57 protein-coding genes and 1 tRNA gene (2 of these 58 cut by a window edge) are annotated in these 57671 nt (G+C 54.1%); 21 read left to right on the plus strand and 37 right to left on the minus strand.

Translation table 11 applies throughout. The features are described from left to right. From pepP to QZ766_RS11375, 7 genes are all read left to right on the plus strand, one after another. A protein-coding gene (pepP, locus tag QZ766_RS11345; RefSeq protein WP_297201849.1) for a Xaa-Pro aminopeptidase crosses the window boundary here: on the plus strand, positions 1-128 show its 3' end. Its footprint begins 1186 nt before the window's first position; 128 of the gene's 1314 nt are visible here — the last part of the coding sequence; its start codon lies off the left edge, out of view; it ends in the stop codon at positions 126-128. Further along, positions 125-1291, plus strand: coding sequence for a 2-octaprenyl-6-methoxyphenyl hydroxylase (ubiH, locus tag QZ766_RS11350; RefSeq protein WP_297201851.1), 1167 nt, complete (start codon positions 125-127; stop codon positions 1289-1291). The genes pepP and ubiH overlap by 4 nt, the downstream gene beginning before the upstream one ends. A gap of 11 nt (positions 1292-1302) precedes the next feature. Further along, complete coding sequence (gene ubiI / locus QZ766_RS11355) at positions 1303-2505, plus strand: FAD-dependent 2-octaprenylphenol hydroxylase (RefSeq protein WP_297201854.1); 1203 nt, start codon at positions 1303-1305, stop codon at positions 2503-2505. A 392-nt stretch (positions 2506-2897) separates the two neighbouring features. Then, a complete protein-coding gene (gcvT, locus tag QZ766_RS11360; RefSeq protein WP_297202314.1) occupies positions 2898-3992 on the plus strand; it encodes a glycine cleavage system aminomethyltransferase GcvT in 1095 nt (364 codons plus the stop codon). A 25-nt stretch (positions 3993-4017) separates the two neighbouring features. Continuing rightward, entirely contained in the window at positions 4018-4407 is a 390-nt protein-coding gene (gene gcvH, locus QZ766_RS11365) for a glycine cleavage system protein GcvH (protein WP_297201857.1), read from the plus strand. Positions 4408-4508: 101 nt separating this feature from the next. Continuing rightward, positions 4509-7382, plus strand: coding sequence for an aminomethyl-transferring glycine dehydrogenase (gene gcvP / locus QZ766_RS11370; protein ID WP_297201860.1), 2874 nt, complete (start codon positions 4509-4511; stop codon positions 7380-7382). A gap of 68 nt (positions 7383-7450) precedes the next feature. Further along, entirely contained in the window at positions 7451-8194 is a 744-nt protein-coding gene (locus QZ766_RS11375; RefSeq protein ID WP_297201863.1) for an SDR family oxidoreductase, read from the plus strand. A 29-nt stretch (positions 8195-8223) separates the two neighbouring features. Here the strand turns inward: QZ766_RS11375 and QZ766_RS11380 are convergent, their stop codons facing one another. The 6 genes from QZ766_RS11380 to QZ766_RS11405 form a co-directional block, all read right to left on the minus strand. Beyond that, positions 8224-8721 (minus strand): protein disulfide oxidoreductase, encoded by a 498-nt coding sequence (locus tag QZ766_RS11380; protein ID WP_297201866.1) that lies wholly within the window; start codon positions 8719-8721, stop codon positions 8224-8226. Beyond that, a complete protein-coding gene (locus QZ766_RS11385) occupies positions 8711-9319 on the minus strand; it encodes a DsbA family protein (RefSeq protein ID WP_297201869.1) in 609 nt (202 codons plus the stop codon). Before QZ766_RS11385 ends, QZ766_RS11380 begins: the two co-directional genes overlap by 11 nt. Before the next feature lie 2 nt (positions 9320-9321). Continuing rightward, positions 9322-11331, minus strand: a complete 2010-nt coding sequence (locus QZ766_RS11390; RefSeq protein WP_297201871.1) for a protein-disulfide reductase DsbD domain-containing protein — start codon at positions 11329-11331, stop codon at positions 9322-9324. 47 nt (positions 11332-11378) lie between these two features. Next, positions 11379-11738, minus strand: coding sequence for a copper resistance protein (locus QZ766_RS11395; protein WP_297201874.1), 360 nt, complete (start codon positions 11736-11738; stop codon positions 11379-11381). 115 nt (positions 11739-11853) lie between these two features. Beyond that, positions 11854-13287 carry a 6-phospho-beta-glucosidase gene (locus tag QZ766_RS11400; protein WP_297201877.1) on the minus strand — a complete coding sequence of 478 codons (1434 nt, stop codon included), beginning with the start codon at positions 13285-13287 and terminating at the stop codon, positions 11854-11856. A gap of 118 nt (positions 13288-13405) precedes the next feature. Next, positions 13406-14137, minus strand: a complete 732-nt coding sequence (locus QZ766_RS11405; RefSeq protein ID WP_297202316.1) for a MurR/RpiR family transcriptional regulator — start codon at positions 14135-14137, stop codon at positions 13406-13408. A gap of 47 nt (positions 14138-14184) precedes the next feature. Here QZ766_RS11405 and yqfB point away from each other — a divergent pair, with 47 nt between their 5' ends. Next, on the plus strand, positions 14185-14499 hold the full coding sequence (yqfB, locus tag QZ766_RS11410) for a N(4)-acetylcytidine aminohydrolase (RefSeq protein WP_297201878.1): 315 nt from the start codon (positions 14185-14187) through the stop codon (positions 14497-14499). Positions 14500-14626: 127 nt separating this feature from the next. Beyond that, positions 14627-15286 carry a hemolysin III family protein gene (locus tag QZ766_RS11415; RefSeq protein WP_297201881.1) on the plus strand — a complete coding sequence of 220 codons (660 nt, stop codon included), beginning with the start codon at positions 14627-14629 and terminating at the stop codon, positions 15284-15286. 393 nt (positions 15287-15679) lie between these two features. On the opposite strand, the gene QZ766_RS11420 is transcribed toward QZ766_RS11415, so the two are convergent. From QZ766_RS11420 to ygfZ, 5 genes are all read right to left on the minus strand, one after another. Next, positions 15680-15991 carry a type IV toxin-antitoxin system YeeU family antitoxin gene (locus tag QZ766_RS11420; protein WP_297201884.1) on the minus strand — a complete coding sequence of 104 codons (312 nt, stop codon included), beginning with the start codon at positions 15989-15991 and terminating at the stop codon, positions 15680-15682. A gap of 19 nt (positions 15992-16010) precedes the next feature. Beyond that, complete coding sequence (locus tag QZ766_RS11425) at positions 16011-16322, minus strand: AzlD domain-containing protein (RefSeq protein WP_297201886.1); 312 nt, start codon at positions 16320-16322, stop codon at positions 16011-16013. A gap of 1 nt (position 16323) precedes the next feature. Continuing rightward, positions 16324-16971, minus strand: coding sequence for an AzlC family ABC transporter permease (locus tag QZ766_RS11430; RefSeq protein ID WP_297202318.1), 648 nt, complete (start codon positions 16969-16971; stop codon positions 16324-16326). 163 nt (positions 16972-17134) lie between these two features. Next, the gene (locus tag QZ766_RS11435; RefSeq protein ID WP_297201889.1) at positions 17135-17959 is read right to left on the minus strand and encodes an AraC family transcriptional regulator; all 825 of its coding nucleotides are present in this window, start codon (positions 17957-17959) and stop codon (positions 17135-17137) included. A gap of 66 nt (positions 17960-18025) precedes the next feature. Beyond that, a complete protein-coding gene (gene ygfZ / locus QZ766_RS11440) occupies positions 18026-19009 on the minus strand; it encodes a tRNA-modifying protein YgfZ (RefSeq protein WP_297201892.1) in 984 nt (327 codons plus the stop codon). Between the two features lie 247 nt (positions 19010-19256). Between ygfZ and sdhE the strand changes: the two genes are divergently transcribed. Both sdhE and QZ766_RS11450 read left to right on the plus strand, forming a co-directional pair. Continuing rightward, positions 19257-19523 carry an FAD assembly factor SdhE gene (gene sdhE / locus QZ766_RS11445; protein WP_297201894.1) on the plus strand — a complete coding sequence of 89 codons (267 nt, stop codon included), beginning with the start codon at positions 19257-19259 and terminating at the stop codon, positions 19521-19523. After that, entirely contained in the window at positions 19504-19911 is a 408-nt protein-coding gene (locus QZ766_RS11450; protein ID WP_297201896.1) for a protein YgfX, read from the plus strand. The genes sdhE and QZ766_RS11450 overlap by 20 nt, the downstream gene beginning before the upstream one ends. A 22-nt stretch (positions 19912-19933) precedes the next feature. On the opposite strand, the gene fldB is transcribed toward QZ766_RS11450, so the two are convergent. Then, entirely contained in the window at positions 19934-20455 is a 522-nt protein-coding gene (gene fldB, locus QZ766_RS11455; protein WP_297201899.1) for a flavodoxin FldB, read from the minus strand. A gap of 98 nt (positions 20456-20553) precedes the next feature. On the opposite strand from fldB, the gene xerD reads away from it, so the two are divergent. The 5 genes from xerD (at position 20554) to lysS (ending at position 26637) form a co-directional block, all read left to right on the plus strand. Further along, positions 20554-21450, plus strand: a complete 897-nt coding sequence (gene xerD / locus QZ766_RS11460) for a site-specific tyrosine recombinase XerD (RefSeq protein ID WP_297201902.1) — start codon at positions 20554-20556, stop codon at positions 21448-21450. Positions 21451-21472: 22 nt separating this feature from the next. Continuing rightward, positions 21473-22186 (plus strand): bifunctional protein-disulfide isomerase/oxidoreductase DsbC, encoded by a 714-nt coding sequence (gene dsbC / locus QZ766_RS11465; protein WP_297201905.1) that lies wholly within the window; start codon positions 21473-21475, stop codon positions 22184-22186. Positions 22187-22191: 5 nt separating this feature from the next. Continuing rightward, positions 22192-23925 (plus strand): single-stranded-DNA-specific exonuclease RecJ, encoded by a 1734-nt coding sequence (recJ, locus tag QZ766_RS11470; protein ID WP_297201907.1) that lies wholly within the window; start codon positions 22192-22194, stop codon positions 23923-23925. Positions 23926-24011: 86 nt separating this feature from the next. Beyond that, positions 24012-25110 (plus strand): peptide chain release factor 2 gene (gene prfB / locus QZ766_RS11475; protein WP_297201910.1). Its coding sequence is split into 2 segments (ribosomal slippage): positions 24012-24086 and positions 24088-25110, totalling 1098 coding nucleotides; the frame shifts between segments, so codons are not numbered across the junction. A gap of 9 nt (positions 25111-25119) precedes the next feature. Beyond that, positions 25120-26637, plus strand: coding sequence for a lysine--tRNA ligase (gene lysS / locus QZ766_RS11480; protein ID WP_297201913.1), 1518 nt, complete (start codon positions 25120-25122; stop codon positions 26635-26637). Positions 26638-26687: 50 nt separating this feature from the next. On the opposite strand, the gene idi is transcribed toward lysS, so the two are convergent. Then, the gene (gene idi / locus QZ766_RS11485; protein ID WP_297201916.1) at positions 26688-27227 is read right to left on the minus strand and encodes an isopentenyl-diphosphate Delta-isomerase; all 540 of its coding nucleotides are present in this window, start codon (positions 27225-27227) and stop codon (positions 26688-26690) included. Positions 27228-27469: 242 nt separating this feature from the next. Between idi and actS the strand changes: the two genes are divergently transcribed. Together actS and QZ766_RS11495 are read left to right on the plus strand one after the other, a co-directional pair. Then, positions 27470-28168: an amidase activator ActS gene (actS, locus tag QZ766_RS11490; RefSeq protein WP_297201919.1), complete on the plus strand. Its 699-nt coding sequence runs from the start codon at positions 27470-27472 to the stop codon at positions 28166-28168. 83 nt (positions 28169-28251) lie between these two features. Continuing rightward, positions 28252-28325, plus strand: a tRNA-Gly gene (locus tag QZ766_RS11495). Positions 28326-28953: 628 nt separating this feature from the next. On the opposite strand, the gene QZ766_RS11500 is transcribed toward QZ766_RS11495, so the two are convergent. The 24 genes from QZ766_RS11500 to QZ766_RS11615 form a co-directional block, all read right to left on the minus strand. Continuing rightward, positions 28954-29775, minus strand: a complete 822-nt coding sequence (locus tag QZ766_RS11500; protein ID WP_297201922.1) for a LuxR C-terminal-related transcriptional regulator — start codon at positions 29773-29775, stop codon at positions 28954-28956. 119 nt (positions 29776-29894) lie between these two features. Further along, positions 29895-31688, minus strand: coding sequence for an O-antigen ligase family protein (locus QZ766_RS11505; RefSeq protein ID WP_297201925.1), 1794 nt, complete (start codon positions 31686-31688; stop codon positions 29895-29897). A 116-nt stretch (positions 31689-31804) separates the two neighbouring features. Then, on the minus strand, positions 31805-32767 hold the full coding sequence (locus QZ766_RS11510) for a fimbrial protein (RefSeq protein ID WP_297201927.1): 963 nt from the start codon (positions 32765-32767) through the stop codon (positions 31805-31807). 55 nt (positions 32768-32822) lie between these two features. Beyond that, positions 32823-33344, minus strand: a complete 522-nt coding sequence (locus QZ766_RS11515; RefSeq protein ID WP_297201930.1) for a fimbrial protein — start codon at positions 33342-33344, stop codon at positions 32823-32825. Between the two features lie 9 nt (positions 33345-33353). Beyond that, entirely contained in the window at positions 33354-33875 is a 522-nt protein-coding gene (locus QZ766_RS11520; protein ID WP_297201933.1) for a fimbrial protein, read from the minus strand. A gap of 8 nt (positions 33876-33883) precedes the next feature. Next, positions 33884-34318 (minus strand): fimbrial protein, encoded by a 435-nt coding sequence (locus tag QZ766_RS11525; protein WP_297201937.1) that lies wholly within the window; start codon positions 34316-34318, stop codon positions 33884-33886. Between the two features lie 96 nt (positions 34319-34414). Beyond that, on the minus strand, positions 34415-34951 hold the full coding sequence (locus QZ766_RS11530; protein ID WP_297201940.1) for a fimbrial protein: 537 nt from the start codon (positions 34949-34951) through the stop codon (positions 34415-34417). After that, positions 34944-35546 carry a fimbrial protein gene (locus tag QZ766_RS11535; protein ID WP_297201943.1) on the minus strand — a complete coding sequence of 201 codons (603 nt, stop codon included), beginning with the start codon at positions 35544-35546 and terminating at the stop codon, positions 34944-34946. The genes QZ766_RS11530 and QZ766_RS11535 overlap by 8 nt, the downstream gene beginning before the upstream one ends. A gap of 60 nt (positions 35547-35606) precedes the next feature. Then, complete coding sequence (locus QZ766_RS11540; RefSeq protein WP_297201946.1) at positions 35607-36362, minus strand: fimbria/pilus periplasmic chaperone; 756 nt, start codon at positions 36360-36362, stop codon at positions 35607-35609. 125 nt (positions 36363-36487) lie between these two features. After that, entirely contained in the window at positions 36488-38920 is a 2433-nt protein-coding gene (locus tag QZ766_RS11545) for an outer membrane usher protein (protein WP_297202320.1), read from the minus strand. A gap of 110 nt (positions 38921-39030) precedes the next feature. Beyond that, entirely contained in the window at positions 39031-39588 is a 558-nt protein-coding gene (locus tag QZ766_RS11550; RefSeq protein ID WP_297201949.1) for a fimbrial protein, read from the minus strand. Between the two features lie 62 nt (positions 39589-39650). Beyond that, on the minus strand, positions 39651-40211 hold the full coding sequence (locus QZ766_RS11555) for a fimbrial protein (protein ID WP_297201952.1): 561 nt from the start codon (positions 40209-40211) through the stop codon (positions 39651-39653). A gap of 1053 nt (positions 40212-41264) precedes the next feature. Beyond that, complete coding sequence (locus tag QZ766_RS11560; RefSeq protein ID WP_297201954.1) at positions 41265-42215, minus strand: spore coat protein U domain-containing protein; 951 nt, start codon at positions 42213-42215, stop codon at positions 41265-41267. Continuing rightward, positions 42212-44641, minus strand: coding sequence for a fimbria/pilus outer membrane usher protein (locus QZ766_RS11565; RefSeq protein ID WP_297201957.1), 2430 nt, complete (start codon positions 44639-44641; stop codon positions 42212-42214). The genes QZ766_RS11560 and QZ766_RS11565 overlap by 4 nt, the downstream gene beginning before the upstream one ends. Positions 44642-44658: 17 nt before the next feature. Then, a complete protein-coding gene (locus QZ766_RS11570; RefSeq protein ID WP_297201960.1) occupies positions 44659-45438 on the minus strand; it encodes a molecular chaperone in 780 nt (259 codons plus the stop codon). A 9-nt stretch (positions 45439-45447) separates the two neighbouring features. After that, on the minus strand, positions 45448-45984 hold the full coding sequence (locus QZ766_RS11575; protein WP_297201963.1) for a spore coat U domain-containing protein: 537 nt from the start codon (positions 45982-45984) through the stop codon (positions 45448-45450). Positions 45985-46022: 38 nt separating this feature from the next. Then, complete coding sequence (locus tag QZ766_RS11580) at positions 46023-46571, minus strand: spore coat U domain-containing protein (protein ID WP_297201966.1); 549 nt, start codon at positions 46569-46571, stop codon at positions 46023-46025. A 68-nt stretch (positions 46572-46639) separates the two neighbouring features. Beyond that, a complete protein-coding gene (locus QZ766_RS11585) occupies positions 46640-47260 on the minus strand; it encodes a LuxR C-terminal-related transcriptional regulator (RefSeq protein ID WP_297201969.1) in 621 nt (206 codons plus the stop codon). A 543-nt stretch (positions 47261-47803) separates the two neighbouring features. After that, on the minus strand, positions 47804-49222 hold the full coding sequence (locus QZ766_RS11590; protein WP_297201972.1) for a cytochrome c: 1419 nt from the start codon (positions 49220-49222) through the stop codon (positions 47804-47806). After that, positions 49219-50871 carry a GMC family oxidoreductase gene (locus QZ766_RS11595; RefSeq protein WP_297201975.1) on the minus strand — a complete coding sequence of 551 codons (1653 nt, stop codon included), beginning with the start codon at positions 50869-50871 and terminating at the stop codon, positions 49219-49221. The genes QZ766_RS11590 and QZ766_RS11595 overlap by 4 nt, the downstream gene beginning before the upstream one ends. Next, complete coding sequence (locus QZ766_RS11600; RefSeq protein ID WP_297201978.1) at positions 50868-51452, minus strand: sugar dehydrogenase complex small subunit; 585 nt, start codon at positions 51450-51452, stop codon at positions 50868-50870. Before QZ766_RS11600 ends, QZ766_RS11595 begins: the two co-directional genes overlap by 4 nt. A 593-nt stretch (positions 51453-52045) precedes the next feature. Beyond that, the gene (locus QZ766_RS11605; protein WP_297201981.1) at positions 52046-53356 is read right to left on the minus strand and encodes an MFS transporter; all 1311 of its coding nucleotides are present in this window, start codon (positions 53354-53356) and stop codon (positions 52046-52048) included. Positions 53357-53445: 89 nt separating this feature from the next. Beyond that, positions 53446-54396: a 2-hydroxyacid dehydrogenase gene (locus tag QZ766_RS11610; protein WP_297201984.1), complete on the minus strand. Its 951-nt coding sequence runs from the start codon at positions 54394-54396 to the stop codon at positions 53446-53448. A 192-nt stretch (positions 54397-54588) separates the two neighbouring features. After that, entirely contained in the window at positions 54589-55581 is a 993-nt protein-coding gene (locus tag QZ766_RS11615) for a LacI family DNA-binding transcriptional regulator (protein WP_297202322.1), read from the minus strand. Positions 55582-55953: 372 nt separating this feature from the next. On the opposite strand from QZ766_RS11615, the gene QZ766_RS11620 reads away from it, so the two are divergent. From QZ766_RS11620 to QZ766_RS11630, 3 genes are all read left to right on the plus strand, one after another. Beyond that, positions 55954-56478 carry a gluconokinase gene (locus QZ766_RS11620; RefSeq protein WP_297201987.1) on the plus strand — a complete coding sequence of 175 codons (525 nt, stop codon included), beginning with the start codon at positions 55954-55956 and terminating at the stop codon, positions 56476-56478. 9 nt (positions 56479-56487) lie between these two features. Then, entirely contained in the window at positions 56488-56958 is a 471-nt protein-coding gene (locus QZ766_RS11625) for a YhcH/YjgK/YiaL family protein (protein WP_297201990.1), read from the plus strand. A 200-nt stretch (positions 56959-57158) separates the two neighbouring features. Then, positions 57159-57671: the 5' portion of a helix-turn-helix transcriptional regulator gene (locus tag QZ766_RS11630; protein WP_297201993.1), read on the plus strand. Its footprint extends 273 nt past the window's final position; the window shows 513 of its 786 coding nt (coding positions 1-513); the start codon lies at positions 57159-57161; its stop codon lies off the right edge, out of view.

Genomic DNA, 57671 nt, shown 5'->3' on the forward strand with positions numbered 1-57671 from the left:
ATCGCGGGATCGGCATCCGTATCGAAGATGACATCGTCATCACCGAAGACGGCAACGAAAACCTGACCGCCGGCGTCGTCAAGCGCGCGGACGATATTGAGGCGCTGATGGCGGCGCACCGCGTATGAGCGTGATTATCGTTGGCGGCGGCATGACCGGCTCCACGCTCGCGCTGGCGATTTCCCATCTCAGCGGCGGCAAAATGCCGGTTCACCTGATTGAGGCCAGCGCGCCCGAATCTCGCCAGCATCCCGGATTTGATTCCCGGGCGATTGCGCTGGCGGCGGGCACCTGCCAGCAGCTGGCCCGGGTCGGCGTCTGGCAGGCGATACGCGACTGCGCTACCGCTATCCGCACCGTACACGTCAGCGATCGCGGCCACGCCGGATTCGTCACTCTTGATGCGAAAGATTACTCCCTGCCGGCCCTCGGGCAGGTGGTGGAGCTGCACGATGTCGGCCAGCGCCTGTTTGCGCTCCTGCGCACCGCGCCGGGCGTAACGTTGCACTGTCCGGCGCGGGTGGCCCGCGTCAGCCGCAGCGCGACGGAAGCAATCGTGGAACTGGAGAGCGGGGAAACCCTCACGGGTTCGCTGCTGGTGGCTGCCGACGGCAGCCGCTCGGCGCTCGGCGAACAGTGCGGAATCGAATGGCAGCAGGAACCTTACGATCAGCTCGCGATTATCGCTAACGTCACCACGGCCGTTGCGCACCAGGGCCGCGCCTTTGAGCGTTTCACGAAGCAGGGGCCGCTGGCGATGCTGCCGATGTCTGACAACCGCTGTTCGCTGGTGTGGTGCCACGCGCTGTCGCACCGCGACGAGGTGCTCGGTTGGTCAGATCAACGCTTCTGCAACGAACTGCAGCAGGCGTTCGGCTGGCGGCTGGGGCGCATCACCCACAGCGGCGCCCGCGCCGCCTATCCGCTGTCGCTGACCCGGGCGAAGCGCGCTATTTCTCACCGGCTGGCGCTGGTGGGCAACGCGGCGCAAACCCTGCATCCGATTGCCGGTCAGGGCTTTAACCTCGGGCTGCGCGACGTAATGTCGCTGGCGGAAACCGTTGCTAATGCCGCCGATCCTGGCGATTACGCATTGCTGTCCCGCTATCAGCAGCGCCGCGCGCCGGATAAAGACGCCACCGTCGGTGTGACCGACGGGCTGGTACACCTGTTTGCGAACCGCTGGGCCCCGCTGGTGGCCGGGCGCAACGTTGGCCTGATGGCCATGGAATTACTGACTCCGGCGCGCGACGCGCTGGCGCAGCGTACCCTCGGCATGGTCGCCAGATAAGGAGTTACACAGTGCAAAGTGTTGATATTGCTATCGTTGGCGGTGGCATGGTCGGTCTGGCGGTCGCCTGCGGTCTGCAGGGCAGCGGGCTGCGCGTGGCGGTCATCGAGCAGGGCGAGCCGCAGCCGGTGGACCCGGCGTCAGCGCCGCAGCTGCGGGTGTCGGCAATCAACGCCGCCAGCGAAAAGCTGCTGGCAAAACTCGGCGTCTGGGACGATATCGTCGCCCTGCGCGCCAGCCGCTATCACGGCATGGAAGTATGGGATCGCGACAGCTTCGGGCGCATTGCTTTTGATGATCAAAGCCTCGGCTTTAGCCACCTCGGCCACATCATCGAGAATGGCGTTATCCACCGCGCCCTGTGGCAAAAGGCGCAGCAGCTGAAGGATGTTACGCTGCTCGCGCCCGCAGAACTCCAGCAGGTGGCGTGGGGCGAGAACGAAGTATTTCTGACCCTGAAAGACGGCAATATGCTGACCGCGAAGCTGGTGGTGGGGGCCGACGGCGCTAACTCCTGGCTGCGCAACAAGGCCGATATTCCGATGACCTCCTGGGACTACCGCCACCACGCGCTGGTAGCGACAATCCGCACCGCGGAGCCGCATGGCGGCGTGGCGCGCCAGGCGTTTCACGGCGAAGGCATTCTGGCCTTTTTGCCGCTGAGCGACCCGCACCAGTGCTCCATCGTCTGGTCGCTGTCGCCGCAGCAGGCGGAGCTGATGCAGCAGGCCGACGCCGCGGACTTCAACCAGGCGCTGAACGTGGCGTTTGATAACCGCCTCGGGCTGTGCGAGCTGGAAAGCGAACGTCGGGTTTTCCCGCTCACCGGACGCTACGCGCGCCAGTTTGCCGCCCATCGCCTGGCGTTGGTTGGCGATGCCGCGCACACTATTCACCCGCTGGCGGGGCAGGGGGTCAACCTCGGCTTTATGGATGCCGCCGAGCTGATCCACGAGGTGCGCCGCCTGCACGCGCAGGGCAAAGATTTTGGCCAGCACCTCTATCTGCGGCGCTACGAGCGCAGCCGCAAGCACAGCGCGGCGCTGATGCTGGCGGGCATGCAGGGCTTTCGCGAGCTGTTTGCCGGCAGCAATCCGGCGAAAAAGCTGCTGCGCGATATCGGCCTCAAGCTGGCAGATACCCTGCCGGGTGTGAAGCCGCAGCTGATTCGCCAGGCGATGGGGCTCAGCCGCCTGCCGGACTGGCTACGCTAATTTCACGTTGCACTTCCGGCGCCGGCGTCGGAAGTGCTCCCTCATTTGAAATATTCTAATCCCACCTTCTTTTTCGCATTAGATTTTATAATGCGCTCAAAAATAACCTCTGAAAAATTCGCCCTTTTTTCCGCAGATAATCTCACGGCGTACTGTCTGCTGGCCGCGGATGTTAATTTTATGTGGCATTTATCGCAGTAAGCCAGCCGATCGTGCTGTAGAGTTCCTGTGGTTTTTGGGTCATAAGCTAATGTGATGGTTAACTTTACCTTATGGTCTATCGCCTGCTTCAGTGATAACGTCAGGCAAAGGATAACGTTTGCGCGCCCGCGTAACGCGGATGCAGCAGCGTCAGCAAAATGCCTGTAGCCCCCTTAGCAAATGAGGAAATGATGGCTCAACACACGCCCCTGTATGAACAACACACCCTGTGCGGCGCGCGCATGGTGGATTTTCACGGCTGGATGATGCCGCTGCACTACGGTTCACAGCTTGATGAGCACCACGCGGTGCGCACCGACGCCGGAATGTTTGACGTTTCGCACATGACCATTGTCGATCTGCACGGCAGCCGCACCCGCGAGTTTCTGCGCTACCTGCTGGCGAACGACGTCGCCAAACTGACCGCGCCCGGCAAAGCGCTCTATTCCGGGATGCTCAATGCCTCTGCGGGGGTTATCGACGACCTGATTGTCTACTTCCTCAGCGAAGACTATTTCCGCCTGGTGGTGAACTCCGCCACTCGCGACAAAGATCTGGCCTGGATTAGCGAGCACGCCACCGCCTACGGCGTTGAAATCAACGTGCGCGACGATCTGGCGCTGATTGCCGTTCAGGGCCCGCATGCGAAGGCTAAAGCGGCGACCCTGTTTGACGATGCGCAGCGCAGTGCCGTTGAAGGGATGAAGCCCTTTTTCGGCGTGCAGGCCGGCGACCTGTTTATCGCCACCACCGGCTATACCGGTGAAGCCGGCTACGAGATTGCGCTGCCGAAAGAAAAAGCTGCCGACGCCTGGCGCGCGCTGCTGGATGCTGGGGTGAAGCCCTGCGGGCTCGGCGCGCGCGACACGCTGCGCCTTGAGGCGGGCATGAACCTCTACGGCCAGGAGATGGACGAGGGCGTCTCGCCGCTGGCGGCCAACATGGGCTGGACCATCGCCTGGGAGCCTGCGGATCGCGACTTTATCGGCCGTGAAGCGCTGGAGAGCCAGCGCGAGAAAGGCACCGAACAGCTGGTCGGTCTGGTGATGACCGAAAAAGGCGTGCTGCGCGGCGAGCTGCCGGTCCGCTTTACCGATGCCCAGGGCAATCAGCAAGAAGGCATTATCACCAGCGGCACCTTCTCGCCGACGCTCGGCTACAGCATTGCCCTGGCCCGCGTGCCGGTCGGCATCGGCGACGCTGCTATCGTGCAGATCCGCAACCGCGAAATGCCGGTCACCGTCACCAAACCTGTTTTTGTACGCAATGGCAAAGCCGTCGCGTAACTGATTATTTTAAGGAGAAAAAGCAATGAGCAATGTACCCGCAGAACTGAAATACAGTAAAGAACACGAGTGGCTGCGCAAAGAAGCGGACGGCACCTACACCGTTGGCATCACCGAGCACGCGCAGGAGCTGCTGGGCGACATGGTATTCGTCGACCTGCCGGACGTGGGCAAAACCGTGGAGGCGGGCGACGACTGCGCCGTGGCAGAGTCGGTTAAAGCGGCGTCCGATATCTATGCGCCAATCAGCGGCGAAATTGTTGCCGTCAATGACGAGCTGGGGGATTCCCCTGAGCTGGTCAACAGCGAGCCGTATGCCGCAGGCTGGATTTTCCGCATTAAGGCCAGCGACGAATCCCAGGTTGCCGCTCTGCTGGACGCCGCCGCGTACGAAGCGCTGTTAGAAGACGAGTAGTTAGCTTTCCTCTCTCCTTCACTCAGCAAGGGGAGAGCAGGACGGGGCGGCAACGCCTCGTCCGCACCACTTTTCACTGCATGTTTCAGGAATCATCGCTCATGACACAGACCTTAAGTCAGCTTGAAAATCGCGGCGCGTTTATCGATCGCCACATTGGCCCGGACGCGACGCAGCAGCAGGAGATGCTGAATGCCGTCGGCGCGGAGTCGCTCAACGCCCTGATTGGCCAGATAGTCCCGCAGGATATCCAGCTGGCGACGCCGCCGCAGGTGGGCGACGCGGCGACCGAATATCAGGCGCTGGCGGAGCTGAAAGCCATCGCCAGCCGCAACAGGCGCTTTAAGTCTTACATTGGCATGGGCTACGCCGCGGTGCAGCTGCCGCCGGTGATCCTGCGCAACATGCTGGAAAACCCGGGCTGGTACACCGCCTACACGCCGTACCAGCCGGAAGTTTCTCAAGGGCGGCTGGAGTCGCTGCTGAATTTCCAGCAGGTCACCCTGGATTTAACCGGGCTGGATATCGCCTCCGCCTCGCTGCTGGACGAAGCCACCGCCGCCGCCGAAGCGATGGCGATGGCGAAGCGCGTCAGCAAGCTCAAGGGCGCGAACCGCTTCTTCGTGGCGGCCGACGTTCACCCGCAGACGCTCGACGTGGTGCGCACCCGGGCGGAAACCTTCGGCTTCGACGTTATCGTGGATGACGCCGACAAGGCGCTCGACCATCAGGATATCTTCGGCGTGCTGCTCCAGCAGGTGGGCACCACCGGTGAAGTCCATGATTACAGCGACCTTATCGCGTCGCTGAAAGCGCGCAAGGTGGTGGTGAGCGTAGCCGCCGACTTTATGGCGCTGGTGCTGCTGACCGCGCCGGGCAAGCAGGGCGCGGATATCGTCTTTGGTTCCGCCCAGCGCTTCGGCGTGCCGATGGGCTACGGCGGCCCGCACGCGGCCTTCTTCGCCGCCCGGGATGAGTTTAAGCGCTCGATGCCGGGCCGCATTATTGGCGTTTCTAAGGACGCCGCGGGCAACACCGCGCTGCGCATGGCAATGCAGACCCGCGAGCAGCACATCCGCCGCGAGAAAGCCAACTCCAACATCTGTACTTCTCAGGTGCTGCTGGCCAACATCGCCAGCCTGTACGCGGTGTATCACGGTCCGGCGGGCCTGAAGCGGATTGCCGGGCGCATTCACCGCCTGGCCGATATTCTGGCCGCGGGCCTTCGCCAGAAAGGGCTGAGCCTGCGCCATGCCAGCTTCTTCGACACCCTGTGCGTTGACGTCGCTGATAAAGCCGCGGTGCTGGCCCGCGCTGAAGCGGCAGAAATCAATCTGCGCAGCGATATTCACCACGCAGTGGCGATTACGCTGGATGAAACCACCACCCGCGACGACGTGCTGGCGCTGTTTGACGTGCTGATCGGCAGCGGGCACGGGCTGGACATTGAAGCGCTGGACAAAGACGTGGCGCTGGACAGCCGCTCTATCCCCGCCGCGATGCTGCGCAGCGACGACATTCTTACCCATCCGGTGTTTAACCGCTACCACAGCGAAACCGAGATGATGCGCTACATGCACTCGCTGGAGCGCAAGGATCTGGCCCTTAACCAGGCGATGATCCCGCTGGGCTCCTGCACCATGAAGCTCAACGCCGCGGCGGAAATGATCCCCATCACCTGGCCCGAGTTTGCCGAACTGCACCCGTTCTGCCCGGCGGATCAGGCGCAGGGCTACCATCAAATGATCGCCCAGCTCTCCGACTGGCTGGTGAAGCTGACCGGCTACGACGCGCTGTGCATGCAGCCGAACTCCGGCGCCCAGGGCGAGTACGCGGGCCTGCTGGCGATTCGCCGCTATCACGAAAGCCGCAGCGAAGGGCACCGCGATATCTGCCTGATCCCAAGCTCCGCCCACGGCACCAACCCGGCCTCGGCGCAGATGGCGGGCATGCAGGTGGTGGTGGTGGCCTGCGATAAGCACGGTAACATCGACCTTGCGGATCTGCGTGCGAAAGCGCAGCAGGCGGGGGGAAATCTCTCCTGTATCATGGTGACCTATCCGTCCACCCACGGCGTGTACGAAGAGACCATCCGCGAAGTGTGCGAGATTGTGCACCAGCACGGCGGCCAGGTGTACCTCGACGGTGCCAACATGAACGCCCAGGTCGGTATTACCTCGCCGGGCTTTATCGGCGCTGACGTCTCGCACCTCAATCTGCACAAAACCTTCTGCATTCCCCACGGCGGCGGTGGTCCGGGCATGGGCCCGATTGGCGTCAAGGCGCATCTGGCACCGTTCGTACCGGGCCACAGCGTGGTGCAGATTGAAAGCATGCTGACTCAGCAGGGCGCGGTGTCTGCCGCACCGTTCGGCAGCGCGTCGATTCTGCCGATCAGCTGGATGTATATCCGCATGATGGGTGCCGAGGGGCTGAAAAAAGCCAGCCAGGTGGCGATCCTCAATGCCAACTACATCGCAACCCGCCTGAAAAGCGCGTTCCCGGTGCTGTATACCGGCCGCGACGGGCGCGTCGCCCACGAGTGCATCCTCGATATTCGCCCGCTGAAAGAGCAAACCGGCATCAGCGAGCTGGATATTGCCAAGCGCCTGATTGACTTCGGCTTCCACGCGCCGACCATGTCCTTCCCGGTGGCGGGCACGCTGATGGTTGAGCCTACCGAATCCGAAAGCAAGGTTGAGCTGGATCGCTTTATCGACGCGATGCTGACGATCCGCACCGAGATCGATCGCGTGCAGCAGGGCGAATGGCCGCTGGAAGATAATCCGCTGGTTAACGCCCCGCACACCCAGCAGGAGCTGGTGGCCGAGTGGACCCACGGCTACACCCGAGAGCTGGCGGTATTCCCGGCGGGCAGCGCCAACAAGTACTGGCCGACCGTGAAGCGTCTGGACGACGTTTACGGCGACCGGAATCTGTTCTGCTCCTGCGTGCCGATAAGCGAGTACCAGTGACGGGTTGTTTTGACCTGTAGAAACGATGTTTAAGGGCGCAGCGGCGCCCTTTTTTAATGGGAGGCGAAATGGCAATTGCTCTGGTAACCGGCGGCAGCCGGGGGATCGGCAGGGCTACGGCTCTGCTGCTGGCGAAAGCGGGCTACACCGTGGCGGTCAATTATCATCACAACATCGTGGCGGCGAACGAGGTGGTGAACGCGATTGCGTCCGGCGGCGGCAGGGCGCTGGCCCTGCGGGCCGACATTGGCGACGAGGCACAGGTGATGGCGATGTTCAGCGCCCTGGACAGGGAGCCGGAGCCGCTGGCGGCGCTGGTTAACAATGCCGGGATCCTGTTCGCGCAAAGCACGCTGGAAAACCTGAGCGCGGCGCGCATCAATCAGGTGCTGAACACCAACGTGACCGACTATTTTCTCTGCTGTCGGGAAGCGGTCAGGCGCATGTCCTTCAGGCACGGCGGCAGCGGCGGGGCGATCGTCAATGTCTCTTCTGCTGCTTCCCGGCTCGGCGCGCCGGGCGAATACGTGGACTACGCGGCTTCGAAAGGCGCGGTTGACAGTTTGACGAGAGGACTTTCGCTGGAGGTGGCGGCGCAGGGCATTCGGGTTAACGCCGTGCGTCCCGGCCTTATTTATACCGATATTCACGCCAGCGGCGGCGAGCCCGGGCGGGTGGATCGGGTGGCCGCCTCGCTGCCGATGGGGCGCGGGGGCCAGCCGGAAGAGGTGGCGCAGGCGATTGCCTGGCTGCTGAGCGACGGTGCATCCTACGTGACCGGCAGCTTTATCGAGCTTGCCGGCGGTAAATAACAGGCGGCCCGCTTGGGCCGCCTGTTTTCTTACGCCATCCACAGCCGCAGGCGCATGCCCCAGCTGCTGGTCCAGCCGGTGGTGATGGCGGTGACTTTCCCACGATAGACGATCAAGATCGTCGGCGTTGCCTGAACCCCCCAGCGGGCCGCAAGCTGCCCGCGCGCGTCATTCACCGTGGGTGCCGCAAGATGCCTGCGCCGCAACCCCTGCGCCAGGGCGGCATCGTCCCCGGAGCGCAGGGCCACGGTCACCACATTTGCGCCGCTGGCGGCAAGTGAGGCCACCGACGGCGTAGTGAAGCGGCACACGCTGCACCAGGTGGCCCAGACGTAAACCAGCAGCGGGCGATCCTGGCTCATTGCCGCCAGATCGACGGGCTGGCCGTCAATGGTTTCCAGCGGCTCGCTGCTGAAGCCCTGGGGCAGGGCCGGGCGGCGGGCATAATCTACTGCCAGGCTGACGGCGCCCGCCAGCAGCAGAAAAATCACCAGCTCGCGGCTCCAGCGAACAATTTTACTGCGCATCCGCTTTCGCCAGCTGTTCTTTCACCAGCGCCTCCAGCTCGTCGGCGGGAATTGCGCCGGCGACCATCTGGTCGCCAATGATGGTCGCCGGGGTGCCCTGAATGTTCAGCACCTGGGCGAGGATCAGGTTCATCTTCATGGTATCGCGGGTCTTTTCCTCGATCTTGATCGCGTCCGTGCCGGTTTTTTTCTGTGCGGCGAGAATGCTGGCGTCATCGTGGTAGCCCTTTTTCGCCATCAGCCGCTGGTGCAGCGCCCAGAACTTATCGGGCTGCTGGTGCCAGGTGGAGAGTGCGACTTTAGCGGCGTTCATAGAGCTCTCGCCGCGAAACGGCAGCAGCTTAATGATAAGGCGCACGTCGGGATTCTCCTGAACCACCTTTTCCAGCATCGGATCGAACTTCTTGCACCACGGGCAGTTGTAGTCGGTGAATGACACAATCGTCAGACGCGGTGCTTTTGCACCGGTGGCCGGGCTATCGGGATCGTTAAACAGCAGCTTTTCCAGCTGATCGTTGCTGGACGCCGGCGCCGCGTCAGGGGCGGCGAAGCTAAGCGTCGAGGCGCACAGCAACAGTAAGGCAGCGATGATTTTCATGATTATTTTCCTTTCGCGGTGGACAGGTCGGCAAGCAGCGACTCCCTGTCCAGAAGAGGGGACTGTACGCGCCCGGCCGGCAGGCCGGGGCCGTAAATTTGATTAAACGGGACGGCGGCGCTGCCGCGGGCGTTGAGGAACTGGCTAATCTCTGCTGACGGGCGCGTCCAGTCGCCGCGCAGCGCTACCACGTCCGGCTGGGTAAGGGCCTTCTGCACGTCGTCGCGCAGCAGCACGTTGTATTTATTGGCTTTGCAGGTCACGCACCAGTCGGCGGTGACATCGACAAAGACCCGCTTGTGCCCGGCCAGCGCCCGGGTAATCGCCTGCTCGCTCAGGGGCTGCCAGTCGATGCGGTCGCGGCGCGGGCCGCTGCCGCCGGACAGTGAGGCAAAGGTGACGGCGGCGATAACCAGCAGCGCCGGAATGCCTGTGCGGATCGCCGCTTTTCCGCGATGGTGCAGAGCAAGCGCCAGCGGGAGAACCAGCGCCAGCAGCAGTGCGATGGCAATAACGATAGTGGTTCCCACGTGGGCCTTGAGCAGGCTCAGCAGCCACAGCGCGGAGCCGAGCATCATCAGGCCGAGGAGCGTTCGCAGCGTATTCATCCAGCGTCCGGGACGCGGCAGGAAGCGGGCGAACCCCGGCCAGGCGGCGATAACCAGCCACGGCAGGCTCATGCCGATACCCATCGCGAAGAACAGTACCCACAGCTGCGGCAGCGGCGCCACCAGTGCTGCCGAGACGGCGGTGCCGAGAAACGGCGCGGTGCAGGGCGTTGCCAGCAGCGTGGCGAACGCGCCCTGCCAGAAGTGGCCCATCAGCCCCCGGCCGCCGCGGGTGGCCAGAAAGGTGCTGGTTCCCGAGGAGAGGCGAAACTCAAACAGCCCCAGCAGGCTGGCGCTGAACAGCACCATCACCAGCGCCATCGCGCCGATAAACCACGGATTCTGGAACTGGATCCCCCAGCCCAGCGCCTGATTGCCCAGCCGCAGCAGGGTCATCATCAGCGCCAGCGCGAGGAACGAGGCCACAATGCCGCATACCGATGCCAGGAACTGCCGCCTGATATCGCCGCGCTGCTGGTCGCGGGCCTGCACCAGCGAACCGAGCTTCATCGCCAGCACCGGCAGCACGCAGGGCATTACGTTGAGGATCAGTCCGCCCGCCAGCGCCATCAGCACCACCCAGCCGAGCGACACCGCCGGGGCCGGGCTGCCTTTAGCGACGTTGACCGCGCTCTCCTGCGCCTGTCCGCCGTCGGCGAGCACCAGGTTGAGCGTTTTGCCGCTGATATCCGGGGCACTCTCGCCCCAGCCGTCGCTCACCGGCACCGTGGCGGTCAGCGTATTGCCGCTTACCTGCAGCGCCGGCTTGCCGAAGTCCACATCATCCACGTTGTCGATGTACAGCGCCGGCTGCTGCCAGCCCGCTTCCCGCACTGCGCTAACAGTAAGTTTGCCGCTGGCATAGCGGGCTTCAAGATGGTTGGTAAGACCGCTTTGTAACGGCAGCGTCCCCATCGCCCGGGTGAAGTCATAGTCGAATTCGCCGCCGGCGGGGGCGGTCGTGTCCAGCGAGAAGGGAAAGTCCGTCAGAATGCAGACGTTGCTGCACGTTGAGAGCGTAAGCACCCCGCTAAGCCGGGTCGGCAGCGGACCGTGCACGGTCATGGGAAAGCTGACGTCGCCGTGATAGCCCTGGGTTGAGATCCCGGCAACCTCAAAGCGCTGCGGTGTCGGCCAGCGCCAGGTAACGTTAACCGGCTGCTGCCAGGCAATGGACGGCGCAATGCCGCCTTCGCCCGGGGATCGCCAGTAGGTTTTCCAGCCCTTTTCAAGGCGAATATCCAGCAGCAGGCGCGCGTCGCCGCTGTCGTTTTGTCCGGCCCGCAGCCGGACGCTGGCGTGTGAGTTATCGGCGGCGCGCAGCCAGCCGCTGTCGGCGGCCTGGCTGAGAGGCAGCCATAGCCAGAGCAGGCAGACAATCAGCCGCCTGAAGAATGTAAACATAAATTTTCTCCGTAAGTGATGAATTAACCCGAGTTTTCAGGCCGTTCTCACTCACGGAAGACGCATAATCGCAGATGCACCCGCAGCCGGGGCGGAGAGATAACCCGCGGCGGCCAGAGGCGCTCAATGCTGGGAGGGGAGGCGGCCAGTATCACCAGCAGAAGGGTAATGGCGAACAGCGCACCTTCGAACAGCACCGGCGGCACGTTGACCAGCGATTTGGCGCTGAGCTCGCAGGGGGCGACCGGCTCGTCGGCGCCGTCCGGCGCGTGCTGGACAGACTGGACGGCTTCAGGCGCACTGGCGACGAGCGAATGCATCCCGGCCACGCGCTGGGTAATGCACACCAGCATCACCAGGCAGGCAAGGACGAGCAGAGAGAGAGCTTTTCGCTGTTGCTTAATCATGTGCGCCTCAAAAATTCAGAGGCTCATCTTATCGGCATACGTTGTTTTAGCAATGTTAAAGCTGTAAAGAAGTGTAGTAGGTGCGCCCCGCGTAAAGAACGCGGGGCGCAGAGGATCAGAGGATTTCGCCGTTGCTGGCAATGACCTGCTGATACCAGGCAAAGCTCTTTTTACGCGAGCGGGACATATCGCCGCTGCCGTCGTCGTGGCGGTTAACGTAGATAAATCCGTAGCGCTTGCTGTACTGGCCGGTGGTAAACGAGACGCAGTCGATACAGCCCCAGGGCGTGTAGCCCATCAGATCCACGCCGTCGTAGGTGACTGCTTTCTTCATCGCTTCAACGTGGGCGCGCAGGTAGTCGATGCGGTAATCGTCGATAATGCTGCCGTCCGCTTCCACTTTGTCGTAGGCGCCAAAGCCGTTTTCGACGATAAACAGCGGCTTCTGGTAGCGCTCGTAAAGCTCGCACAGGGCATAGCGCAGGCCTTCGGGATCGATCTGCCAGCCCCAGTCGGAGGCTTTCACGTGCGGGTTCGGCACGCTGCCTTCTAAGCCGGAAATGGCGTCGCCGCTGCCGCCTTCGGCTTTCACCGCGTTGGTCATGTAGTAGCTAAAGCCCAGATAGGCGCAGGTGCCGTCGCGCAGGATCTCCGCATCACCCTCTTCCATGCGAATGTTGAACCCGCGCCGCGCCCACTCGTTAAGGACGTAAGACGGGTAGTAGCCGCGCAGCTGCACGTCGGTAAACACGTAGCGCTCGCGCATGGACTCCTGCGCGTACATCACATCTTCCGGCTTGCAGGAGTAGGGGTAGAGCGGCACCATCGCCAGCATGCAGCCTACCTGCATTTCGGGATTGATGCGCCGCGCCGCTTTCACCGCCAGGGCGCTGGCGACGAACTGGTGGTGCAGCACCTGGTACATGGTCTCTTCTGGATCCTGATGCTCGGTGTAGACCACCCCGGAGCAGCAGTAGCCGAACAGCGGCGCGCGCCAGTTGCGCTGGTTATTGATTTCGTTGAAGGTCATCCAGTATTTGACCTTGTTGCGATAGCGCTCGAACACCACTTCCGCGAAGCGCACGAAGAAATCGACCACTTTACGACTGGTCCAGCCGCCGTAGGCCTGTACCAGGTGCAGCGGCATTTCAAAGTGGGAGAGGGTGATCACCGGCTCAATATTGTATTTGAGCAGCTCGTCGAACATGTCGTCGTAGAACTTCAGCCCCTCTTCGTTGGGCTGCGCCTCGTCTCCCTGCGGGAAGATGCGGGTCCAGGCAATGGAGGTACGAAAACACTTGAAGCCCATCTCGGCAAACAGCGCGATGTCCTCTTTGTAACGACCGTAAAAGTCTACCGCCTCGTGGTTGGGATAATATTTGCCGGGCTCAACCTGCCGGGTTATTTCCCGCGGCACGCCGTGGGCGCCGCCGGTCAGCACGTCGCAAATGCTCGGGCCCTTGCCGCCTTTATTCCAGCCGCCTTCCACCTGGTGCGCCGCAACCGCGCCGCCCCATAAAAAGTCTTTTGGTAAGGTCAGTTTTTTCATCGTTTCCATTTCCCTTTAATAACGCTGCTGACGATAAGTCTGGCAAAAGGGAAATTAAATGTCACGGTATAACAAAATGGCCGCAAGGTGATTTGTCACGTCGAAAAAACACAGTGTTTTATTCTGCCAGCCTGTCCGCCAGTCGCCGCCCCAGAGATTCGAGAATATAGATAACCGGGATTTGGGTTGTAATATCGTAGACCCCGTCGATGCGGGTCGGGCTCATGTGCCAGCACAGGCTATGGTCTGCGAGGCGCGCCAGCCGGGAGCGCTCGTGCCCGGTGATGGCGAGCACGCTGCAGCGGTGCAGGCTGAACTGGCCGGCGAAGCGCAGGATCTCTTCCGTTTCGCCGGAGACGGAAAGCACAATCGCCAGCGCATTTTTCGCCATATCGCGGGTCACCGGAAAATAAGGATCGTCAATGTGGTTGCTGAACTTGCCGACGTTAGAGAAAAAGCGCGCGCCGTATTTTGCCAGCGCGCCTGAGGTGCCGGCGCCGACGAAAATCACGCGCTCGGCGGCCAGAATGACGCTGGCCGCATCGTCCAGCTGGCGCTCAAATTCGTCATTGTTAACGCTTCTGAAGAAGCCAATAATTTCCCCGGCGCCGCCGTTCATCTGCGGAACGGCGCTCTGTTCCAGGTAGAGCTTGAAACGTACCCGGAACTCCGAGTAGCCATCGCACTGCAGTTTGCGGCAAAATCTCAGCACCGTTGTTGTGGATACGCCCGCCGCGTCCGCCAGCTCGCGAATGGTCATATACATTACCGCGTCGCGATTTTTGATGACGCACTCATAGACCTGCATCTCAAGGTTATTCAGGCTGGCAATAGCGGCGTGGGAAAACAGGCTCACGAAGCGGTACTCATTTAGCAAAACAGGAACAAAATCATACCATGGCCCCGAACGACATCACTTTTTTTCAGCGCTTTCAGGAAGACATCCTTGCCGGGCGCAAAACCATCACTATTCGCGACGCCAGCGAATCGCACTTTACGCCCGGCGACGTTTTGCGGGTGGGGCGCTACGAGGATAATGGCTATTTCTGCACCCTGCGCGTGACGGCCACGTCGACAGTGACGCTGGACACGCTCGAAGAGCAGCACGCGCGCCAGGAAAATATGACGCTGCCGCAGCTGAAAGCGGTGATTGCGGAAATCTATCCGGGACAGCAGCAGTTTTATGTTATTGAATTTGTGCTGGTGGCGTAAGGCTGCTGCGCGGCGGACAGAATAGATCGTCAGTGAGGTTTTTATTTCAGCGAACAGGTGTTCACTGGAATCATTCTCAGTTAGGCTAAGAGAGCTTCAGGCACTTTTTGTTCATCCGGAGTCCACTATGACCAATAAACCATTAACTACGCAGGGCTATTCACTGGCAGAAGAGATCGCCAACAGCATCAGCCACGGCGTTGGGCTGGTGTTTGGTATTGTCGGGCTGGTACTGCTGCTGGTGCAGGCGGTTGATGCAAACGCCAGCGTTATGGCCATCACCAGCTATAGCCTCTATGGCGGCAGCATGATCCTGCTGTTTCTCGCCTCCACGCTGTATCACGCTATCCCGCACAAGCGGGCGAAAACCTGGCTGAAAAAGCTTGACCACTGCGCTATCTACCTGCTGATTGCCGGTACCTATACGCCGTTTTTACTGGTAGGGCTCAACTCCGGGCTGGCGCGCGGCCTGATGATTGTTATCTGGGGCCTGGCGCTGATGGGGATCCTGTTTAAGCTGACGATAGCCCACCGCTTTAAGGTGCTCTCGGTGGTCACTTATCTGCTGATGGGCTGGCTGTCGCTGATTGTCATCTATCAGCTGGCCATTAAGCTCTCGGCCGGCGGCGTGGCGCTGCTGGCGGCGGGCGGGATTATTTATTCATTGGGCGTTATCTTCTACGTCAGCAAGCGGATCCCTTACAACCACGCTATCTGGCACGGCTTCGTGCTGGGCGGCTGCGTTTGCCACTTCCTGGCGATTTATCTGTACGTCGGGCAGCTTTAAGTCTGGCAGCAAATGAAAAAATGCCCGATCGCCATCCGTACGAAGCTGGCGATCGGGTGGCCAATGACCATTAACAACACCAACGGTTAATGCCGGGCGCTCAGTGCGAACGGCATTAATGCTGACAATTTGGCAATCCGCTAACTACGCGCAGAGCAGCCGAATATTAAGGAAAACAGGACAACGAAGAATATGCGGAAAATAATAGAGAGTATCTGACGATGATATAATGCTTCCACATTCAACCTCCTGTTTTGGCTTTTACATCCTCATTTCAATGCTTCTGGATAAACCACAGCCAAAGATATACACAAAAAATCAATATTAATATACAAAAAATTAACCTTTACCTATTAGGGGTAATATAGAGATAAGTTCTATATTATTCTTTATTTAGATAAGGGAGGGTTTCTGCAGCGTAGAAATAATCGGAGATAGGTTACAGCACAGACCCTCAGCGCGTAGTTGCGGCATGTTGGAATAATCATCAAAATACTTTCTATCGGCGATCTGCTGTGATATTTGCGCAAGAAATAGCGGAAATGCGTGCCCAAGCTGGCGCAGCTGTCTGTCAGTAAATCGTCCTTCAATGCGGGAGTTGCGGGCCTGATAATGCAGTTTGCCCTGCTGCCAGCGTAAGCAGGCTACAAAGCGGGGCAGGATATGGCCGCCTTGTCTTTCATAAGGATTTTCGGGGTGGGGCATTTTACCTCTCGCGCGATAATTAAATGAAATAATTAATCACGTAAAAAACCGCCAGGCTAAGTAAAACAGCCGTAACGATATTTTTCACGAAACAGGCAATAACCACGCTTGCGACAGCCGCTAAAAAGTAGGGATTGAGCGGAAACTCTCTTATCACACCGCGATCCATTAAAATAATTGGGCCGCAGATGGCAGTGAGCAGGCAGGGGGCCGAGTACTTTAGCGCTTTATTAATCACTGCCGGCAGCCTCAGCGGTACCGCAGGCTCAAGAAAAACATAGCGGTTGAAAAAGACGATTAGCGCCAGCGTTAAGATCAGTATCCAGCTCATATTATGGCTCCTTGCGTAAAACAGAAGCGGCCGTTGCGGCAAACATGCCGCTCAGTCCGGCGACCACAATGGCGCCGTCAAAATGGCAATAGCTCAGTATCATTGACAGCACCAGTGATACGGCCACGCCGACCAGCGTGCTTATATTCTTGACCATCGGCACCACCAGCGTGATAAAGGTCGCCACAATGGAATAATCGAGGTGATATTTATCGAGATCCGATACTGCGGATGCCATCAGAATGCCCATCAGGCTAAACACATTCCACGACAAATAGAACGCCAGGCCCGCGCCGATTAAATAGCCCGGCGTCAGCGCCGCGCGCTTATTTTTCGATTCACTGAGGGCAAAAAGTTCGTCCGTCAGCAAAAAGCCGATCGGCAGCCGCAGCTTTGCTTTCAGACAGGATACAAACTCCCGCAGGGTCAGGCCGTAAATAAAATGCTGGGAGGTGATAAAAAAAACCGACACGAGGATGGTAAACAGGCTGGCCCCGGACAGCGTTAGTCCCAGCGCGACGAGCTGTGCAGCGCCGGCAAAGACGATGGCCGACATCCCCACACTTTGCCAGAACGTTAAGCCAGCCTGCACGGCCATTGAGCCTGCGAGAATACCCCACGGGATCACGGAGATGCACAGCGGCAGCATTTCAACGGCGCCGCGGGTAAAAGAGGAGTGCGACTGCGCCTTATCAGCACAAATTGGGTTAATGACTTTACTCATGGATAACGCCAGCGGTTCAGCAACAACATAGCCGTTACGCTAGCGGAGAGGGCGGGCGGTGTATTGAACGTTATTGCTGCCTCATGGATCAGGCTTTAATGAATTCGCCCGGCGTCAGGCCAACACAATTTTTAAAATGGCGATGAAAGTGGCTCTGATCGGTAAACCCGCAGATTGTCGAGGTATCAATGATGCTGACGCCGCTGCGCAGCAGCTCGCGAGATTTACGCAGCCTGGCCTGGATCAGATAGGCGTGTGGCGTCAGGCCGGTCACTGCTTTGAACTGCCGCAGGAAGTGCCAGTGGCTAAGGCCCGCCAGCTGCGCCAGCTGGGTTAATGTATGATCGGCCTCGGGACAGCTTTCGATAAAATCTTTTACCCGCAAGATCTTAAGGGTTGCCTCCGGCTGTGGACGCGGAGGCTTGCGGGTGCGGCTATAGCGCAGGCTCAGCAGCGTCAGGGAGGAGAGCAGCAGAGTCTCTTTGAGCAGATTATTGCCTTCCTGAGCAAGCATACTGAAGGTGAGCAGAAGCTGCTGGGAGAGTCCCGGATCGTGGACAACGGCATCCGGGAACCAGGGAACAAAGCCTTTTGCATCGGGTACCTGACGCAAAATGGTACTCAGCATATCCGGATGGGGATAGATTGCCCGGTAGGCCCAGCCGTGCTCCAGCTCGGAGCAGCCGGTGTGCACGTCATCGGCGTTGACGATAATAATGTCACCGCGCGGTGCGACGTGCTCGGCGCCCGAGCGGTAAAAGCGCTGGGCACCCTGCTCGATAACGCCAATGCAGAATGTCTCGTGAACGTGTCGGGCGAAGCGCTGCTTGTAATAGTGCGCCTGCAGCATGTCTACCCCGCCCAGCGCATCAAGGCGTCGGTAGTCAGTGTGTTCCTTAAATGGGACCCCCATCGTGAACTCCTGCTTTACGCGTTGTACGAAATTGCTGCCGGCGCCGTCGAATCAGGCTGGCTGCCGTCAGGCTTCGGCGAGCGAATAGGGCAGCGGCTGAATGTGCAGAGTGCCTTCCCCTGCTCGAACCCGGAACTCGCTCTCCGGTTCCATATCGTTATTCATTACCACCTGGACCAGCAGCTGGCCGTCGCCGAGCTGTACGGCGGCGAGCACGGTGCCGGTGCGGCGCCAGTTGTCGCCCATCTTCATCTCCAGGTCTTCACCGGCCTCCGGTACCCGGTCGGCGGTGCCAGCCAGATACCACAGGGCACGCTTGTTGGCGCCGCGAAATTTTGCGCGCGCCACCATCTCCTGCCCGGTATAGCAGCCTTTTTTAAAGCTGATGCCGCCCAGGGCCTGGATATTGGTAGCCTGAGGAATGAACTGGGCGCTGTTGGCAGCGTCGATAACCGGCAGGCCGGCTTCAATATTCAGCGCCAGCCACTGCTGGCTGTCGTTGAGCGCGGCGCTGTCGCGCAGGGCGTCAGCGATGCGCTGGGCCGTGGCTTCGGAAACCACCAGCAGGAAACGCTCGGCGGGATGTTCAAACCACAGCAGAGTGCTGTCGCCGTCGCGGGTAACCTGGTTTTCGCCATCCGGCAGCGTAGTGAACAGTGCTGCCAGCGCGTCGCGCGCGCCCGCGCCTGCCAGGCCGAGCAGAACCCGGCTGTCGTCCGGTGCGATGGTGACTTTAGAGAAGATGGCGTACTTTTTCAGCTCGGTGAGCTGATTCTCGCGCACGCTGCGGCGTTCAATCCAGGCGAAGCCCCCGTTATCCTGAAACAGGCGCAGGTTGCTCCACATTTTTCCTTTCGCATCGCAGTGGGCAACGGAGAGATGCTGCCCGGGCGCGAGCTGTGCGACGTCCGCGGTAATTTGGCCCTGAAGGTATTTTTCACTGTCGGCGCCGGTAATTGTCGCCAGCGCCCAGTCGTCCAGCGTCATTAGCGTCAGCGGCAGCTGCGCGGATGCAGCGGGCTGGCGAGAAGAAAACGGTGTAAAAGCCATAGTTATGTCCTGAATAGCCTAACGCAGAGTTAATAAGTAATGGTAAAAGAGCCATTGCGCATTGCAAGCGCTTTCCGAAGACCATTCGTGCCATTATTCTTCTTTTACGCTGATGGATGAAAAATAATGTAAACCATACTGAAAATGCGGTTTTAGTCTGGAGATGATGCGCAATAAGCAATATTACTTTAAAGAATGAACTTAAAACGCGTTAAACTACGCGGGACATTTTTTGAGGAAGGACTACATGGATATCAATAATAAGTCTCGAATCCACTGGGCGTGCCGGCGCGGAATGCGCGAACTTGATATTTCAATCATGCCTTTTTTTGAGTATGAATACGACACGCTGAGCGACAGCGATAAGGCGCTGTTTATACGCCTGCTGGAAAATGACGACCCGGACCTGTTCAACTGGTTAATGAATCACGGTAAGCCTGCGGATGCAGAGCTGCAACGGATGGTGCAACTTATTCAGACACGGAATCGGGAACGTGGTCCTGTGGCAATCTGATCTTCGCGTCTCCTGGCGCGCGCAGTGGATATCCCTGCTTCTGCACGGCGTTGTCGCGGCATTAATTTTGATGATGCCGTGGCCGCTGAGCTATACGCCCGTGTGGCTGCTGCTGCTGTCGCTGGTGGTGTTTGACTGCGTGCGCAGCCAGCGGCGGATTAACGCCAGCCACGGTGAAATTAAGCTGCTTATCGGCGCTCGCCTGCGCTGGCAGGAAACCGAATGGCAAATTCTCGGCAAACCGTGGATGCTCGACAGCGGCATGATGCTTCGCCTGCGGCGGGAAGATAACCGCAAAAAAACGCATCTGTGGATTTCGGCGGACAGCATGGACGCCGGCGAGTGGCGGGATCTGCGCCGCATGCTTCAGCAGCCGACGCAGCCGTAATTACACAGTCAGGCGCTATTTCTCAGGAGAAGTGCTCGGTCATTTCACTGAGGATCTGCTCGCACCAGAGCTGCAGGCGCTCGTCGCTCTGCTCGTACTGATTCGTCTCATCCAGCGCCAGACCCACGAAAAGCTGCCCATCGGCAATAACGGGTTTGGGGCTGGTGAACTCATAGCCTTCCGTCGGCCAGTAGCCGACAAACGTCACCGCCTTGCGGGCCAGCTTGTCATGCAGCATGCCGAGGGCGTCGAGAAACCATTCCCCGTAGCCAATCTGATCGCCCATGCCGTACAGCGCGATAATTTTACCGTCCAGATTCAGCGCGTCGAGCTGGCCCCAGACCGCCTCCCAGTCTTCCTGGATCTCACCAAAATCCCACGTCGGAATACCGAGGATAAGTACGTCGTACTGCTCCATCAGCGTCAGAGCGTCATCTTTAACATTGTGCAGCGTGACCAGTTCCGGGCCGATAATATCGCGAATTTTCTCGGCGGCCATTTCGGTGTAGCAGGTAGTAGAACCGTAAAAAAGACCTATTTTCATAGTGATAATTCTCAGTACAGGCTTTGTCTTTGCGCTAGTGTATCAGAAAGGCGCTTCCTTAAGGCATAATGGCCCTATTGCACCCGTAAGAGGCCGATGTGGAACAGGATCTCGTACAAATTGAACAGTTTCTCGATGCGCTGTGGCTGGAGAAAAACCTCTCCGAAAATACCCTCAGCGCCTATCGCCGCGATCTTACTATGCTGGTCGAGTGGCTCGATCGCCATCAGCTGACCCTCGCTAGCGTGCAGGGCAGCGACCTGCAGCAGCTGCTGGCAGAGCGGGTGGAAGGCGGCTATAAGGCCACCAGTACCGCCCGGCTGCTGAGCGCCATGCGCCGTCTTTTTCAACATTTTTATCGTGAAAAAATACGCGCCGACGATCCCTGCGCGCAGCTGGCATCGCCGAAGCTGCCGCAGCGGCTGCCGAAAGATCTCAGCGAAGGGCAGGTAGACAGGCTGTTGCAGGCGCCGCTGGTGGACAATCCGCTGGAGCTGCGCGATAAAGCGATGCTCGAGCTGCTGTACGCTACCGGCCTGCGCGTTACCGAGCTGGTCGGGCTTACCATGAGCGACATCAGCCTGCGTCAGGGCGTGGTGCGGGTGATTGGTAAGGGTGACAAAGAGCGGCTAGTGCCGCTGGGCGAAGAGGCCGTTTACTGGCTGGAAAACTATCTTGAACACGGTCGCCCGTGGCTGCTGGACGGTGTTTCCATCGACGTGCTTTTCCCCAGCCAGCGGGCCCGGCAGATGACGCGGCAAACCTTCTGGCACCGGATTAAACATTACGCGGTGCTGGCGGGTATCGATAGCGAGAAGCTTTCTCCCCACGTGCTGCGGCACGCGTTTGCCACGCACCTGCTCAACCACGGCGCCGATCTGCGGGTGGTGCAGATGCTGCTGGGACACAGCGATCTCTCCACCACCCAAATCTACACACACGTTGCCACGGAGCGGCTGCGGCAACTTCATCAACAGCATCACCCGCGCGCGTGATGCTGAATATACAGGACGGATTATGAAAAAAGGTTTATTGATGTTTTCCCTGCTGGCAGCGGCGCTGTCCGGTACTGCACATGCAGACGATGCTGCGGTGCGCCAGTCGCTGGCCAAGCTTGGTGTACAGAGCTCCGATATCCAGTCTTCGCCGGTGGCGGGCATGAAAACCGTGCTCACCAACAGCGGTGTGCTGTACGTCACCGAAGACGGCAAGCACATTATCCAGGGGCCGATGTATGACGTCAGCGGCGCTCAGCCGGTTAACGTCACCAACCAGCTGCTGATGGGCAAGCTTAACGGTCTGGAAAAAGAGATGATCGTGTATAAAGCCCCGCAGGAAAAACACGTTATTACCGTGTTCACCGATATTACCTGCGGCTACTGCCACAAGCTGCATGAAGAGATGAGCGACTATAACGCGCTGGGCATTACCGTGCGCTACCTCGCCTTCCCGCGCCAGGGTATCGAGAGCCAGGCCGAGCAGGATATGAAATCTATCTGGTGCGCAAAAGACCGCAATAAGGCTTTTGACGATGCGATGGGCGGCAAAGGCGTTAAACCTGCCAGCTGCGATATTAATATCGCTAACCACTACGCGCTCGGCGTGCAGTTCGGCGTGACCGGCACTCCTGCCGTTGTGCTGAGCGACGGCTATCTGATCCCGGGATACCAGGCGCCGCGTGAAATGAAAGCGTTCCTCGATCAGCATCAAAAACAGACCAGCGGTAAATAACAGGCGTGAAAAAAGAGATACAGCTTCGCCGCAGGGACGTGGATGAATCAATCGTTTTGCCGGATACGCTTCCGCCGCTGCTGCGCCGCTTGTACGCCAGCCGCGGCGTGACCCGCGCCGAGGATCTTGAGCGCAGCGTCAAAGGCATGCTGCCGTGGCAGCAGCTTACCGGCGTTGAAAAGGCCGTTGAGCATCTCTACGCGGCTTTCCGCGAGGGACTGCGCATTATCGTGGTGGGGGATTTTGACGCCGATGGCGCTACCAGCACTGCCCTGAGCGTGCTGGCCCTGCGCCAGCTGGGCTGTAATAACGTTGCCTATCTGGTGCCCAACCGCTTTGAAGATGGCTATGGCCTGAGTCCGGAAGTGGTGGAGCAGGCGCACGCCCGCGGCGCGCAGATGATCCTGACCGTCGACAACGGCATCTCTTCCCACAGCGGCGTCGATCGCGCCCACGCCCTCGGTATTCCGGTACTGGTTACCGACCACCACCTGCCGGGTGAAACGCTGCCGGCGGCAGAAGCTATTGTTAACCCCAACCTGCACGACTGCGCCTTTCCGTCAAAGTCGCTGGCGGGGGTGGGCGTTGCCTTTTACCTGATGCTGGCCCTGCGTACTTTTCTGCGCGACAAGGGCTGGTTTGAAGAGCAGGGCATTGCCGTACCGAATCTCGCCGAGCTGCTGGATCTGGTGGCGCTGGGCACGGTCGCCGACGTGGTGCCGCTCGATGCCAACAACCGCATTCTCACCTGGCAGGGGCTGAGCCGCATCCGTGCGGGTAAGTGCCGGCCGGGCATTAAGGCGCTGCTGGAAGTCTCCAACCGCGAGGCGCAGAAGCTCGCCGCCAGCGATTTAGGCTTTGCGCTGGGGCCGCGCCTCAATGCGGCAGGCAGGCTTGACGATATGTCGGTCGGCGTGGCGCTGCTGCTGTGCGACAACATCGGCGAGGCCCGCCAGCTGGCAAACGATCTGGATGCCCTCAATCAAACCCGTAAAGAGATAGAGCAGGGGATGCAGGCTGAAGCCCTGACCCTGTGCGAGAAGCTGGAGCGCAGCGGTGAAGCCCTGCCCGGCGGCCTGGCGATGTACCATCCCGAGTGGCATCAGGGCGTGGTGGGCATCCTCGCTTCGCGGATTAAAGAGCGCTTTCACCGCCCGGTTATTGCCTTTGCGCCCGCGGGGGACGGTACTCTTAAGGGCTCCGGCCGCTCAATTCAGGGTCTGCACATGCGCGACGCGCTGGAGCGGCTGGATACGCTTTATCCGGGGCTGATGATCAAGTTTGGCGGCCACGCGATGGCGGCAGGTCTGTCGCTGGAAGAGGCAAAATACGAGGAGTTCCAGCGCCGCTTCGGCGAGCTGGTGACCGAGTGGCTCGATCCCGCGCTGCTGCAGGGTGAAGTAGTATCAGACGGCCCGCTGTCGGGGCCGGAGATGACCATGGAAGTCGCGCAGATGCTGCGGGATGCCGGTCCCTGGGGGCAGATGTTCCCGGAACCGCTGTTTGACGGGCGTTTCCGCCTGCTCCAGCAGCGGCTGGTGGGCGAGCGGCATCTGAAAGTGATGGTTGAGCCGGTAGACGGCGGACCGCTGCTGGACGGCATCGCGTTTAACGTCGATACCACCCGCTGGCCGGACAACAGCGTGCGCGAAGTGACGCTGGCCTATCGCCTCGATATAAACGAGTTTCGCGGCAACCGCAGCCTGCAAATAATCATTGACACTCTCTGGCCAACTTAGCGCAGGATTTTCTACAAAAAAGGGCCCGGATCCGGTAATATCGGGCTCTTACACCGCATTTTGACAAGCGCAGAAGATAACCGACCATGTTTGAAATCAATCCGGTAAAAAACCGCATTCAGGACCTCACCGAGCGCTCCAACGTTCTTCGGGGGTATCTTTGACTATGATGCCAAGAAAGAGCGTCTCGAAGAAGTAAACGCCGAACTTGAGCAGCCCGACGTCTGGAACGAGCCCGATCGGGCGCAGGCGCTGGGCAAAGAGCGCTCCTCCCTGGAAGCCATCGTTGAAACCCTCGACCAGATGTCGCAGGGCCTGGAAGACGTTTCCGGCCTGCTTGAACTGGCCGTTGAAGCCGACGACGAAGAGACGTTTAACGAAGCCGTTGCCGAGCTTGACGGTCTTGACGGCAAGCTCGCCCAGCTTGAGTTCCGCCGCATGTTCTCCGGCGAATACGACAGCGCCGATTGCTATCTGGATATCCAGGCCGGTTCCGGCGGCACCGAAGCGCAGGACTGGGCCAGCATGCTGACCCGCATGTATCTGCGCTGGGCCGAAGCGCGCGGCTTCAAAACCGAAATCATCGAAGAGTCAGAAGGCGAGGTTGCGGGCATTAAATCCGTGACTATCCGCATTGCCGGCGATTACGCCTACGGCTGGCTGCGTACCGAAACCGGCGTACACCGCCTGGTGCGCAAGAGCCCGTTTGATTCCGGCGGCCGTCGCCATACTTCCTTTAGCTCTGCGTTTGTCTACCCGGAAGTTGACGACGATATTGATATCGAAATTAACCCGGCGGATCTGCGTATTGACGTGTACCGCGCATCCGGCGCGGGTGGTCAGCACGTTAACCGTACTGAATCTGCCGTACGTATTACCCACCTCCCGACAGGTCTTGTCACGCAGTGTCAGAACGACCGCTCGCAGCACAAGAACAAAGACCAGGCCATGAAGCAGATGAAAGCTAAGCTTTATGAGCTGGAGACGCAGAAGAAAAATGCTGAAAAACAGGCGATGGAAGACAACAAGTCTGATATCGGCTGGGGTAGTCAAATCCGCTCCTACGTTCTGGACGACTCCCGCATTAAGGATCTGCGTACCGGAGTGGAAACCCGCAATACCCAGGCCGTGCTTGACGGCAGCCTGGATCAATTTATCGAAGCAAGTTTGAAAGCAGGATTATGAGGAACCAACATGTCTGAACAACAATCGCAAGGTGATGACGTAGTAGTTGATCTTAATAACGAACTGAAATCCCGTCGCGAGAAGCTGGCGGCGCTGCGTGAGCAGGGCGTGGCTTTCCCGAACGATTTCCGTCGTGACCATACTTCAGATCAACTGCATGCTGAATTCGATAGTAAGACCAACGAAGAGCTTGAAGCGCTTAACGTTGAAGTGGCCGTTGCCGGCCGTATGATGACTCGCCGCATTATGGGTAAAGCCTCTTTTGTTACCCTGCAGGATATGGGCGGTCAGATCCAGCTGTACGTTGCCCGCGACGATCTGGCAGACGACGTCTATAACGAAAAATTCAAAAAATGGGACCTCGGCGATATCCTGGCGGCGCGCGGTAAGCTGTTCAAAACCAAAACCGGCGAACTCTCCATTCATTGCACCGAGCTGCGCCTGCTGACCAAAGCCCTGCGCCCGCTGCCGGACAAGTTCCACGGCCTGCAGGATCAGGAAGCCCGCTATCGCCAGCGCTATCTGGATCTGATTGCGAACGAAACCTCCCGCAAAACCTTCCTGACCCGCTCCCGCATCCTGGCCGGCATTCGCCAGTTCATGGTTGAGCGCGGCTTTATGGAAGTAGAAACGCCGATGATGCAGGTTATCCCTGGCGGCGCGTCCGCGCGTCCGTTCATCACCCACCACAATGCCCTCGACATGGACATGTACCTGCGTATCGCGCCGGAACTGTACCTGAAACGTCTGGTAGTTGGCGGCTTTGAGCGCGTTTTCGAAATTAACCGCAACTTCCGTAACGAAGGTATTTCCGTTCGCCACAACCCTGAGTTCACCATGATGGAACTCTATATGGCGTATGCGGATTATAAAGACCTGATCGAACTGACCGAGTCGCTGTTCCGCACTCTGGCCGAGAATGTTCTGGGCACCACCAAAGTCCCTTACGGCGAGCACACTTTCGACTTCGGTAAGCCTTTTGACAAGCTGACCATGCGCGAAGCGATCAAAAAATACCGTCCGGAGACTAACCTCGACGATCTGGAGAACTTCGACACCGCTAAAGCACTGGCCGAATCTCTGGGCATTCACGTTGAGAAGAGCTGGGGCCTGGGCCGTATCATCACCGAGATCTTCGATGAGACTGCCGAAGCGCATCTGATTCAGCCGACCTTCATTACTGAATACCCGGCTGAAGTTTCCCCGCTGGCGCGCCGCAACGACGTCAACCCTGAAATCACCGACCGCTTTGAATTCTTCATCGGCGGCCGTGAAATCGGTAACGGTTTCAGCGAGCTTAACGACGCAGAAGACCAGGCTGAACGTTTCCAGGATCAGGTTAACGCCAAAGATGCCGGTGACGACGAAGCGATGTTCTACGACGAAGACTACGTGACCGCGCTGGAGCACGGCCTGCCGCCGACCGCTGGACTGGGTATTGGTATCGACCGCATGATGATGCTGTTCACCAACAGCCACACCATCCGCGACGTGATCCTGTTCCCGGCCCTGCGCCCGGTAAAATAAGGCTCAGTGATTAAAAAGCCCCTTCGCACCGCGGTGCGAAGGGGCTTTTTTTATATCCCGGCAAACTGCTTCAGGCGCTGGCGGGCAGGAAGGTGGCTGAACTGCTGGCGCATCCACGGGCTGAACATGAACGGTGCCGCGGTGATAGCCTGCTGCAGATCGTCCAGCGCAATCCAGTGATAGTCCATCACCTCATCAGGATTGGCCTCAATCTCAGACTGCTGGCGCGCGGCGTAGACCGGGCAGCGTTCGTTTTCAACGATCCCTGAGCTGTCGGTTTCGCAGTAGCTAAAATCAGGGAAAACCGGCGTAATGTCCGCAACGGCGACGCCAATTTCAAACTGGCAGCGGCGGGCGATGGCCTGCTCAAACAGTTCTCCGGTTTGCGGATGGCCGCACACGGAATTGGTCCACACGCCGGGCCACGCCTTTTTCCCCAGCGCCCGCCGCGTAAGCAGCAGCTGTTGCCTGTCGTTAAACAGCCAGCAGGAGAAGGCAAGGTGCAGCGGCGTTTGACTGTGGTGTGCCGCATACTTTTCCTGAGTTCCGCAAGGTGTACCTTGCGCGTCGAGTAAAATTACATGCTCCATAACATCCTCTCAGGTCGAATGTTAATAGTGTATATCAATGTCATTAAACGCGTTCATTGTTGCGTGCTTAATATTATGATTGGCTGTTAATGAGATGTGCCGGGGGCATTGGCATTCGGCAGTGGCCTGTTATCATAGGACTTCTGTGCCCTGAATAATCTGAGCTGCCTGAAGGCGCGCAGCCTGAATTATCCAGGGTATATGTGCTTCAAATGAGGATATAACGTGCTGCAGGATGCCCGATGATAAACCGCTTTTCCGCGATACTCTGCCTGACGCTGGCCCTGATGCTAACCGGATGCGCCAGCCGTTCTTCCGATGCCACCTACACCGTTAAGCGCGGCGACACGCTATATGGCATATCGCGTCAGACCGGCACCAGCGTTAAAGATCTGGCGCGCCTCAACGGTATTTCACCGCCCTACACGATTGAAATCGGGCAGAAGCTCGTGCTTAATTCGGCCAAAAAGGCTACAAAATCCGCAACCCGCACCGCGAAGACTGTGCTGCCATCCTCTGCGGTTCCGCAGTCCTCATGGCCGCCTGTGGGCCAGCGCTGCTGGCGCTGGCCGGCCAGCGGTAAAGTTGTTCTGCCCTATTCAACGGCGGACGGCGGCAACAAAGGCATCGATATCGCCAGTTCGCGCGGCCAGCCGGTTTACGCGGCCGGCGCGGGAAAAGTGGTATACGTTGGCAACCAGCTGCGCGGCTACGGCAATCTGATCATGATTAAGCACGGCGAGGACTATATTACCGCCTATGCGCACAACGATAAGCTGATGGTCAATAACGGGCAGTCGGTAAAATCAGGGCAGCAAATCGCCACCATGGGCAGCTCCGATGCGGATTCCGTACGCCTGCACTTCCAGATCCGTTATCGAGCGACCGCTATCGACCCGCAGCGCTACCTGCCGCCGCAGGGCAGCAGGCCCAAATGCTAACTGACGGATTTATCATCAGTTAGCCGCATTTTAATGCTTGTCAGCGCGGGTGCGAGGTTTATAATGTTCCTCGCACTTCCCCCGCGGGCGTAGTTCAATGGTAGAACGAGAGCTTCCCAAGCTCTATACGAGGGTTCGATTCCCTTCGCCCGCTCCAGTTACGCACCTCTGCAACGCCAAAACCCCATAATTCGACTTATTTCAGATGCTTCTCTGATAATCTGCCGTGTGCGTGCGGTGACGTCCTCTCGTTTGCGGTAAGGCCCGGATGTTCTCATGAGATACCGGCTCGACAATTTCTTCCCGCGCGTAGGCAAAACGATGCGCCCGCAGCGTATGGCTTCTGCAGGGGTAATTGCTTTGTTAATTTGCAGAGGTAAAGAGAAATTACTAAATGGCCAGGCAAGCCGAACAGGATGAAGTAATACAATTGGATATCAATATATACCCGTCATACTTCAAGCCGCTTGGGCGTTGGCTGCGTTACTCGGCTCATCCCTAAAGATCCGTCGTTTTGCGACGTACCCTGGTCACTTACGGAAGTCAAACTCTCGGGGATTCACTCACTTGCCGCGTTATTCGACCTGCGGCCTCACCCTTACAGGGTCAGCGCAAGCGCTGCTCAAAGCATCAGGGATGCTTTGAGCAGCAACTCGAATTATTTAGGGCATAAATCAAGATCGAGCATGCTAAATTGAAGTAAAATATCCAGCTCTTAAAATTATTGTACTTTTATAATTTATAAAGCCGATAGCCAGTACCTGGCATATCGAACCATTCAAGTGTTAATCTCCGGCAATACCCGAACGACAAATTTTACGCAGACCAGGTATCATTTTAAGTACTTCATCAACGCTGCGGTAGAACCATGCCTTATGAACGTGACTGTCTATATTAAGAGAGCGCATGACCTCTTCTTCTCGTCCCCATACGGTTTTTGGACTGATGGAAATTGCTTTTGCTATTTCCTTGGCGGAGAGACCTTTTACTAATAATTTTATAATGCGCCATTGCCCTGGAGTCATAAAACGTTTAGGAAATAAATTAACTGCTTTATCTGGTGACGCAAGGGATGAAAGCATTAACTTTTTTATCTCAACAACCGGCGCTGACAAAGAGACTATTCGAACGCCTCTGGGAAGGAAAGAAAAATCAGAAGGAATACACTCCGTGATGATAAGCTGCTGAAGTGCTGGCAGCTTTCTATTTAACTGAATAATTAATGCAGCCATATTTTTTAGACTTTCACTGCGTGAATCTATCCAGATAACAACATCAGGAATAAAGCTTTTTTCAATTAAGACAGTACTGTGGAGCATTCTCGTGTCATTAAATATCTGCACCCGAAGTGGGCATAGTGAACGATAAATTGCACGGATACCATCAATAGCGATACTGTTTCTGGAGATAATAGCAATGTTTTTCCACTTTTGTTGTGGCTGACTTACTACGCCCTGAGATAACCATTTATCAGAACTGTTTTCTGATTCATGATTCAACAAAGCGTTCGTTTTGATCGTTCTTTGATCGGAATAGCTTTCTGGTGGACAAACGCCTATAACATCTACCGGGATAACACTTTCCGATAAGCTCTTCTTTCTGTTCATCTTTTCAATCCAGAAGTTAATTGGGAATTTAATTACAAATAAAATCAGAACTCAAATCTGTTATTAACAAAGTTCTAACAAATGGGGCGAGAGCGCAAAAGGATAGTAAGCTATTAGCATTATTTCCCATCGCAATTAAAATTTATGCTTCTTGGCCAGATATTGTGTGCTTTCAGGCATATCAGTTTATAAAGTCTGGGGTGAATAGCGGAGTAAATCTTTAATTCACTCAAATATACATTAGCATCATTGTGCCGTGAAAGATAATTCGTCGCCCAACGATCAAAATCCTTTAGATCATTAATGTCGTGGGTCATGTTATAATGTACTAGTAAGGCAATATGCTTGTCATAATCTAGGCGCTGATATTGGCTTGATTTATTCCACAACGTTGATTCAACACTTTCTCCACTTTCAGGCAACAATGTAATCAACCCGCCTCTTTCAACCGCCGTGAGTTGCTGCTGAGTTTGTAAAGCACCAATCATAAAAAATAGTACACTCAGACTTATCGCAATAATGCCCCAGCGAATATGGTTTGCTGTGATATTTTTAATCAGAAGAGGCAACTCTCTATTTTTAAGAGCGGTGAAGCTGGACGGTGCCAGAGAGGTATTTAGCAATATTACCAACGTAAGTGCATGAGGCACCGATAAATAGAGGGGATACTCAAGATTGATATGACAGATTAAGGGCGTTAAAAGTGCTAAACCTTCCCAACGCCAGCCCCCTCTGCGCCACAGCATCCAGATGATATCGCTAACCATCAGCAGCAGCCCAACCAGGGCGGGTAACCCGCCTTCTGACCAGGCATAAAGAATTTCATTGTGCGGGTGCGTTAATATTGCGCTGACAAAAGGACCGCCGCTTTGTTGTGCCTGATGGGTAAATGCCGGTTCAAATCCGCCGTAGCCCGTTCCTAAAAAAGGGTGGTGCAGAATCATTTGCCAGGTGGTTTTAATTATTGCCCAGCGCTCGAGCGTAGAACCAGTCTTATTCACCAGAACAAATGCATTAGAGAGTTTTGAAAAGTTAACACCCGGAAAGAGAGTAGTTAACAGCGGGTTGAGCCAACCGTGTTGCCACGTATAGGCGATAAATACGCCAGTAGCAACAAAGAAAAAGGGGGTGAAGAGCTGGCGCGTCTGTCCGTCACGCTGCAGGGATGAAATGACAATAAATAGCATTCCAAAGGTGGTGCCAATCCATCCCGCGCGGCTCTGAATCAGTACCAGCACAAATGCCATAAAAAGCAGGGCGAAATTCGCCAGAGCGCCTTTATGCTGGCTTATCACCAGACTAACGATCCCTGTGGCCACGAAAGAGGCGAGAACATTAGGCTGTTGAAAAATACCAAGCAGGCGCGTGTAGCCGGCAGAATGTGATGTGGCCTGTAATACGTGATTAAGGTATGCCACCTGGACAAAGCCAAATGCGGCCTGGAGAAATGCGGCAGCGGCAACTATCAGTAAAAATCCCCGCCGCTGTATTTTGCTCAAAGGCAAACGTCGTAATAGCCAAAGAAAACACAGCAGTCCCCACAGGGCCATAACGTGCGGCAAACTCTCCAGCATGGCACTTTTCGATGGGGACCAGCACAGCGGCAGCGACCAGAGGAGCGCTCCCAAGGGTAACAGGCGCATGGTCGGCATTGATACCACGGGTTCCAGCACAAAAGTGGGCAAACGAAACGCCAGCCATAATGATACCAGCGCCATAACGCACCAGCTGATGATGTTAAAAGGTAATGCCAGGCCGCTACCACCGTTATCGGGTAAATAAATCAACAAACCGGCTACCAGCCAAATTGTCAGGATTATAGTCGTTACCTGGTATATTAATTTATTTTCAGTTGCGGGATTTTTTCCAGCATTTGTACTGTAAGTAAAGTGCTGATTCAGATAAAGCTTCACAAAATAGCCACCTGACAATACAGCCTGAGTTATTGCGTTATGGCTGCTGTGGTTAATAAAATGGGCAATTGTAGTAAGATGCCCGACTGTCAATTCATTTAAAATGACATCATGCTTTACTGTTGGGTAATAATCATCACTGCATCCGCGCTGAAATCACCACCGGTTAGTGATTTAGTGTCATCTTTTATTCCCTGGAAACCAAGATTAATGTTTGCACCTCCATTAGGAACAGTTAAGTCAAAAGCAGTGTCTGGTTTAACAAGTTTGTCCTGATAAAATAAAGCTACACCAATCCCTGGGTTGGTAGACAGAATTACGGAGTTTCCTGATATTGTAATCGGTGTGAATTTGAAGGTTATCTTGCCATTAAGGGATGCATTTCCCTGACATTGTATGGAAATACTCTTCTTAACCGCATCACTGGAATTAGGTACGGTTGAGATTTTATCTGATTCCAGCGTTCCTAACGAGACATCCAAATTATTACCGCTGTTGATAGCGCAGATTTGAGGTTCTTCAGGTAACATTCTGGCATCCTGGCACGTACGATCAGCTGATGCTGCCCACTCGTGTCCATCAGGTGTCACGAAAGTGTAGCAAATTCTTATGGCGTTAGGCATCGTTGGCCCTGCACCTCCACCAAAGTCCGGGTTTTGGGCGTTGACAGTTTTATTTGAAACTAGTTTGACTGATTTACTGGATCGAACTGTAGCGATAGAGTTGCTTAACGTACAGCTTGCTCCGGAGTTTGCATCACAAATATGGGCTACAACTGACCAGAGTCCATCAACAGGGACATATACATCGAACCCGGAATACATATACTGACTGGTGCTTTCTTTCCCACTCCATATTGAACGAGCGCCAATAATACTGCCAGGTTTGTTAGGTTTGCATACGCCATTACTTGCAACGTCTACTGAGCCATTGGGACAGGGCGCATCTGGCATGGGCATACCATAGATACCTGCATGAGCAGAAAATGGCGTTGATATTAAAAAAAATCCAATCAAAGCACAAAGCAAAGGCACCATTTTTCTTACGTTATAAAGATAATATTTAATATAAGCTGTCATTCTGATATCTCATCAATAATAAAAGATGCCCTTGCAGATTAGTGTTTTGAACACTCTATGGATAATCAAGCTCAAAAGTAGCGATACTGCTAAATGCACCGACGACAATCTGATGATTAGTTAAAGCATCGGGTTCACCCTGCACATATCCCTGAAATACGAGATGTAGATTTGGGCGATCGATAGGGAATTCGAGGATGCTTTTATTAATTTCTACAGGTTGTCCACTTTCTGTCTCAATGCCTACAGCAACTCCTTTAGCGGTTCCTGTGATAGCGAGTAGTCCAGGTAAAGCGTTGTCTTCCTGTCCTTTAAAAATAACGCTCACTTTTTTTCCCATTGAAGGATCGCAGTCGGTCAGATCGATCGCGAAAGCTTGCCCCGGGGTCCTGGTATTTGCATAAAGCGCTTTATCTATAATATTTTTAAAGTCAACACTGACGTCCGCTGCTTTAGCATCCAGGCTACAAGGTTCTGCTACCAGCGTACCATCCATACGTAGATTGTCTGCCGCTTTAACAGATGTTATTACACAGTTGAATACGATAAGCGTTGCTGAAAACCATAATCTGGACACGACGTTCCCTTACTGATAATTAACTAAAAGAGTAGCAATCACTTTAAAATCACCGGTTGTGATATCTGTATCAGTTCTTTTTACAGGAACCGCAGTCAACTCCGGACGGTGTGCAGGATCGATAGTAATAGGTTTGTTAATCTCCAGCGGTTTACCATTCTCATATAACCGAATAGCCAGATCCTGGATGTCAGTTTGCAAAGCTGCAGTATCGAAAATGCTTACGGCACCGTTGACGCTTAACATCATATCATCGACGGGATCGTCGCCATCGCAGGTAATGGTATAATCGATTTTTTGAAGATAGTTCTCACCGTTTATTTTATTTATACCGATTTTCCCAAAATGAACTTCAACCAACTGATCGTCATTAATATGACAAGGGAAATGTTTGAGAATGCCGTGAAAGCTGACGTTAGCCGATGCTCCTTGAGACTCTGCGCTCCAGACGGAGTGTGTTGTAATAAGTAAGGTCACTACAACTAAAGACAGAACTCTGAATAAAGAGTATCTACAGCAAAAGCTATACATGATATTTCCTATTGCCACTCTGTTGTTAATGTTGCGGTGCCGTTGAATTCTTTACCATCAGGTAATTTTTGTGCACTATCACGAACAAGCACTGCATTAAGCTTTGGTGGAGCATCTTCACTAATAATAAAGTCTTCATCTGGCTTGATTTGTTGGCTATTATTTAAAAGTTTAATAGCCAGGCCGGGAACATCTGTTTTTAAAAGCTGCGAATCAAAATTGCTCGCTGCGCCGGATATCTTCATATGCAAGGTTACTCCTTTAACATCTGCAGGGCAGTTCAGCGTATAGTCAATAGGCTTGTTATAGTTATCACCATTTATTTGTCCTATATAGACTTCGCCAAACTCTACGGAGATAGGCTTGTCACCGAATGAACACTGTATTTTTCGTAATGTTCCATGAACGGTTAATAGTGCTCCAGTGGGATTGTCCGCGGCCATTGTCTCCAGGAAACAGGAAGATATAAATAGTGATGCAGCCAAAGCATAAAATATGGTAAGTCTGATGTTTTTAATGTATGTGTTCACTGGGACCGCTCAATCCAATTTTGTAATTAATATGATTTGTGCGCTAAATTCTTTTTCAGGAAGAGTTACTCCATCTTGTTTTGAGAGTTCAATAGTCAGGTTAGATGAGTTATCTGTATAAAGTGTACTTGAACCGCCTGGTTTTATTTGTTTATCATCACTAAATAATTTTAGGCTAAGCCCTTTGATGTTGGTAGAGAATTGTGATGGATCATAATTTGAAGCAAGACCATTAAATCTCACATTTATTGTTTTGTCCTTTGCACCCGCAGAACATCTTACTTTATAATTCGCTTTTTCTTTATAGGTTTTATTATTAATTTCTTCAATATATACGTCGTTGAACTCCACATTTATGGGGTCAATAATGTCGCACGTCTCTTTTACAATCAGAGTGCCGGTTATATGGATATTCATATTCGCCGACTCTCCTTTTTTCAGTGCCATAGGCGTAGACATTGCCGGTAAACTTACGCAAAAGAGCAGGATGCCGAACAGTGTTGCAGTCACTGGGCCTTTATTATCAGAATGCGTGAATTTAATCATAATTGACCTGAAAATTTACTGTCGCCTGGAAAAAACCGGTCGTAAGCAGCCCTTCGGTACGTACAGGCGTTACTGTATACGCCAGGACGTTACTCCCCGGAGTCAGGAACAGCGGTTCTCCGCGTTCGCCAGGGGTTACCGTACGATGCAGGCTGTCTTCAATACGCAGTCCGAGACCGCTAATACCATTAGCTTTAATTAATGTCGGCATAGCCGGATCGGATTGAGCCAGAAACGAGAGGGTAACTACCGGCTGCTGCGAGTCCCAGACCAGTCCGCCTTTGTAGCGGTCGGTTTGCACGCCGCCAGAGCGGATGCAGCGGTCGAGTTTAATCTCAAAATAAACCGGTTTCCCACTGTCGCCAGGATGACGCAAAGCGCTGTTTGAAATATAACCCAGATCGATTTGCTGATCTCTGGATTCCATATTTATCTGGCATGCACCTTCAGTTAAGGCGCCGTAGACATGAAGCTCCCCATGTTCGCCTTCTACATTCCAGTCATCCGCCCGGGCAGAGGCGCAGGTGAAAATAACAATGCATAACATAACATGTATGTACATAGTGAGTGGTGGCCACTGCTTGTTATATGTCATTAGACTTCTCACCTGCTGCTTAACTGTAATATTAATCAGTGACATTTAATCTGGATATATTTAACCCTGCAACATGCTTGCGACTGAGCATGTATTTCCTGAGCAGTTGAACACCAGCTGCGGACGTCCGCCGTAATCATTGATAAACATTAAATGCGGATGTGCACCCAGCGCTGCTGCGCTGCCGCCCATCTCTTCGTGCTCTTTAGGTTCAATCATTACGGGTTTAAATCCTGCCACATCATGAGATTTATCCGTTGTGGCTGCCCCAATAATAGTAACAAAGTAGCCAGTTGGATTATTGATGACGTAGTGGTCACCTTCTTTTACAAGCGTAATTTGTTTTTGATAAACATTATTATCATCGGGAGATATTGCCAGTGACGCAGGGCGGTAGAACAGTTTTACACGCGTCTGAAGGGCAATTTGCAGAGTATTAGGTTTGCTGCTTTTAGGCGGAATTTCACGGACGTTAAAGTAGAAAAGACTCTCTTTATCCTGCGGCAGGCTATTGATATCAGGAGTTGCCTGAATTTTAATCTGACTCTTGGCTCCCGGCTCAACACGCTGTAGCGGAGGTAGAGCCAGCAGCGGATGGGTGAGTTTCTGACCCTGAGCATCTTCGACCCAGGCCTGGGCCAGATAAGGCAGCGTTTTATTTTGATTGGTGATATTAAGGCTTTCTGAATGATCTGCGCCATTAAAGACAACCCTGGTGCGATCCAGTGCAATAGCCGCATGTGCATTTGTTGTTACAGCAAGATTTAAAGCTATTGCACAAAAAGTGAGACACACTTTATTTTTAGAGACGTTCATATGTATACCTAACTGCGGTTTGCAGAATCATGTTCAGATAAATAAATAACTCAGAATACAAAAAAGCGAAAGACAACTCGCTGCCCAGACTACTATAAAATAACCTTTCGATTCTTCTTTATCGCTTACCTCTCGCAAGGAAGAAGCAGAGTCGAAGTAATTTCTTGCGGTAATTTTTTGGGGATCACAATGTGACATTGCGCTGCTCCATTCCAGCTTACGGACATCGTTTCGCCAGGATTGATGCCAGTTAACCAGACGTCGCCGTCTTCATTAACAATACCTGTGCGGGATTCATTTTCATTAATGATAATTGCGCCAAAAGGCGGTACGGACCCATCTGCCAGTTTAATAACTGCCATTGCTTTGAGGCCGGCAACAACACCAAATTTACGGTATCCGATAGCGCCTTCTGTTAATGTCCCCTGTACAACCGATCGCGTTGCATCGATATTGTTCGGCAGATGGTCAAGATCGACGTTAATGCTGTTGCGATAATAATCGCTAATATCGGCGATGACGGCTTTACCAAAGACGTTGGTATAGGTCAGACCGCTGTTGCCGCGAATAGGTACGCCGCTAACACCATCGGTATCTACCAGCATACGCGTTCCGCCAACCGTTCCGGCGCGATGGAGCGCCACGCCGTGGGCGGTGGCCGTAAGGCCGCCCTGTACGGTGATCCCTTCGGCACTATAATCGCTGCCGCTGTAGCTGACGTTGGCATCCACTTCCGCCAGATCGCCCTCGTGCGTAATATAGCCACTGCCAGATGATGTTCCGTCATTAGACATCCCGGCCCGTAACCGATAGCTGTTATTGTCATCAATCCGATCATAAATACTGGCGCTGTGCGTCGATTTTCCCCGGTTAAACTGGCCGTTGTAATCAATGGTTCCGCTATTTCCCCAGGGCAATGACAGCCCAACATACATACCGTCATCTTTAATGCCTTCATACTCAGAACGATAGGCTGACAAGCTTAAATTGACATTCTTAAAGCGTCCTAAATCGAAGCTATCAGATAAAGAAAGGTTCCAGGTATCGCTTGACGACTGATTCCAGTATGTCTGATGGCTATAGTTCACATAGGCGCTTAAATTCAGTTCACGAAACTGCTTATTAAACGTGACGGTGTACAGCTCCTTGCCGCTGCCAATATTACTTGCATCGTGGTAGCGCGCGTCCAGATATTGCGACATAGTCATAAAGTTACGTTCAGAGAATCGATAGCCAGCAAACGTAATTTGGCTGTCATAGCGATCGAATCTTTTCGAATAACTGACCCGGTACGAACCGCCTTTTTTCGTACTGGACTCCGGAAGTTTTGCGCGCGACTGGGTAACATCGAATGAGATAGCACCCAGCATCAGTAAATCACGCCCAATCCCCAGCGCCAGCGCATTATAATCACCTGCCAGCAGTGAACCGCCGTACAGCGACCAGCCGCTGTTGATCCCCCATGAGAACTCACCGCTGGTAAAGTCGGGCCCCTGCGTGTGGTGGTCAATGTCAGAGGGTTTACCGATAAAGACCTTGTAACGCACCCTTCCCGGGCGGGTCAGATAAGGGATATTAGCGGTGTCTATCTGAAACGTTTGTTCGCTGCCGTCCTGCTCTTTAATTTTGACATCCAGTTTCCCGGTGACGGCGGTATTTAAATCCTGAATGCGAAACGGACCTGCGGCCACCATGGTTTCATAAATCACCCGACCCTGCTGGCTGATGGTGACTTTGGCATTGGTTTTCGCTACCCCGGTCACTTCAGGCGCATAGCCCCGCAGGTTAGGCGGCAGCATATCGTCTTCCGATGTCAAACCGCCGCCGGTGAAGCGGAAGCTATCGAACAAATCCGACCTCAGATAATCCTCACCCACCATCAGTTTTGCCCGTAATGAAGATATTGCCCGATAGAGATAATAACGACTCCAGGTCCAGTCTTTTTGCGCGGGCTCACCGGCGCTTTTTTCATACTGTGCCTGCCAGTCAGCCCGCAGCCGCCAGGGGCCAAGGTTCATACCGACTACACCGTTGCCGCTCATATCTTTATCGTTTCCCTGCTGCGACTGGTGTGTAGAGGTCGCGTTCACATTGTAGTCGGCAATAATTCCGGGGATCCCGTTATCCCAGCGTGCCGGAGGGTCCCAGTTCTCAGCGGTATATTCCAGATACGCCTGAGGCATACTGATATATAAAGCACCTTCACCCAGATCGGCGCGTTCCTCAGCGCCTGACAGCGAGGTGACATCCAGACACTGGTTGTTGTGCCACCAGCGCAGGCTTTTTTCTGAATCTACTTTCAACCCCAGCTGTTTGATCATGTCAGGGGTCAGGCAGGCTGCACTGCCTTTGGGATTATCATCAGGGGCGAAAAAGGAAATTGTTTGCTCAGGGATCTCATTTTTATTAATTCGAATAACCATCTGGTAATCACCTGGCATAACGTAGCCAGCCTGAGAAAATTGACTTAAATCTATCTGGCTACGCTCTTTTACATCAAGTACATCGGTATTAAATTCAATATTACTCGCAGCCCAACCATAGCGATTAAAAAACAGAACGGATAAAACACCGAATGCTACAGGTCGTAATCTTCTCAGCAATACGCGCCTCCGGTTGCTATATGGGCTGCGCGTAATACGATGCAAATGCATGAATGCCCCGTCTTTTAGTTATACTCAATTTTAAAACGTATAGTTGAGTGATAGTTTCCCGCATGTAGACGATGGCGATCGCCAACCAGCCTGAGGATATAATTCAGCTGCATATCACCGGTCAGAAGCTGCTCTGTAGGCAGTGGCGTACCGGGAATAGCAATATTTCCTTCCGCATCGATAATTTCCAAACCCACTCCCGAAGCATTGCCATCAATACCAAACAGCGTCCCGTCACTTTTACCATCGAACGTTATTTGAAAGCGTGAGGCATCTGGAAGCCAGGGTGTCGACGACTTTAGGGAACAATTTACCAGGCTAATGCTGAATGCACGCTGAGATCCTCTGCCGTTGTGAATAATATCTCCCACAGGTTCAACACCAATGTCGACAATTTGGTCTTCATCCGGTCCTGTAATATTACAGGGGGTATCTATAATACTTCCTTTCATTCCTACACGAATATATCCCTGATTATCTGGCGCTGCTGCAAATGCGGTTATATCATCAGCCAGTGAGATCCATGACAGTATGGAAGCAAGCATAATAGCGTAGGTAGTTTTTTTGGCCATTGCCCCGCCGTGAAGACTCTTTAATATTAAAATTCCGGGCGCAGCCGCGCCCGGAAATTTGCTTACTGATAAGCCAGTGTAAAATCGGCAACAGAAGTAAAGCTACCCGGGACAACTTCAGTACCGGAAGTCGTGCTGCCCTGAAGATAAGCAGAGAATTCCAGAGTGTTGTTACCATTCTGCAGTTTCTGGGCAGGAGACGGGCTGCCCAGTTTAATCAGCTGGCCAGAACCGTCGGTAATAGCGATAGAGGCGCCTTTTGCAGTACCGGTAATACCCAGCAGGTCGGCGTTAAGGGAAGATGCCGCACCGGTAAAGGTCGCGGTTACGTTACTTTTACCGTCAGAAATATCGCACTGCTCAAGTTTGATTTCGAAGTTTTTCGGAGTAGAAGTACCGCCGTTCTCCATCAGTTTTTTAGATACTTCACCCAGGTCAACAACCTGCTCACCGTTTTCACCCGGAGCAATGGAGCAAGGAGCATCAATAATAGAACCGGTGAATTTAACAGTACCGTGACCCTGATCGGCAGGCGCAGCTGGAGCTGCGTCCTCTGCCATTGCAGCACCGGATACCAGCGCCATACCAAGACCCATTGCCACTACTAATTTAGATACGTTCATTTTTTTCCTTTAGAGTAATTAAAACATTTTTGCGGTTATTTATTTATTCCGCGCAGGCTTAAGACACCACGATGTGAAATAGAGAGAGAGTTTCACATCGCAACTAATGTTTATTTAATGTCATCTCACGGCGTGTGATTTAAATATTTAACGCCTTAAGTGGGGGATATTTTGGAAATGTGGCTAAGATCTGTCAAACCTTGATTCAGAACATTATGAATTTTTATAACTGCATGATTTTAAAGTGAAAATTTATAAAACAATCTTATACTCACTGTAACATTTAGTTCTTTAAGCTATAGAGCTATGTTGCTGCAGTATAAAAACCTATTTATGTTTTTTAGTGTTTATGAATATAGATAAACAACCTAATTAGCGTAATTATTGATCTATTTACCCCTAAAAACCGAAAATATGCGTCTACATCAATTTTCGAATAAATGCCTAAATAATCATTTTTTGATCTAACGACATTGCATTGATATATAAGTAATTTATCTTATTTTATCGTTTATTTGACATGTATATAACCATAAATAAACATAATAGATTGTATTTTTTCACAAAAATTGCGTGTTTTTTCAGCGTAAAAAATAAACGAAAATTAAGATAATGTACCGTTTTTATCACGGGATATTTCTTATGGTTTTTAGAGACAGGAGTATTTATAAAAATAGAGATCAGAGATTTTTCCTAAAATGGTACGGTTGTTAATTTTTTTATTGTTCTTAACAACTCATATTGTTGTTTAAAATTTGCGCAAAAAGGCCGGATTTAGGCAGTAAAAATACTTACTACTTACCAGGCTTATTGCAAAGAAGGTAGGAAATAAAGCGGGTAGGGGGATCAGCCTACCGCTCTACTCTGACAAATACGTATTGCGTGACCAGGCATTCGTGACATGTTGAGCTGTGCATTTGCTGGCCCGCAAGATTAAATTCGCAGGCTGGAGCATGTGGTAAGTAATGAAATTCCATAAAGCTTGCTTACATACGTGACCGCGGCGAGGTCAGGTCCCATAACCGTCGCAGAAACCCCAAAACAAACTCATCATTAGTAGCTTACTGTCACTGTAATAGTATCTGAATAGCGCCCTGCGGGCTGATTAGCCTGCACCGGGTTAATTCTCGCCCGGTAGGGAATGGTTTGCGCATTGCCGGTTCCTGTAACGCGAAGGTTATTATTTTCGCCCCACATGCTGCCGTCCTGCCTGTAGAGCTGGTACTGAAGGTAGTAGCGCTGTCCGTTGACGGTGGACGCCATTCGTCGCCAGCTGCCAGACATTGGCCAGCTCCCGGTCAGATTTACGCTATAGGCGGCGTTCCGGGTGCAGCGAATATTCAGCGCGTTGGTGATAACTGGAAATGCGCCAGGCAGGGCCGCTGTACCAAAATCAACATCCGGGGCATTGTTGATATAGCAGTCATTGTTCACTGTCAGCGTCACATTAATGGTCGATGACGCCGTTCCTGTGTCATACAGGCAAACCCCCAAAATACCTGCAAAGCAGATGCGGTATCGCCAGTTTACCGTAATGGTATCGGTATATATTCCCGCAGGGACATTGACGCCAGTCGCCGTGCGTAAATAAAAGGGAAGGCTGCCATCGCTGGCGTTAAACAACCCTAACAGCCCAATTAAAGAGGTCGAACTCCAGTTGATACTTTCACCAACGCGATAAGTCGCGCTGCACGACGTATCCCTGCAAATGGTATAGGGAATGCTGCTGCCCGAGGCTGCATTATATAACTGCGGCTGATTCCCTATTGCATTGGCGCTGGCCGCAATCGTCCCCGTAACGGTGTTGGTACTGGCTAGCGCAAGCAGGCTACCGGAACAGTTGAAACCGCTGCCGGTTTGTATGGATTGAGCGCTGCTGGCAAGCTCGAAGGAGCTTTTGCTACCAAATGAGGAGCTGCTCGAATGGGCCGAACAGGCCGCCTGCGCGGAGAAATTGAGAAAAAGCACCAGCAGCGCCAGCGCGGTAAAAAAGAGGGTTTTCATTGTTCGGGTTCCTGCGACTCTGGAGAAGAGAATGGGCAAGCTAACGGTCCGGCGCGATAAATACCGTTTGCGGCCTGCGGCAGCGTAAATGTCTTACGGCATTCGATGCCGTCAGGAAGATGAATAAGTAACTCGCTTTCGCTGTGCAGATGGCTGAACCAGACCTGGCCGCCATAGCCAATAAGCGTGCTTTGCCCGCTGCGCAGCTCGGTGACAGGCGTACCCACCTTAAGAGGAGTGCCGTGCCTGTCGGTCAGCGTGATATTCGCTTCTCTGACTATCTGCACCGGGAATGTCACCAGCGAGCCGCTGCCCTCCCGCACCGTTACGCGCTTTTCTACTTCCGAAACATCCGCATTCGCAGGCAGATCGAGCGTGTCGATTTCAATTTTGGCCGGGTACCATGCGCTGGCCCAGGGCACCAGGATGTGTCCACGCCCGTTTGTTTTACCGATAAGCTGATTCTCATAACGCACCGGAATATCCGCATAGCCGTTGGTATTTACCACAATAAACGCATCATTTATTCGATTGGCTGCAAACAGGGCGTTATCCATATAGATAAGCGAGCCGCTGAGATCGCCCCAGCGGTTATATCTGCCCGACTCTCCCCAAATACCGCCCTGCATCATGGCTGACTGACCTTTCCAGGCGAGATTGGCCTGGCGATATTGGGTGCTGCCTGCGCCCCAGGCGAGATCCCATCCCATGCCGCCATCCGTAGGCACAGCGCGGTTGATGGTCATCCGTTCTGAGTATCTTCCGCGTGAATCTCTCTGAACGCTGCCGGTCGCGTTGCTGCCATTAGCGAAAGGCACAATCAGCTGTATCTGCGCGCTATATCCGCTATCACTGAACGTTTTATTCAGCGCCAGATAGAGGCTGCTGCTGTCCCACAGCGACTGGGTGTACGAGAGATTTCCGAGGCGCGTGCGGGTACCGTCATGGGCGCGAATATCAAAATAGCCGAGCCCGAGTGTGCCGTGACCGCTGCCAAAAGGCGCTGCGCTGAAGGTGACTTGATCGGCGCGGGTGCTCATCTGGCTATTCTCGGTATGGACCAGAAGATCCTGGAACGCGCGGCTGCGGGCGGCGTGCTGGGCGGCAATGCTAAATACGGAGGAGTAATAGGCGTATCCCAGCGTATATTGACTGCCGTCACCGTGGCGCGCTGTCTGTCCGGGAGCCTCTTTTTTCTGACTATGGCTTTTGCTGAAAGAAGAGCTGAATGTTCCCCAGTGGCCGACGGCGACGTCGGAACCCAATCCGCCCAGGCCAAGTCCCCGCATTCCCTCCGCATGTGTTGAAAGCGTTAGCCAGTTATTCAGGCCGTAGCGGTACAGGCCGCTAAAAACGGTGTCTGAGTAACTTGCGCTCTCAGTGCCATAGTTTTTACGCAGAGAACCGAAGGAAGCATCGAAATCACTTAAGCCATCGCGCAGCAGGGTATTAGAAACATAGAAAGGCACGTTTGTCGTAACCTGGCGTCCCAGGGCGTCGGTTGTGACAACGGTGGCCTCTCCCGCGCCGTTGATATAGGGCACGTTAGTCAGCGTAAAAGGCCCGGCGTTGATCGTGCTGCTGCTGCTTTTATAGCCATTGATGAACAATTCAACGGTCCCCGGAACGGCAGCCGTACCGCTGTACTGCATTAAAGGATAGGTGACAAGATCGGGGCGAATGGTGAAGTTACGACTTACGCGCAGGCCGCCCATGCGGGCTGAGTTACTCCAGGTCAGGGCGTTACTGACGAAATCCCCAACCTGCCAGCTCACCATGTTCGCCTCATCGCTGTAGCGCCACTCTGTGTCATAGCGAAGGTAGCCGCGATTCGCAGCATCCCCCTCATTACCTGAATGGCTGGTTATGCGATAAGTCCCGGTGTTGGATACCACGCCGGCCTTGCTGAAAAAGCGCTGTTCCATCCAGGTTGTCAGCGTGCGGCTGCCCCGATAGGCATCAAGATAGTAGGAGTCATAATTGAATAGCAGGCCGGTATTTCCCTGCGGTGCCGAATAAGAGAGAAGCGGATCGCCGCCAATCTTTTGCTCGGGAAGCCAGCTATCGGGAACGGTAAGCCGCAGCTGCTGGCTGGCGGCCTCATAGTCGACGCTAACCTCCGGCAGGCTGTCTACCTCAACCAGCCCGCTTTGCTGTTGTCCCGTTTTGACATGATTACGCGCCAGCACCCCCGCTTCGACCCTGTAGCGATCTTTGCGGACAGTAACCGGAACGATCTCACTATCCTCTTGCCCGTTGACCACTAAACGCAGATAGAGCGTGGTTTCAGAGGTAATGTCCTGTGCACGCGGTATAGCGGATAGCGCGGCGTACTCTTGTGCGAAGCCCCACGATGGCTGCAGCGCCAGGAAGATAACGTTTAACGATAAAAAACAGCCGCGCCTTCCCTGAGTGATTACGCTCATGCATTCCCTCGCTTTGGCTATTGTGCATGACGGATCTGTACCGCCGGCTGGTTGTCAGCCAGCTGGGCATAGAGCATTCCTTCTCTGCCCGGCGCGCTTTTCCCCTCCGGCAGCGGCCAGCGCATACTCTGTCCCGGCAGCACATACCCCAAAAAACCGCGGGAAAGATTGAGTAACGCGGTATCAGGATTGTTGCTGCGGCCCCAAAAAACGTTGCTCAGCCGGGCGTGAATGCGTCCGCGATTCGCAACGGTCAGGAACGGTTTTCCTTTAATGAGGGTGATGCTCCAGCTAAGCTCTGGCCCGCTGAGTCGGGAGGTATCAATGCCTTTATCGCTGCGCTCGCGGCTCCATATTCCCTCGCCGTTGAGAAATAACGGCAGCACATAACGCACCTGCAGCTTAAGCCCCGTAAATGCGCTGTTAGCGGTTGTCGCGGCAGCGGGGAGTTCATCAATAAGAATACGAAAAGCGCGTTCAGTCCCTGGCGCAACTGGATTAATGCGAATTAGCCGTATTAACTGTCTTTTTCCCGCCTCAATCGTTGCAAACGGAGGGCTGGCAACCACCGTGCCCTGTTCCGCATAGCTTTCTTGCTGGTTTTGCTGCTTCCAGTCCAGGATGCGGACCTGCAGCCTTACCGGAGTCGCTCCCCGATTTTCAAGCCATAGCGCGGACCCTTTCTGATCGGCATCGATAACCTGATATATAGGCCAGACCAGAACAGAACTTGCTGCTTTTACGGGCTGAATAGCTGCCAGCAAAATACAGCAGACAGTGAATAGCAGTATTTTCATATTATTGATTCAATAGGTTAATGTGACGGTCACGGTATCGGTGTAAGTACCGGCAGGCGGAGGCGTGCTCACTGAAAATAATCGGGCATACACGGTATACATTCGCGAGCCGGCAGGGAAAGAGGCGATGGTTTTCGCCTGAGCGCCCGTGCCCCATATGCTGCTATGGCCGGCATCTTGATAAAGCTGATAGGCCAGCTTTCTGCTGCCCGAGCCGTTAATCAGATACCTGGCGCTGCTGTTCCCCCCGTTCAGCCCGTAATCCAGAGAGAGAGTCACTCCGATCCCGGGTGTGCAGGTCACGATCAGCGAGCCCGCTCCCCTGCTGCTGGCAACGTCGATATTTGAGGGAATAGCGGAGCGTTCGCCAAAATTAATAGTGCCGAATTGGGCATCGTTATTCCCTTCAGATCCGCTACCGAGCGCGCAGCCGCCTGTAATAACCGCCGAAACCTGGAATGTTCTGCTGGCGGTACCGGCGACCAGCTGTAATGACACCAGCAGCAAGCAGAGTAATAAAGACTGTTTCCCCGGAACATTGAGCATGATCCTCTCCCTGGTCAATGCGCCACCGGTCGTCGCTGTTACCAGGCAAGGGTCGCGATAACGATATCGTTATAGGTCCCGGCAGCAGGGGATGGCGTTCTCTGATCTTCTGGTACTACCCGACCATAAACAGGAAGATCCTGGGTTGAGTCAGCAAGCGTAATAGGCGCGTTCGGATTAATAATGCTGGTGCGCGCGCTGTCGCTATAAAGGCGATAAGGAATCAGCGTGTCGCCGCTACCTGCGGAAAGATTTCGCACGTTGCCGGAGCCGTTCTGACCGGCATCGAGAGTGAGCGTTGGCGTAAGCCCTTCGCTGCAGTTGATGGTAATACCACTGCTGCCGTTGCTGCCTGTAACCGTCCCGTCAATAATGCTGTTCAGGCTGGAATGCGTACCAAAGTCGAGAGTACCCCAATTGTTGCTGCCCTCGGACGTAGAATTATTATTGACGGTACATCCAGCGCCAATAACCAGCTGGACGCCAATTTTTCCTGTTAAAGTTCCCGCTGCATATACACCAGGCGCCAGCATTAGTGCCAACGCTGCACATATAACACCTGGTGATTTGTTATTCATTTTTTTCATATATAAAAGAGCCTCGTATTAATAACGTCTGAAAGTAATTTATTTAATAAAAAAGGAGGGTGGTACATTCACGCTGTATGGCATGAGCTGTATTTCATAAGTTGATCGCTAAGCTCGAACAGGCGCTTTACGCCCGCTTTCTTCATAATATTATATTTATGGATATACACTGTCTTACAACTAATATTTAACATTTCTGATACTTCTTGTACGGTGTGATTTGCAATGATTAATGACAATATTTGAATCTCGCGAACTGATAGTGCTTTATGCAACGGTGCTGCTATTTTTTTTAAAATCTCAGGGCTGCGAAAAGCCGCCGCGGGGGCGGAGTTTAGCAGCGCAAATTTAAGATCCTTAACGCTATCTTTTTTAGACACAACTGCGAATGGTTTGAGTTTTATCAATGACTTAATTAAAAATGGTTCCTCAACCTCGGTGAAAATGATGAGCTTTACCGTTTCCCAGTGAGCCTGGTTTTTGTTTATAAAATGAAGTCCTTCCACAGCGGAATAATCATTGTCAAAAAGCTCCATGACGACAACATCAAGATAGTTTGCATCCAGCATGATCTGTAGTGGGTTAAATCGATTTAAGAGTCCCCGTATTCTTATAATATCTGGAGGAAACAGGTGCTGAAAAGACAGCCTGACTAAAGCATTTGTATCTAAAATGGCAACGTTCTTCATCGTGCTATTAATGTACTACTAACTTAAATTTTGATGATGCAACGGCAGAATAAAAAAATAAAAAAGCATTTATGTTATCTTACTAGCGTATTACTCTGCGATACAGGTGAGTTTACTTATCAGGAAGGATAAAGTTTCATTATTTTTCTAAACGAAAATATTGGATGCGGTTTTAGGGGAGGGGGATGGTTCTAGGATTTTACTTAGGTTGGATTAATCCGGCCCACAATTATCGGTAACTCTTCAGGTGCTCTGATAATACTTACTTAAAGGTAAGTAGAGTTGTACCATTTGAAAGGGAATGTTTCCAGCTGCAATTGCTGAGTAACCAGCCTGCTAGTTATAATTCATTCAATTATTCATAAGCTTAAACAAGGATAGGGCGGAATTAAGTAGGTGAGTAGCACATCGCGTCATCATGCGCCTTATCCCTTAAAATACGCGAATAAGGTCACTTAAAATATCCATATTCTCCGGCATGGATCGCGATCGCAGATAAAAAATCGGGCGGCGCCAGCGGCGACGCCCGATGCATCAATCAGGCTATCCCCGGCGCCGCGCGCGCCGGCGCCACAATCCGATGATCAGCACAATGACGATAACCGCCCCGGCCGCCATTCCCGGAATAAATACTGGCTGCGCCCGCGCCAGAAGCGGTTTTGGTCCGCCCGCCCGCACCTCTTCCACATCGGCCTCGGTAACGCTAACGGCGCTGTTGCCGTACTTCTGCAGAACAAAGTTGGCAATATCCGCCACCTGCTTGTCGGTTAATTCACCAACATAGGAGCCTTTACCGAAGCCGGGCATCAGAACATGTTTCTCCCCGACCTGGCGATTAACGCCCTGCAGGATGGTGGAGATCAGGTTTGATGGATTGTCCCTTAACGTGGCTGAGTTGTTAAACAGTGAAGGATATTCCTGCCCCCGGCTGCCGCTGCCGTCGGGTTGATGGCAGCTGGCGCAGTAGCCGCTGTAGAGTGCCTCGCCGCTATTAAGGGTGTGGTTGACGTTGGGAGGATTGGCACCGCGCAAATTTAGCTCAACGTTATAGCGGGCCTCCCGGGGAACGGCTGACTCACTTTTGTTTCCTTCACTCTTATAGGGCGCGGCCTTCAGGTAGGCGGCAATCGCCTGCAGCTGCCGATCGGTCAGGTACTGAAAGCTGTGCTCCACGGCTTCAGCCATCGGGCCGGCAGCCTGCGCGCGGCCTGTTGCGCGGCCGGTTTTCAGGTATGACACCAGCTCCTGTTCGCTCCAGTCACCGATCCCTCGCTCGGGATCGGCGGTAATGTTGGGTGCATACCAGGAGCCCAGCTGCGCGCCTTCCAGAAAATGAGAGTTGTCCTCTGCCAGCAGGATATTGCGCGGCGTGTGGCAGGTTCCGCAGTGGCCGGGGCCCTCTACCAGTTCTGCCCCTTCGTTCACCTTCTCTCCTTGCGCGGGATTTGGCGTAAAGCGCGCGTTGTCGAGAAAGATCATGTTCCACATGGCCAGTGAAAAGCGAATGTTGAACGGGAAGGGGAGATCGGTCTGATGGGCCGCCGGCTGATCCACGGGCGCCACGCCGTGCATAAAATAGGTATAGAGGGCGTGGATCTGGTCGTCGCTCAGGCGCGTATAGGCGGTGTAGGGCATTGCCGGATAGAGGTGGGCACCGTCTTTGCGGATCCCGGTACGCAAAGCCGCGGCGAACTCGGCTTCCGAATAGCTGCCGATGCCGTATTTTACAGAGGGGGTAATGTTGGTGGTGTAGATGGCGCCTACCGGCGAGGCGATACCGTATCCTCCGGCAAACGCTTTTCCCTTCCCGGGCGTATTGGTATGGCAGGCCATGCAGTCCGAGGCAACGGCAAGTGCCTTGCCCTGCGCAATCAGATTATCATCGACGCTTTCCGCGGCGTGTGCCGCGAAGCCGCATCCCAGCAGCAGCGCCGCCGTCAGCGAGTGGGATAATGTGTTCATTTCCCCTCCAGATCGCGAATCACGTCACTGGCCGCCTTCAGGCTAAGCGCTGCCATGGTTAACGTGGTATTGACCACGCTGGCTGAGGCCATCGCTCCTCCACCCGGGATCCACAGATTAGAATGATCGTGGGCGCGGCAGTTGCCATCCACCACCGACGTCTTCGGATCGCTGCCCATGATGTGGCCGCCCATAATGTGGTTATTGGCGTTCAGCGCGTCATTAATGACAAACTCTTCGGCATCAAACAGGTCGCCTATCTGACGCAGCTGGGTTTTCACCACTTCCAGCCCCTTGCGCACGTAGTCCCCGACGTCATAGTGGATGTCCGGGCACGCCAGGCCGTGCTTGTCTTTACGCGTTGTACTCAGGGTCAGGCGATTGTTCGGATCCGGCAGCGGCTCCAGGCTTATCGAGAGATCCACCGATCGGCTGGCGCGATCGCGAATTTCCTCCTGCAATGCCTTACCTACCGTGCCCTTTTTCAGAACCTCAATGGCGGAGGGGATCACCCGGTTGATGTTGTTAACAATAATCTTGTTGGCAGAGTGATCGGCCCGGAAATCGCCGTCGCGATAGCCCACCATGCAGCTGCTCTGCGCCGGGCCGCGGCCAATCCACAGCGGCTCGCGGGCGAGAAATGAGCAGTGCAGCCCGGAGTGGTCCATCATGTTGCGCCCCACCTGATCGGAGCTGTTGGCAATGCCGTTCGGGTTTTGCTCATTGGCCGCCAGCAGCAGCAGGCGGGGGTTTTCAATGCCGTTGCAGGCCAGCACGAAATTTTTGCCGGTCGCCCGGTGGGATACGTGTGCGGTGTCGTACCAGTGAACGGCGGTCACGCGGTTGCTCTCCCCGGTATCGATTTTGTAGACCACGGCTTCGGGGATCACTTTCGCCCCCTTATGCTCGGCCCGCTCAATATGATGAATCCCGTTGTACATCGCGCCGATGGGGCAAATCGGCTGGCAGTTATTGTTGCCGCAGCAGGTAGGCCGCTCCTGCCAGGGGCGGGTGCTGCGCCCCTGCGGGATAGGCACCGATTTAAAACCGTGAGGATTGACTATCTCCGCGATGCGCCGGTCGCCGTAGGCCCAGGGAACCATGTCCATCGGATAGGGCCCGCTGCGCTCGGAGGGCGACTGCCACGCCGGATTGTTCGGTCCGGCTACGCCAATCTCCTCTTCTGCTTTGGCATACCACGGCTCAATTTCCCCATAGGAGATGGGCCAGTCTCGCCCGACGCCGTATCGCGATTGCATGCGAAAATCATTGGGGTGGTTGCGCCAGCAGGAGGCCGCCCAGTGCCATGTTGTCCCGCCGACCACCCGCAGGTAGCCCTGTTTGAAGCTGGAGCCATTGGGGCCGGTGAGCTTGATGTAATCGTTTTCCGGAAAGTAAAGCGGCGCGGTGGCGTACTCCGACTGGGGATAAAGCCCCTGGAAGTCAGAGCCTGCGCGATTACGCAGCGGCATATTGCGCCAGTTCTCCACCACCTGACCACGTTCGATGCGCGGCCCCGCTTCAAGCACCAGTACCGAATAGCCCTGGCTCACCAGCGCATCCGCCATCAGGCCGCCGACGATGCCGGAACCGACAATCACCACGTCGGCTTCAGCGTCGCCGTTGGTATTTATTATTGGGCTTTTCACGCATTGCCCCCTTCATTTACAGACGCGACAGGCAAATCGGTGGCGGGTATGGAAGGCTGGCGTGTCACTCCCGGCGGCAGTTCGGTCCACCAGAGGGGGCCGAAGGCGCACCAGGTCGGAACAACCAGAGCATCCTGCACGGTGCGGTACATTAGCGCCTCTTTATAGGCAACCAGCCGGCTGTCGTCGACGCTGGCGGGATCGACGGTGCCGGTATACCACGCGGTGTTGATCGCCAGGATTAATCTTTCCAGTCCGTGCTCCCGGGCCAGCTGGATAAAGTTCTGAGCATCCGCAGCCTGTTGGCTAAGGGCATAGAGCGTGCTGAGCTGCTGGCTCAGCTGCGGAAAGCGCGCGTGCAGCGCCGAAAAATAGCGGGCTGAAAGCGCGACGTCTAACTGGTCAAACTCGGTGATTTTTTGTGAAATCTGCAAAAACTGGGCGTACTCCAGCGGCGCGGCTGTAACTTGTGCGCGTTCCGCATGCGCGATGGTCGAATAGGGCAGCAGGCTGGATGTGACCATGACGGCCGCCATCCTGGCTATCGCCTCTCTTCGCGTTAGCGAGGTGTGTAAAGACATACTCAACTCCATAATAATAAATCAGTACATTTTTATTCTTGCTTTTCACCATGCCCTGAGATGCCCTTAGCTATGAAGACTAAGCGGCGAAAATAAATAAAGGCGTAGAAAACGAGCAAGGGGTACTTAATAATTTAATATCGTAAATTATTTTTAGGACCATTTACCGATGTTGATTTTTTTTACAGGATTATTTGAAGGTTATGTCATATCCAGCCGTAACAGAGCATGAATAATCAATAAAGAGAAGCTCCCTTAAAGTAAACAATCATAGCTACACATTATCATTATGGAATTGCTCTTTTTTACCATTAAAGTGCATTTCGTTGTGATGCAAGAGTAAGGATGAGGGAGTAGCAAAACAGAACGCGGGCCAGGTAGTTTTGCCTGCATGGTCGTTTTTGAGGCGATGGACTTACCCCGGTTGCTGATGCCAGTAACATCCCGGGGAATTTGTTCTCCTGCCTCATTATTCGATCTGCGGTCTCATCATTACGGGATCAGCGCGAGCGCTGATCAACGTATCAGACAAGGATTGAGCCACTCGAATTATTTGGGCGATAAGCGGCCGGTTAAGCCGCCACAGCCCTTCATCAGATTACTTTTGATCCTTCAACCGACGTATCAGCACCACCGGTTTCCGTCGGCGAAAAGTCGCACGCTTTCGGTAGCAGGAACGTGATGCTCCCGGCCAGCAGCAGCGATACGGCAAGCGCACAGACCGCCACATTCTGCCCGTAGAGGTAAACCATGACCCCCACCAGATATGGACCGCAGAACCCCCCGAGGTTACCCAGGCCGTTAATTACCCCGCGGGCGCTACCCGCCACTTCTGGCGCGGCAATACGTCCGGGAATTGACCAGAACGGGCTGGTGGCCGATTTGAGGAAGAAGCCGCAAACAATGAGGGCAATGTAGGACGCCACCACATGCTCGCGCAGGATCACGGAAGCGACCAGCGCCGCTGCAAAGGAGTACAGCGAGAAGCGGATCCACAGGCGGCGTTTGCCGCTCCGATCGCTGAACAGCGAAATCACATAAATGCCCACCAGAGTGGCGACAAAGGGCAGTATAGCCAGCATCCCAACGCTGGCCATGCTGCCTCCGGTAAGATTTTTTAGGATTGTGGGTAACCAGAGGGTGTAACCATAATCTCCCGTCTGGTAAAAAAAGTTAAGAATGACCAGACGCACCAATCCTTTGTTGCGGAACACGGCTTTCAATGGTGCTTTACTCACGGGTTCCAGACTTTCACGGGCTTTACGTTCGCGGCCTAACTCAGTAAGCAAGTACTCCCGCTCTCTCTCCGGGAGCCAGGTCGCCTCTTCCGGTCTGTCGCTGATAACCAGCCACCAGATAGCCAATATCACCACAGAGAGCAATCCTTCGATGATAAACAGCCAGCGCCAGTCAAGTGCGGCAATAATCATGCCGGAAACCGGGGCGGTCAGTATTCCGCCAAGCGGGGCAAACATCATGACGAATGCGTTAGCCCGGCCCAACTCTTTTTCCGGGAACCAGTTACTGACAATCGTCAGTACCACCGGCAACATTCCCCCTTCCGAGACACCGAGGATAAAGCGCAATACCAGCAGCTGGTATTCATGAGTAACAAAGCCGGTAGCAATGGAAACTATCGCCCACACCAGCAGGGACCAGGCAATAAAGCGCTTTCCGCTGCCGTAAACTGCAATTCGTCCGCCCGGAATTTGCAGGAATAAATAGCCAATAAAAAATATGCCGCTGGCAACGCCGGCCATCTGGCTGGTGATACCTAAATCTTGCTCCATACCGCCGGGTAAGGCAAAGCTAATATTGACCCGATCCATAAATGACATAATACAGGCAATAAGTATTGGTGCGATAATACGCATCCAGCGAGTTCCTGGTATCTTATCTTTCATATTAATTTCTCGGCTATAGTAGCTACAACCAAAGTGTTTCTGATTGCGACAGGTAAAGAGTAAAAGTAAAAATATCGGTTAATAATATTTTATTTAATTAATCCGGGGATATCTTTGTGCTGAAAATAACCATCGAGATTATCTAATACTGACTGGCTCATTGCCTGGCGCGTTTCTACCGTGGCGCTCGCCACGTGGGGCTGTAACAATACATTGTCGAGAGAGAAAAACGCCTCTGAGACATGCGGCTCATTTTCAAACACGTCAAGCGCGGCCCCGGCAATCACATGGTTCTGTAGCGCCTCAATCAGCGCCGGCTCATCCACCAGACTGCCCCTGGCAATATTAATCAGCCACGCATGTTTTGGCATTACGCTAAATACGCTGGCGTCGATAATTCCGCGGTTTTCAGCACTGCCTGAGGCAGCAATAACCAGATAGTCACTCTCTTTAGCCAGCGTGCGCAGATCGGCGTGCCACGGATAATCCAGGCTGCTGTTGCGATGGCGTGCCGTGTACTGGATGGTCATATCAAAGCCTTTTGCCCGGCGGGCAATCGCCTGGCCAATATTCCCCATGCCAACGAGGCCGATACGTTTGCCGCTAACCTTGGTTGCCAGCGGCGGCGGGGTGCTCTCCCAGCGCCCTTCACGGACGAAACGATCTCCCTGACTCAGGCGGCGGCTGCTTGCCAGCAAAAGCCCCATCGCGAGATCTGCAACATCATCCGTTAGCACACCCGCTGTAATACCCACCTGGATATTACGCTTTCGCGTGATGTCGAGATCGATCGCATCGGTACCCACGCCAAAGACCGCAATCACGCCTAACTGAGGCAGCTGATCCAGCACCTCACGGGTAATGCCCACGTCACCGCGGGTGACCACAGCCTGAATTTCCGCACCGCTACTGGACAGAAAATCGGCAATATTTGCTTGCTCATACAGGCGAAAAACCCGGTAGCGCTCATCCAGTGCGGCCTGTAAGGCGTCCATCACGGGGGCGACAAGTAAAACAGCTGGTTTACTATTTTTGTGCATAATCACGATCCTGTCTGAAGGAAAACTGCGTATGCCCTGTATCAGACGTTATTTAACAGCTCATTTTTGTGATCGTCGTCACGGCGGGGGGTGTTAAAAAAGGGTGTTACAACTAGCGTGATCGGACAGGCATTTCTTAAAAACTTAGGTGGGCTTTAGTGAATACAAGCTATGGAGCATTGAAAATAAGGGTTAAATAGTTTCCCCCATGGATAATCGATAATGCAGATCCACGCGTTCAATTGTTGGCAACCCCTTTATTTTCTTAATTAAGATTTCTGTGGCTACCTTGCCCATCTCAAAACGCGGGGTCAGCACGCTGGCCAGTTTTGGCGTGGTGACCTGGCCAATTTCCAGCCCGTGGAACCCGGCAATCGCTAATTGTTCAGGCACCTTGATACCGCTGGCATGGCATTCACGCAGTACCCCCACCGCAAGGTCGTCATTAGTGCATAATATCCCGTCCATTCCTGGATACATCTGGCGTGCCAGGGTCATCATGCCGGCGCCGATAGTGACAGAAGAGACCTTGCCGGGGGAAATGCGGCCGGGTTTAAGCCCCACCTCAGCCATCGCCTGGCAGTATCCTGCATAGCGCTGCTCGTCCCGCACATCGGACATCGATCCAAAATAGATTATCTGTTGCTTACCGCTGGCCAGCAGCATACGGGTCATATCCAGCCCGGCACGTTGATTATCAAAACCCACGTTAATTCGCCCAGGGTTCTCCGCCAGCCCCATCACCTCTGCAACGGGGATCCGCGCATTGCGCAGGTATTTCTCTGCCCTCATGCTGTGTACGCTTTCCGTCAGCAGCAGGGCTTTCACGTTAAAGGCCAGTACTGTGGCAATTTGCTCCTCTTCCTTCTGGCTGTCGTAATCGTAGTTCACGACCAATGTCTGATAGCCCTGAACGGAGGCAGCCGCTTCAACCCCTGACAGTAAATCGGCAAATATCTGGTTATTAAATGAGGGAACAAGCACGCCAATTCGCTCGATAGCATTGCTGCTAACGGTCGGATTATCCGGATCGGGCTGATATCCCAACTCTTCTATCACGCTGGCAATACGCAGGGCAGTTTCTGATTTCACTTTTTCAGGCGTGCGTAAATATCGGCTGACGGTCATTTTTGTTACGCCGGCCAAAGTGGCAATATCATTTAGTGTAATGCGCTGCACTTTCATCATTTCTGCCAGTGATTACCGGGATCGAGCCTTTCATTATGCCTGCCCGGGGGGTAAATGGAAATCGCCGCATCGGGCCACAACAGAGGCTAGATGCGGCGATTTTCTGGGGCGGATCGCAAAGTCGGTAACCTCGTTTCGTAACATTTTTTTTAGTGATCTATCTCACAATCTCAGGTGGATAAAAACGGTGAGATAGATGGTACTCAATCCGTTGTTTCCGCTCTGAACCCTCAGTAACACCGGGTAAGGAATACATATTGGTCCTGAGGATAAAGAATTTAATCGCGCCGGCATTCAGAAACTCCGTAACTTCACTGAGTTGCCAGTCAATGATCACAATGCCGTAGCGGCTGTCTGAGGATCGAAATTATGGCAGGTCAGAGCATTATCATAATGGGCGTATCCGGTACGGGAAAATCCACGGTGGGCCTCGCGCTGTCCAGGGCCTTGAATGCGAAGTTTATTGACGGGGACGATCTGCATCCCCGCCACAACATCGACAAAATGGCATCCGGACAAGCGCTTGATGACACCGATCGCCAGCCCTGGCTCGGCAGGCTGTCGGATGTGATCTACAGCATCGAAAAGAAAAATGAGATTGGGGTGCTGGTCTGCTCAGCATTAAAAAAAAGCTACCGGGATCAACTGCGTGCTGGCAATCAACATGTTCATTTTGTGTGGCTACACGGCCAGTTTGGCATGGTCATGGAACGTATGCATCAGCGTGCGGGTCATTTCATGCCTGAATCTCTCCTCCAGAGCCAGTTCTCTACCCTTGAAGCCCCGGGACAGGATGAACCTGATGTCATTGCAGTCGATATCACGCCTTCCGTCGACAATATTGTCAGTCTGTGTATTACCCATCTATTCCAACATCCCACTTCCCAACTCTGAGACATTATTATGATTATTGATGCATTAATCTCTTCGGCGGAAAATAAATTTTACCCGGCAGCGATTCGCCAGTTGCTGGAAACCATTATTGAGAGTAACCCGTACGAGCTCCCGGAGGGGCATTATCAGGTTAAAGATAAGCAGATGTTTTTTAACGTCGTTGCCGGAGAAACGAAACCGCTGGAAGTGCAAAAGCCAGAGTTTCATCGACAGTATCTGGATATCCATATCGTATTAGAGGGCAGCGAAGTGATTGGCGCCGGTGTTCAGGGGCTCCCGCTGACGTTAAGCGAGCCTTTCAATGACAATCACGATCTCGGCTTCTGCGCGGCAATTCCTGGCGAAACGTTGATTCATCTGCAGCCGGGCGAGCTAGCGATCATTTTTCCCGGTGAGTTACATCGCCCGATGAGTACATGCGCGACGCCGGCAGCATTGCGTAAAATTGTCGCTAAAATAGATACTGCACTACTGGCATAGTCCTGGTAAAAAGTTTGCAATAGCGCCGGGTATCCACATCCAGGAGAGTGAGAATCTCATAATAACAGGGAAATTTCCCTGCTTGTGGCCCGGTTATATTGTGATTAACAGCACTGAACCAACAGCACTAATCAGTTCTTGCCAGAAGGCTCACCCTCCCGTTTAATCAATCTCATCCTAAGAAAAAAGCAGGTTCCTGCATGTGCGTAAATCCCACGCTTAGCCATGATTTAGATAAATGGGTTAACGCTGATAACGCAATAGTCGCCATGCCAAAAGAGTATCCGGCTGGCCACTATATCTCCCGGCATCAGCACGATCGCGGCCAGCTGGTGTACGCAGCATCGGGCGTGATGGAACTCAGAACTGCCGATGAGTATTGGGTTATCCCTCCACTGCGCGGAGTATGGATCCCGCCGCATGTCGAACATGAAATGACTACCCGCACGCAGGTATCTTTAAGAACGCTGTATGTGAACGTGGATGCGTTCGCAGATGCTCTACCGACCAAAGCCGAGGGCGTAACTATCTCTCCGCTGCTCAAAGAGCTACTTGCCTGCGCTGCGGCATTTCCGGTGAATTATCCGGCTGGCAGTTTTGAATCACGCCTGCTTTCCCTTGCTCTGGAAGAGATGCGGCGCGCCGTAGAAACAGGCCTGCGTCTGCCGACAGGTAAAGATAAAAGATTACAGCGGTTATGCTTCGAATTATCA

It is taken from the genome of uncultured Pluralibacter sp. (assembly GCF_913775985.1).
In the GTDB taxonomy this organism is placed as follows: Bacteria; Pseudomonadota; Gammaproteobacteria; order Enterobacterales; family Enterobacteriaceae; genus Pluralibacter.

Coding starts and splice junctions, on each gene's coding strand:
- QZ766_RS11500 (WP_297201922.1), bottom strand. CDS start 29,775: ATGAACAGAAAGAAGAGCTTATCGGAAAGTGTTATCCCGGTAGATGTT.
- QZ766_RS11430 (WP_297202318.1), bottom strand. CDS start 16,971: ATGCTGCCGCTGTGCATCTCCGTGATCCCGTGGGGTATTCTCGCAGGC.
- QZ766_RS11540 (WP_297201946.1), bottom strand. CDS start 36,362: ATGAACGTCTCTAAAAATAAAGTGTGTCTCACTTTTTGTGCAATAGCT.
- dsbC (WP_297201905.1), top strand. CDS start 21,473: ATGAAAAAAGGTTTATTGATGTTTTCCCTGCTGGCAGCGGCGCTGTCC.
- gcvT (WP_297202314.1), top strand. CDS start 2,898: ATGGCTCAACACACGCCCCTGTATGAACAACACACCCTGTGCGGCGCG.
- QZ766_RS11390 (WP_297201871.1), bottom strand. CDS start 11,331: ATGTTTACATTCTTCAGGCGGCTGATTGTCTGCCTGCTCTGGCTATGG.
- QZ766_RS11570 (WP_297201960.1), bottom strand. CDS start 45,438: ATGAAAATACTGCTATTCACTGTCTGCTGTATTTTGCTGGCAGCTATT.
- QZ766_RS11625 (WP_297201990.1), top strand. CDS start 56,488: ATGATTATTGATGCATTAATCTCTTCGGCGGAAAATAAATTTTACCCG.
- QZ766_RS11580 (WP_297201966.1), bottom strand. CDS start 46,571: ATGAAAAAAATGAATAACAAATCACCAGGTGTTATATGTGCAGCGTTG.
- QZ766_RS11535 (WP_297201943.1), bottom strand. CDS start 35,546: ATGACATATAACAAGCAGTGGCCACCACTCACTATGTACATACATGTT.
- QZ766_RS11525 (WP_297201937.1), bottom strand. CDS start 34,318: ATGGCCGCGGACAATCCCACTGGAGCACTATTAACCGTTCATGGAACA.
- ubiH (WP_297201851.1), top strand. CDS start 125: ATGAGCGTGATTATCGTTGGCGGCGGCATGACCGGCTCCACGCTCGCG.
- QZ766_RS11585 (WP_297201969.1), bottom strand. CDS start 47,260: ATGAAGAACGTTGCCATTTTAGATACAAATGCTTTAGTCAGGCTGTCT.
- lysS (WP_297201913.1), top strand. CDS start 25,120: ATGTCTGAACAACAATCGCAAGGTGATGACGTAGTAGTTGATCTTAAT.
- sdhE (WP_297201894.1), top strand. CDS start 19,257: ATGGATATCAATAATAAGTCTCGAATCCACTGGGCGTGCCGGCGCGGA.
- ygfZ (WP_297201892.1), bottom strand. CDS start 19,009: ATGGCTTTTACACCGTTTTCTTCTCGCCAGCCCGCTGCATCCGCGCAG.
- QZ766_RS11395 (WP_297201874.1), bottom strand. CDS start 11,738: ATGATTAAGCAACAGCGAAAAGCTCTCTCTCTGCTCGTCCTTGCCTGC.
- QZ766_RS11530 (WP_297201940.1), bottom strand. CDS start 34,951: ATGATTAAATTCACGCATTCTGATAATAAAGGCCCAGTGACTGCAACA.
- fldB (WP_297201899.1), bottom strand. CDS start 20,455: ATGAAAATAGGTCTTTTTTACGGTTCTACTACCTGCTACACCGAAATG.
- QZ766_RS11510 (WP_297201927.1), bottom strand. CDS start 32,767: ATGACAGCTTATATTAAATATTATCTTTATAACGTAAGAAAAATGGTG.
- actS (WP_297201919.1), top strand. CDS start 27,470: ATGATAAACCGCTTTTCCGCGATACTCTGCCTGACGCTGGCCCTGATG.
- QZ766_RS11600 (WP_297201978.1), bottom strand. CDS start 51,452: ATGTCTTTACACACCTCGCTAACGCGAAGAGAGGCGATAGCCAGGATG.
- QZ766_RS11385 (WP_297201869.1), bottom strand. CDS start 9,319: ATGAAAATCATCGCTGCCTTACTGTTGCTGTGCGCCTCGACGCTTAGC.
- QZ766_RS11605 (WP_297201981.1), bottom strand. CDS start 53,356: ATGAAAGATAAGATACCAGGAACTCGCTGGATGCGTATTATCGCACCA.
- QZ766_RS11615 (WP_297202322.1), bottom strand. CDS start 55,581: ATGAAAGTGCAGCGCATTACACTAAATGATATTGCCACTTTGGCCGGC.
- QZ766_RS11575 (WP_297201963.1), bottom strand. CDS start 45,984: ATGCTCAATGTTCCGGGGAAACAGTCTTTATTACTCTGCTTGCTGCTG.
- QZ766_RS11565 (WP_297201957.1), bottom strand. CDS start 44,641: ATGAGCGTAATCACTCAGGGAAGGCGCGGCTGTTTTTTATCGTTAAAC.
- gcvP (WP_297201860.1), top strand. CDS start 4,509: ATGACACAGACCTTAAGTCAGCTTGAAAATCGCGGCGCGTTTATCGAT.
- QZ766_RS11400 (WP_297201877.1), bottom strand. CDS start 13,287: ATGAAAAAACTGACCTTACCAAAAGACTTTTTATGGGGCGGCGCGGTT.
- QZ766_RS11375 (WP_297201863.1), top strand. CDS start 7,451: ATGGCAATTGCTCTGGTAACCGGCGGCAGCCGGGGGATCGGCAGGGCT.
- QZ766_RS11590 (WP_297201972.1), bottom strand. CDS start 49,222: ATGAACACATTATCCCACTCGCTGACGGCGGCGCTGCTGCTGGGATGC.
- QZ766_RS11420 (WP_297201884.1), bottom strand. CDS start 15,991: ATGCCCCACCCCGAAAATCCTTATGAAAGACAAGGCGGCCATATCCTG.
- idi (WP_297201916.1), bottom strand. CDS start 27,227: ATGGAGCATGTAATTTTACTCGACGCGCAAGGTACACCTTGCGGAACT.
- gcvH (WP_297201857.1), top strand. CDS start 4,018: ATGAGCAATGTACCCGCAGAACTGAAATACAGTAAAGAACACGAGTGG.
- QZ766_RS11415 (WP_297201881.1), top strand. CDS start 14,627: ATGACCAATAAACCATTAACTACGCAGGGCTATTCACTGGCAGAAGAG.
- QZ766_RS11435 (WP_297201889.1), bottom strand. CDS start 17,959: ATGGGGGTCCCATTTAAGGAACACACTGACTACCGACGCCTTGATGCG.
- QZ766_RS11425 (WP_297201886.1), bottom strand. CDS start 16,322: ATGAGCTGGATACTGATCTTAACGCTGGCGCTAATCGTCTTTTTCAAC.
- QZ766_RS11560 (WP_297201954.1), bottom strand. CDS start 42,215: ATGAAAACCCTCTTTTTTACCGCGCTGGCGCTGCTGGTGCTTTTTCTC.
- QZ766_RS11550 (WP_297201949.1), bottom strand. CDS start 39,588: ATGGCCAAAAAAACTACCTACGCTATTATGCTTGCTTCCATACTGTCA.
- QZ766_RS11555 (WP_297201952.1), bottom strand. CDS start 40,211: ATGAACGTATCTAAATTAGTAGTGGCAATGGGTCTTGGTATGGCGCTG.
- QZ766_RS11380 (WP_297201866.1), bottom strand. CDS start 8,721: ATGCGCAGTAAAATTGTTCGCTGGAGCCGCGAGCTGGTGATTTTTCTG.
- yqfB (WP_297201878.1), top strand. CDS start 14,185: ATGGCCCCGAACGACATCACTTTTTTTCAGCGCTTTCAGGAAGACATC.
- QZ766_RS11610 (WP_297201984.1), bottom strand. CDS start 54,396: ATGCACAAAAATAGTAAACCAGCTGTTTTACTTGTCGCCCCCGTGATG.
- QZ766_RS11620 (WP_297201987.1), top strand. CDS start 55,954: ATGGCAGGTCAGAGCATTATCATAATGGGCGTATCCGGTACGGGAAAA.
- QZ766_RS11520 (WP_297201933.1), bottom strand. CDS start 33,875: ATGTATAGCTTTTGCTGTAGATACTCTTTATTCAGAGTTCTGTCTTTA.